This window comes from Bradyrhizobium liaoningense (genome assembly GCF_018130785.1).
GTDB classification, from domain to species: domain Bacteria; phylum Pseudomonadota; class Alphaproteobacteria; order Rhizobiales; family Xanthobacteraceae; genus Bradyrhizobium; species Bradyrhizobium liaoningense_A.
Genome location: NZ_JAFCJT010000013.1, coordinates 54923 through 112411 on the forward strand (window position 1 = coordinate 54923; position 57489 = coordinate 112411).

At 64.8% G+C, this 57489-nt stretch carries 50 protein-coding genes (2 of these 50 only partly in view); 26 read left to right on the forward strand and 24 right to left on the reverse strand.

Annotated features, from left to right (window positions below; genetic code table 11):
• The 4 genes from ccmD to ccmA form a co-directional block, all read right to left on the reverse strand.
• Positions 1-23, reverse strand: the beginning of a protein-coding gene (gene ccmD / locus JQ627_RS24150; RefSeq protein ID WP_212486686.1) for a heme exporter protein CcmD. Its footprint begins 163 nt before the window's first position; only the first 23 of its 186 coding nucleotides appear in the window; it begins with the start codon at positions 21-23; the stop codon falls past the left edge of the window.
• Positions 20-751 carry a heme ABC transporter permease gene (locus JQ627_RS24155; RefSeq protein ID WP_212486602.1) on the reverse strand — a complete coding sequence of 244 codons (732 nt, stop codon included), beginning with the start codon at positions 749-751 and terminating at the stop codon, positions 20-22. Before JQ627_RS24155 ends, ccmD begins: the two co-directional genes overlap by 4 nt.
• 91 nt (positions 752-842) lie before the next feature.
• Positions 843-1511, reverse strand: coding sequence for a heme exporter protein CcmB (ccmB, locus tag JQ627_RS24160; RefSeq protein WP_212486603.1), 669 nt, complete (start codon positions 1509-1511; stop codon positions 843-845).
• A gap of 82 nt (positions 1512-1593) precedes the next feature.
• Entirely contained in the window at positions 1594-2196 is a 603-nt protein-coding gene (gene ccmA / locus JQ627_RS24165) for a heme ABC exporter ATP-binding protein CcmA (RefSeq protein ID WP_212486687.1), read from the reverse strand.
• A gap of 243 nt (positions 2197-2439) precedes the next feature.
• Here ccmA and acnA point away from each other — a divergent pair, with 243 nt between their 5' ends.
• The 3 genes from acnA to JQ627_RS24180 all read left to right on the forward strand — a co-directional run bounded on the left by acnA (position 2440) and on the right by JQ627_RS24180 (position 7131).
• Positions 2440-5160: an aconitate hydratase AcnA gene (acnA, locus tag JQ627_RS24170; RefSeq protein WP_212486604.1), complete on the forward strand. Its 2721-nt coding sequence runs from the start codon at positions 2440-2442 to the stop codon at positions 5158-5160.
• Between the two features lie 234 nt (positions 5161-5394).
• Positions 5395-6171: a thioredoxin family protein gene (locus JQ627_RS24175; protein ID WP_212486605.1), complete on the forward strand. Its 777-nt coding sequence runs from the start codon at positions 5395-5397 to the stop codon at positions 6169-6171.
• A gap of 588 nt (positions 6172-6759) precedes the next feature.
• Positions 6760-7131, forward strand: a complete 372-nt coding sequence (locus JQ627_RS24180; RefSeq protein ID WP_212486606.1) for a DUF2794 domain-containing protein — start codon at positions 6760-6762, stop codon at positions 7129-7131.
• Positions 7132-7147: 16 nt separating this feature from the next.
• Here JQ627_RS24180 and JQ627_RS24185 read toward each other — a convergent pair whose 3' ends face one another.
• The 4 genes from JQ627_RS24185 to JQ627_RS24200 form a co-directional block, all read right to left on the reverse strand.
• Positions 7148-7678 carry a GNAT family N-acetyltransferase gene (locus JQ627_RS24185; RefSeq protein ID WP_212486607.1) on the reverse strand — a complete coding sequence of 177 codons (531 nt, stop codon included), beginning with the start codon at positions 7676-7678 and terminating at the stop codon, positions 7148-7150.
• A 227-nt stretch (positions 7679-7905) separates the two neighbouring features.
• Complete coding sequence (locus JQ627_RS24190; protein ID WP_212486608.1) at positions 7906-8697, reverse strand: Bax inhibitor-1/YccA family protein; 792 nt, start codon at positions 8695-8697, stop codon at positions 7906-7908.
• 270 nt (positions 8698-8967) lie between these two features.
• Entirely contained in the window at positions 8968-11538 is a 2571-nt protein-coding gene (locus JQ627_RS24195) for an ABC transporter permease (protein WP_212486609.1), read from the reverse strand.
• Positions 11535-12257 carry an ABC transporter ATP-binding protein gene (locus JQ627_RS24200; RefSeq protein ID WP_212486610.1) on the reverse strand — a complete coding sequence of 241 codons (723 nt, stop codon included), beginning with the start codon at positions 12255-12257 and terminating at the stop codon, positions 11535-11537. The genes JQ627_RS24195 and JQ627_RS24200 overlap by 4 nt, the downstream gene beginning before the upstream one ends.
• A gap of 55 nt (positions 12258-12312) precedes the next feature.
• Here JQ627_RS24200 and JQ627_RS24205 point away from each other — a divergent pair, with 55 nt between their 5' ends.
• From JQ627_RS24205 to JQ627_RS24260, 12 genes are all read left to right on the forward strand, one after another.
• Complete coding sequence (locus JQ627_RS24205; RefSeq protein WP_212486611.1) at positions 12313-12948, forward strand: arylesterase; 636 nt, start codon at positions 12313-12315, stop codon at positions 12946-12948.
• A gap of 174 nt (positions 12949-13122) precedes the next feature.
• Entirely contained in the window at positions 13123-13659 is a 537-nt protein-coding gene (thpR, locus tag JQ627_RS24210) for an RNA 2',3'-cyclic phosphodiesterase (protein WP_212486612.1), read from the forward strand.
• Between the two features lie 207 nt (positions 13660-13866).
• Positions 13867-15051, forward strand: coding sequence for a cell division protein ZapE (zapE, locus tag JQ627_RS24215; RefSeq protein ID WP_212486613.1), 1185 nt, complete (start codon positions 13867-13869; stop codon positions 15049-15051).
• Positions 15052-15312: 261 nt separating this feature from the next.
• The gene (gene mdh, locus JQ627_RS24220; RefSeq protein ID WP_008145224.1) at positions 15313-16281 is read left to right on the forward strand and encodes a malate dehydrogenase; all 969 of its coding nucleotides are present in this window, start codon (positions 15313-15315) and stop codon (positions 16279-16281) included.
• Between the two features lie 222 nt (positions 16282-16503).
• Positions 16504-17700, forward strand: coding sequence for an ADP-forming succinate--CoA ligase subunit beta (sucC, locus tag JQ627_RS24225; protein ID WP_212486614.1), 1197 nt, complete (start codon positions 16504-16506; stop codon positions 17698-17700).
• Between the two features lie 4 nt (positions 17701-17704).
• On the forward strand, positions 17705-18184 hold the full coding sequence (locus tag JQ627_RS24230; RefSeq protein WP_212486615.1) for a DUF1579 family protein: 480 nt from the start codon (positions 17705-17707) through the stop codon (positions 18182-18184).
• Between the two features lie 33 nt (positions 18185-18217).
• A complete protein-coding gene (gene sucD / locus JQ627_RS24235; RefSeq protein ID WP_014490620.1) occupies positions 18218-19102 on the forward strand; it encodes a succinate--CoA ligase subunit alpha in 885 nt (294 codons plus the stop codon).
• Between the two features lie 137 nt (positions 19103-19239).
• On the forward strand, positions 19240-22197 hold the full coding sequence (locus tag JQ627_RS24240) for a 2-oxoglutarate dehydrogenase E1 component (RefSeq protein ID WP_212486616.1): 2958 nt from the start codon (positions 19240-19242) through the stop codon (positions 22195-22197).
• Positions 22198-22397: 200 nt separating this feature from the next.
• A complete protein-coding gene (gene odhB / locus JQ627_RS24245) occupies positions 22398-23636 on the forward strand; it encodes a 2-oxoglutarate dehydrogenase complex dihydrolipoyllysine-residue succinyltransferase (protein ID WP_212486617.1) in 1239 nt (412 codons plus the stop codon).
• Positions 23637-23691: 55 nt separating this feature from the next.
• A complete protein-coding gene (locus JQ627_RS24250) occupies positions 23692-24453 on the forward strand; it encodes an SDR family oxidoreductase (RefSeq protein ID WP_212486618.1) in 762 nt (253 codons plus the stop codon).
• Between the two features lie 57 nt (positions 24454-24510).
• Positions 24511-25911, forward strand: a complete 1401-nt coding sequence (gene lpdA, locus JQ627_RS24255; protein ID WP_212486619.1) for a dihydrolipoyl dehydrogenase — start codon at positions 24511-24513, stop codon at positions 25909-25911.
• Positions 25912-25946: 35 nt separating this feature from the next.
• Positions 25947-26477, forward strand: coding sequence for a hypothetical protein (locus JQ627_RS24260; RefSeq protein WP_212486620.1), 531 nt, complete (start codon positions 25947-25949; stop codon positions 26475-26477).
• Between the two features lie 187 nt (positions 26478-26664).
• On the opposite strand, the gene JQ627_RS24265 is transcribed toward JQ627_RS24260, so the two are convergent.
• Positions 26665-27255, reverse strand: coding sequence for a DUF4337 domain-containing protein (locus JQ627_RS24265; protein ID WP_212486621.1), 591 nt, complete (start codon positions 27253-27255; stop codon positions 26665-26667).
• An 89-nt stretch (positions 27256-27344) separates the two neighbouring features.
• On the reverse strand, positions 27345-28310 hold the full coding sequence (locus JQ627_RS24270) for a tyrosine recombinase XerC (protein WP_212486622.1): 966 nt from the start codon (positions 28308-28310) through the stop codon (positions 27345-27347).
• Positions 28311-28431: 121 nt separating this feature from the next.
• Here JQ627_RS24270 and JQ627_RS24275 point away from each other — a divergent pair, with 121 nt between their 5' ends.
• On the forward strand, positions 28432-30642 hold the full coding sequence (locus JQ627_RS24275) for a primosomal protein N' (RefSeq protein ID WP_212486623.1): 2211 nt from the start codon (positions 28432-28434) through the stop codon (positions 30640-30642).
• Positions 30643-30882: 240 nt separating this feature from the next.
• On the opposite strand, the gene JQ627_RS24280 is transcribed toward JQ627_RS24275, so the two are convergent.
• On the reverse strand, positions 30883-31392 hold the full coding sequence (locus JQ627_RS24280) for a septal ring lytic transglycosylase RlpA family protein (RefSeq protein ID WP_212486624.1): 510 nt from the start codon (positions 31390-31392) through the stop codon (positions 30883-30885).
• 635 nt (positions 31393-32027) lie between these two features.
• On the opposite strand from JQ627_RS24280, the gene JQ627_RS24285 reads away from it, so the two are divergent.
• From JQ627_RS24285 to JQ627_RS24310, 6 genes are all read left to right on the forward strand, one after another.
• Entirely contained in the window at positions 32028-32588 is a 561-nt protein-coding gene (locus tag JQ627_RS24285; protein ID WP_212486625.1) for a F0F1 ATP synthase subunit delta, read from the forward strand.
• Positions 32588-34117: a F0F1 ATP synthase subunit alpha gene (gene atpA, locus JQ627_RS24290; RefSeq protein WP_212486626.1), complete on the forward strand. Its 1530-nt coding sequence runs from the start codon at positions 32588-32590 to the stop codon at positions 34115-34117. Before JQ627_RS24285 ends, atpA begins: the two co-directional genes overlap by 1 nt.
• A 141-nt stretch (positions 34118-34258) precedes the next feature.
• A complete protein-coding gene (locus tag JQ627_RS24295; protein ID WP_212486627.1) occupies positions 34259-35134 on the forward strand; it encodes a F0F1 ATP synthase subunit gamma in 876 nt (291 codons plus the stop codon).
• 55 nt (positions 35135-35189) lie between these two features.
• Complete coding sequence (gene atpD, locus JQ627_RS24300) at positions 35190-36632, forward strand: F0F1 ATP synthase subunit beta (RefSeq protein WP_212486628.1); 1443 nt, start codon at positions 35190-35192, stop codon at positions 36630-36632.
• A 141-nt stretch (positions 36633-36773) separates the two neighbouring features.
• Complete coding sequence (locus tag JQ627_RS24305; RefSeq protein WP_212486629.1) at positions 36774-37181, forward strand: F0F1 ATP synthase subunit epsilon; 408 nt, start codon at positions 36774-36776, stop codon at positions 37179-37181.
• 148 nt (positions 37182-37329) lie between these two features.
• Entirely contained in the window at positions 37330-38997 is a 1668-nt protein-coding gene (locus JQ627_RS24310; protein ID WP_212486630.1) for an adenylate/guanylate cyclase domain-containing protein, read from the forward strand.
• Positions 38998-39162: 165 nt separating this feature from the next.
• Here the strand turns inward: JQ627_RS24310 and JQ627_RS24315 are convergent, their stop codons facing one another.
• The 10 genes from JQ627_RS24315 to proB all read right to left on the reverse strand — a co-directional run bounded on the left by JQ627_RS24315 (position 39163) and on the right by proB (position 48837).
• A complete protein-coding gene (locus tag JQ627_RS24315; protein ID WP_212486688.1) occupies positions 39163-39663 on the reverse strand; it encodes an RNA pyrophosphohydrolase in 501 nt (166 codons plus the stop codon).
• A gap of 63 nt (positions 39664-39726) precedes the next feature.
• Positions 39727-40233, reverse strand: coding sequence for an RNA pyrophosphohydrolase (locus tag JQ627_RS24320; protein ID WP_212486631.1), 507 nt, complete (start codon positions 40231-40233; stop codon positions 39727-39729).
• A gap of 72 nt (positions 40234-40305) precedes the next feature.
• Complete coding sequence (locus JQ627_RS24325; protein WP_212486632.1) at positions 40306-41526, reverse strand: divergent polysaccharide deacetylase family protein; 1221 nt, start codon at positions 41524-41526, stop codon at positions 40306-40308.
• A gap of 146 nt (positions 41527-41672) precedes the next feature.
• Complete coding sequence (locus JQ627_RS24330; RefSeq protein ID WP_014490597.1) at positions 41673-43028, reverse strand: S41 family peptidase; 1356 nt, start codon at positions 43026-43028, stop codon at positions 41673-41675.
• Positions 43025-44437, reverse strand: a complete 1413-nt coding sequence (locus JQ627_RS24335; RefSeq protein ID WP_212486689.1) for a murein hydrolase activator EnvC — start codon at positions 44435-44437, stop codon at positions 43025-43027. Before JQ627_RS24335 ends, JQ627_RS24330 begins: the two co-directional genes overlap by 4 nt.
• A gap of 33 nt (positions 44438-44470) precedes the next feature.
• Positions 44471-44953, reverse strand: a complete 483-nt coding sequence (gene rlmH / locus JQ627_RS24340; RefSeq protein ID WP_014490595.1) for a 23S rRNA (pseudouridine(1915)-N(3))-methyltransferase RlmH — start codon at positions 44951-44953, stop codon at positions 44471-44473.
• Positions 44954-45048: 95 nt separating this feature from the next.
• On the reverse strand, positions 45049-45405 hold the full coding sequence (rsfS, locus tag JQ627_RS24345; protein ID WP_212486633.1) for a ribosome silencing factor: 357 nt from the start codon (positions 45403-45405) through the stop codon (positions 45049-45051).
• A 209-nt stretch (positions 45406-45614) separates the two neighbouring features.
• The gene (locus JQ627_RS24350; protein WP_212486634.1) at positions 45615-46259 is read right to left on the reverse strand and encodes a nicotinate-nucleotide adenylyltransferase; all 645 of its coding nucleotides are present in this window, start codon (positions 46257-46259) and stop codon (positions 45615-45617) included.
• A 23-nt stretch (positions 46260-46282) separates the two neighbouring features.
• Positions 46283-47578 (reverse strand): glutamate-5-semialdehyde dehydrogenase, encoded by a 1296-nt coding sequence (locus JQ627_RS24355; RefSeq protein WP_212486635.1) that lies wholly within the window; start codon positions 47576-47578, stop codon positions 46283-46285.
• Positions 47579-47715: 137 nt separating this feature from the next.
• Positions 47716-48837, reverse strand: a complete 1122-nt coding sequence (gene proB, locus JQ627_RS24360) for a glutamate 5-kinase (RefSeq protein ID WP_085348678.1) — start codon at positions 48835-48837, stop codon at positions 47716-47718.
• Positions 48838-49040: 203 nt separating this feature from the next.
• Between proB and JQ627_RS24365 the strand changes: the two genes are divergently transcribed.
• On the forward strand, positions 49041-50006 hold the full coding sequence (locus tag JQ627_RS24365) for a Bug family tripartite tricarboxylate transporter substrate binding protein (protein WP_212486636.1): 966 nt from the start codon (positions 49041-49043) through the stop codon (positions 50004-50006).
• 136 nt (positions 50007-50142) lie between these two features.
• Here JQ627_RS24365 and JQ627_RS24370 read toward each other — a convergent pair whose 3' ends face one another.
• From JQ627_RS24370 to JQ627_RS24380, 3 genes are all read right to left on the reverse strand, one after another.
• On the reverse strand, positions 50143-51777 hold the full coding sequence (locus JQ627_RS24370; protein ID WP_212486637.1) for an alkaline phosphatase family protein: 1635 nt from the start codon (positions 51775-51777) through the stop codon (positions 50143-50145).
• Between the two features lie 136 nt (positions 51778-51913).
• On the reverse strand, positions 51914-52954 hold the full coding sequence (gene obgE, locus JQ627_RS24375; RefSeq protein ID WP_212486638.1) for a GTPase ObgE: 1041 nt from the start codon (positions 52952-52954) through the stop codon (positions 51914-51916).
• Between the two features lie 85 nt (positions 52955-53039).
• Positions 53040-53522: a MaoC family dehydratase gene (locus JQ627_RS24380; RefSeq protein WP_212486639.1), complete on the reverse strand. Its 483-nt coding sequence runs from the start codon at positions 53520-53522 to the stop codon at positions 53040-53042.
• Between the two features lie 118 nt (positions 53523-53640).
• On the opposite strand from JQ627_RS24380, the gene JQ627_RS24385 reads away from it, so the two are divergent.
• The 3 genes from JQ627_RS24385 to rbbA all read left to right on the forward strand — a co-directional run.
• A complete protein-coding gene (locus JQ627_RS24385) occupies positions 53641-54555 on the forward strand; it encodes a DMT family transporter (RefSeq protein ID WP_212486640.1) in 915 nt (304 codons plus the stop codon).
• Positions 54556-54752: 197 nt separating this feature from the next.
• Positions 54753-55823 carry an HlyD family secretion protein gene (locus JQ627_RS24390; RefSeq protein WP_212486691.1) on the forward strand — a complete coding sequence of 357 codons (1071 nt, stop codon included), beginning with the start codon at positions 54753-54755 and terminating at the stop codon, positions 55821-55823.
• Positions 55820-57489, forward strand: partial view of a ribosome-associated ATPase/putative transporter RbbA gene (rbbA, locus tag JQ627_RS24395; protein ID WP_212486690.1) — the 5' portion only. It continues 1117 nt past the right edge of the window; only the first 1670 of its 2787 coding nucleotides appear in the window; it begins with the start codon at positions 55820-55822; the stop codon falls past the right edge of the window. Before JQ627_RS24390 ends, rbbA begins: the two co-directional genes overlap by 4 nt.

Genomic DNA, 57489 nt, shown 5'->3' on the forward strand with positions numbered 1-57489 from the left:
TAGGGGCCGAGCGACATCGTTATGCTGCTTTCTGGCTCGCCTGCATCATCTGCAGCGAGCGGACGCGGCGGCGCAAAATCTCGTTGCGCATGGCAGCCAAATGCAGCGTGACGAACAGCAGCGTGAATGCGATCGCCATCAGCAGCAGCGGAATCAGGAACGATTTGTCGAGCGTCGAGCCGCCCATGCGCATCACCGATGCCGGCTGGTGCAGCGTGTTCCACCAGTCGACCGAGAACTTGATGATGGGCAGGTTGATCGCCCCGACCAGCGTCAGCACCGCGGCCGCGCGCGCCGCGCGCGAGGGATCGTCGACCGCGCGCCACAGCGCCATCAGGCCGAGATACATCAGGAATAGGATCAGCACCGAGGTCAGCCGCGCGTCCCATTCCCAATAGGTGCCCCACATCGGCCGGCCCCACAGCGATCCGGTGAGCAGCGCGAGGAAGGTGAAGGCGGCGCCGATCGGTGCTGCCGCTTTGGCGGCGACGTCGGCGAGCGGATGCCGCCACACCAGCGTGCCCAATGAGGCGATGCTCATCACGCCCCACACGAACATCGAGAGCCAGGCATTGGGCACGTGGATGAACATGATCTTCACCGTCGCGCCCTGCTGATAATCGTCGGGCGCAAGGGCGGACTGGTAGAGGCCGATCGTGAGCAGGATGACGGTCGCGGCCGCAAGCCACGGCAGCACGCGCGCCGTCAGCGCTAGGAACCGTGTCGGATTGGCGAGGTCGATCAGCGTCATGGTATTTTGATAATCACAGGTAGGCACTCACGCAATCAGCATAAAAGCGCGTAGCGAAAGTTGATCGGGGTCAAGGTCGGTCCAGCCCATCTCAATCGAGGCCATGGCGCAGGCTCGCCGCCGCGGCGAAGGGGCCGACCACGAGGCTGACCAGGGACAGCGCGCACAGGATCGAGAACGGCGCGCCGAACGACATCGGACCGACGATCACGGCCTGCGAGGCCGCGACCCCGAAAATCAGCACGGGGATCGACAGCGGCAGCACCAGCACGGCCATCAGCAGCCCTCCCCGGTGCAGCGTCACCGCAAGCGCCGCGCCGATCATGCCGGTGAAGGTCAGCGCCGGTGTGCCGGCCAGGAGCGTCAGCGCCACCGCGCCGGTCGCGACCATGTCGAGGTTGAGCAGCAGTCCCAGCACGGGGGTTGCGACAATCAGCGGCAGGCCAGCGGCGAGCCAATGCGCCAGCGCCTTGGCGGCGCAGGCGAGTTCCAGCGGCGTCCGGCTCATCGTGATTAGGTCGAGCGAGCCGTCCTCATGGTCGGCCATGAACAGCCGGTCTAGGGTGAGCAGGCTCGCCAGCAGCGCGCCGAGCCAGAGAATGGCCGGCCCGAGCCGCGACAGCAGCGCCAGATCCGGCCCCACCGCGAACGGCATCAGCACGACCACGGTCAGGAAGAACAGCACCCCTATCAGCGCCCCGCCGCCGACGCGGAGCGCGATCCGGACGTCCCGGCGAATGAGGGCGGAGAGGGCGGTCATGGGGTGCTCCCGTCGTGCCCCAAGGGGGAGGAAACGGAGGGGGCGGAGCCCGGCCGCTCGAAAAGCTGAGGGTCCAGCCCCATCACACCGACCCCCCAATCCGCAGCTCCCGCGAATCGATCCCCAGCGGCGCGTGAGTCGCCGCGATGATCATGCCGCCCCGGGCCAGATGCTCCCGCATCAGCCCGCCGAACATGTCCTGGCCGGCGACATCCAGTGCGTTGGTCGGCTCGTCCAGCAGCCAGACTGGCCGACGGACGGTCAGGAGCCGGGCCAGCGACAACCGGCGGCGCTGGCCGGCGGACAGGAAAGCGGCGGGCAAATGGGTGGCATGGTCGAGCCCGACGATGGCGAGGCTCTTGGCGGCGTCACAGCGCTCGCCGCCCAGAAAATCGGCCCAGAATGACAGATTTTCCGCCACGCTCAGGGCTGGCTTCAGGGCGTCGCGATGGCCGAGATAGTGGCATTGCTCCGGCAGCGTCAGCTCGGCATCGCCACCATCCAGCGCGATTGTCCCGCCGGCCGGAATGAGCAGACCCGCGATCAGCCGCAGCAGCGAGGTCTTGCCCGATCCGTTGCGGCCGACGACCGCCACCGCTTCGCCCGAGACCGCCTCGAAATCGAGCCCGGAAAACACCTCGCGGCCGCCGCGGACGCAAACGACCCCGCGTCCGGACAGCTGCATCTTGCCTTGGTTCAACCCGCTCAAAGCCAGGCCTCAGGAAAACTTGGGGTAGCGCATGGGAATTTTTGGCTCGCGAATTGCTGCGGCACGATTGTGGCTGTGGCGGCGCGGTTAGAAAGCTTCTATAAGCCCGGAACTACTTGATGCAGCAACTCAACCTGCCCCTGCAAGCGACCCAGCCGGATTCGCTGACGGTGTTAAAATACCCCTTGCCGGGTATAACTAACAATTGGGATTTCCTACATGACCTCGCTCGACAGCTTCAAATGCAAAAAGACCCTCAAGGTCGGCGCCAAGACCTATGTCTATTACAGCCTGCCCACGGCCGAGAAGAATGGTCTGAAGGGAATTTCGAAACTCCCCTACTCGATGAAGGTCCTGCTCGAGAACCTCCTGCGCAATGAGGACGGCCGCTCGGTCAAGAAGGACGACATCGTCGCGGTGTCGAAGTGGCTGCGCAAGAAGTCGCTGGAGCATGAGATCGCATTCCGCCCGGCCCGCGTGCTGATGCAGGACTTTACCGGCGTGCCGGCCGTCGTTGACCTCGCCGCGATGCGCAACGCGATGCAGAAGCTCGGCGGCGATGCCGAGAAGATCAACCCGCTGGTGCCTGTCGATCTCGTCATCGACCACTCCGTGATCGTGAACTTCTTCGGCGACAACAAGGCCTTCGGCAAGAACGTCACCGAGGAATACAAGCAGAACCAGGAGCGCTACGAGTTCCTGAAGTGGGGCCAGAAGGCGTTCTCGAACTTCTCCGTCGTGCCGCCCGGCACCGGCATCTGCCATCAGGTCAATCTCGAATATCTCTCCCAGACGGTCTGGACCAAGAAGGAGAAGATGACGGTCGGCAAGAAGACCGGCACCTTCGAGGTCGCCTATCCCGACTCGCTGGTCGGCACCGACTCCCACACCACCATGGTCAACGGTCTCGCCGTGCTCGGCTGGGGCGTCGGCGGCATCGAGGCGGAAGCCTGCATGCTCGGTCAGCCGCTGTCGATGCTGCTGCCCAACGTCGTCGGCTTCAAGCTGAAGGGCGCGATGAAGGAAGGCGTCACCGCGACCGACCTCGTGCTGACCGTCACGCAGATGCTGCGCAAGCTCGGCGTGGTCGGCAAGTTCGTCGAGTTCTTCGGCCCCGGTCTCGACCACCTCTCCGTCGCGGACAAGGCGACGATCGCCAACATGGCCCCCGAATACGGCGCGACCTGCGGCTTCTTCCCGGTCGACGCCGCCGCGCTCGACTACCTCAAGACCTCCGGCCGCGCCTCGGCGCGCGTCGCGCTGGTGCAGGCCTACGCCAAGGCGCAGGGCCTGTTCCGCACCGCCAAGTCGGCCGATCCGGTCTTTACCGAAACGCTGACCCTCGACCTCGGCGACGTCGTTCCCTCGATGGCCGGTCCGAAGCGTCCCGAAGGCCGCATCGCGCTGCCGTCGGTCGCCGAAGGCTTCTCGCTCGCGCTCGGCACCGAATACAAGAAGGCCGAGGAACCCAACAAGCGCTTCGCCGTCGACGGCAAGGATTACGAGATTGGTCACGGCGACGTCGTGATCGCCGCGATCACCTCCTGCACCAACACCTCGAATCCGAGTGTGCTGATCGGCGCCGGCCTCTTGGCACGTAATGCCGCTGCGAAGGGCCTCAAGGCCAAGCCGTGGGTGAAGACCTCGCTCGCTCCGGGCAGCCAGGTGGTTGCCGGTTATCTCGCCGATTCCGGTCTGCAGAAAGATCTCGACAAGGTCGGCTTCAACCTTGTCGGCTTCGGCTGCACCACCTGCATCGGCAATTCCGGCCCGCTGCCGGAGGAGATCTCGAAGTCGATCAACGACAACGGCATCGTCGCCGCCGCCGTGCTCTCCGGCAACCGCAACTTCGAAGGCCGTGTCTCGCCGGACGTGCAGGCGAACTATCTCGCCTCGCCGCCGCTGGTCGTCGCCCACGCGCTCGCGGGCAGCGTCACCAAGAACCTCGCCGTCGAGCCGCTCGGTGAAGGCAAGGACGGCAAGCCGGTGTACCTCAAGGACATCTGGCCGACGACGAAGGAGATCAACGCCTTCATGAAGAAGTTCGTGACCGCGTCGATCTTCAAGAAGAAGTATGCCGACGTGTTCAAGGGCGACACCAACTGGCGCAAGATCAAGACGGTCGAGAGCGAGACCTACCGCTGGAACATGAGCTCGACCTATGTGCAGAACCCGCCCTATTTCGACGGCATGAAGAAGGAGCCGGAGCCGGTCACCGACATCGTCGAGGCGCGCGTCCTCGCCATGTTCGGCGACAAGATCACCACCGACCACATCTCGCCGGCCGGTTCGATCAAGCTCACCTCGCCCGCCGGAAAATATCTCAGCGAGCACCAGGTGCGTCCGGCCGACTTCAACCAGTACGGCACGCGACGCGGCAATCATGAAGTCATGATGCGCGGCACCTTCGCCAACATCCGCATCAAGAACTTCATGCTCAAGGGCGCGGATGGCAACATTCCCGAGGGCGGTCTCACCAAGCACTGGCCCGACGGCGAGCAGATGTCGATCTACGACGCCGCGATGAAGTACCAGCAGGAAGAGGTGCCGCTGGTGGTGTTCGCCGGCGCCGAATACGGCAACGGCTCGTCGCGCGACTGGGCTGCGAAGGGCACGCGCCTGCTCGGCGTTCGCGCCGTGATCTGCCAGAGTTTCGAGCGTATCCACCGCTCCAACCTGGTCGGTATGGGCGTGCTGCCGCTGACCTTCGAGGAAGGCACCTCGTGGTCGTCGCTCGGCCTGAAAGGCGACGAGAAGGTCACGCTGCGCGGCCTCGTCGGCGACCTGAAGCCGCGTCAGAAGCTGACCGCGGAGATCGTCTCCGGTGACGGTTCGCTGCAGCGCGTCTCGCTGCTTTGCCGCATCGATACGCTGGACGAGCTCGACTACTACCGCAACGGCGGCATCCTGCACTACGTGCTGCGCAAGCTCGCGGCGTAAGCGCGGATTTGTGAACGGTGGCTCACTGCGAAGTGAGTAGAAGGTTAAACGAAGGCGGCCTATCAAAAGGCCGCCTTCGCGCGTTTGCGGCACGATTCAGATGGGCCCGCCCGGCGGAAAACGTCCCCTTGGACGCTTGCCTGGACGGATGAATATGCCGCGCCCCGTAAGACTACGGTGACCATCAGGCGATAAGATTTCCCTTCTCACGAGCAATGGTGTGCGGCGTTCGACATGACAACAATGACGGCTTCTCATCTGGTTTCGCGCTGGTCCGGTGCCCTCTGGTCGGGAGCACTCGGTCTCTGCGCGATCGTCGCCGTCATCCGTCCCGCCGAGGCTGAGCCCCGCGCCGTGGTCGAGCTCTTCACATCGCAGGGCTGCTCCTCCTGCCCCCCCGCCGACCAGGTCATCGGCGATCTCTCCAAAGACCCGTCTATCATCGCGCTGAGCATGCCGATCGATTATTGGGATTATCTCGGCTGGAAGGACACGCTTGCGGATTCGCGCTTCTCGGCGCGGCAGCGCGCCTATTCGCGCATGCGCGGCGACCGCGAGGTCTATACGCCGCAAGTCGTGGTCAATGGTTCGACGCATGTTATCGGCAGCGACCGCGCCGGAATCGAGAGCGCGATCGGCAAGACCGACAAGGGCACGGGCGTGATGAGCGTGCCGGTGACGATGTCGCTTGCGGGCAAGCAGATCAACGTCTCGGTGGCGGCGAGCAAGGAGCCGGCGGTCTCTCATGGCGAGGTCTGGATCTGCTCGATCACGAAATCGGTGCCGATCGCGATTGGCCGTGGCGAAAATCGCGGGCAGCAGCTCACCTATCACAACGTCGTGCGCAACCTGCTCAAGGTCGGCGACTGGAACGGACGTCCGGAAAGCTGGACGGTGCCGTTGGAAAATCTCACGCGCGACGGCGTCGACGGCGCCGTGGTCTATGTCCAGGACGGCAACCGTGAAAAGCCGGGTGCGATGCTCGGCGCAGCGTACACGTCGCTGCACTGAAGCGAAGCACGCTCAAGAACGTCTCAAGGTAATTAGTCTCGTCATTCCGGGGCGGGCGAAGCGCGAGCTCAGGTGCCCGATTGCGCACCTGAAAATCCATCGATCCACAATCTGAGCTGAGAAATGGATTCTCAGGTGCGCAATCGCGCACCACAGCTGGCGCCAAGAGGCGCGCCCCGGAATGACAGCGCCCCGGAAACGTCCAACCACAAACCAAAAAGGACCAACTTGCGTTGGCCCTCCTTGTCGCGCGTACAGACCCGATCCCGACGGCCCCGGGGGGCTGGGGGCTGAGGAATCCGGAACCGAAAGGACCGGGTCAACGCACACAGGTCTTGTCGCAATGCAGGGCGGCAGGCGCTTGGCGGAAAAGCGGCGATATCAAGATTCCTTCTAACGATCCCGTGACGGTTTGCCGCGACAGAGTTCCACTCCTGCGTGTGCTCCGATTCGCACCTGATTCAATGAGTTGAGTGAAGAGCCCCTTGCGATGGGGGACGGTTGGCGCAATCATGCAACTGTCATGATCCGCGGTTCCGGGGACGGTCTTCGCGGACGCGATCATGCCGCGAGATGAGGAGGCGCGCGATGAGTCTGACGCCGGAGGATGTCGATCCGAGCGGGCAGCGCGCAGTGGCGCACCCCGCCGCTGCGAACGTCCAACCGACCCGGGTGACGTTCAACCGGCTCGAACTGCATCGCATCCTCAATCTCTACGGCCGCATGGTCGCCGATGGCGAGTGGCGCGACTATGCCATCGACTTCCTCAGGGATCGCGCCGTGTTCTCGGTGTTCCGCCGCGCCTCGGAGGTGCCGATCTATCGCATCGAGAAAGACCCGCGGCTGGCGCGCAAGCAGGGCATGTACAGCGTGATCTCGGCGACCGGCCTGATCCTGCGCCGCGGCCACGAGCTCGAGCGCGTGCTGCTGGTGATCGATCGCAAGCTGGCGGTGGTGTAGGCGGGCTACGAGGTCTTTACTGCCCCGGCACCGTGCTCGCGCCCTCGCCGAGGTCGCGCTGCATCATCACCGTGTCGAGCCAGCGGCCGAATTTCAGCCCGACATTGGGGTGCGTTCCGATCATCTTGAAGCCGCCGCGCGTGTGCACGCCGATCGAACCGGCATTGGCGGAATCGCCGATCACCGCGATCATCTGGCGGAAGCCGCGCGCCTCGCATTCGGTGATCAGCCGCTCCAGCAGCAACGAGCCGATGCCGCGGCGGTGGAAGCCTGGATCGAGATAGATCGAGTTCTCGACCGTGAAGCGGTAGGCCGGCCGCGGCCGGTAGGCGCCGGCATAGGCATAGCCGGCCACGCGTCCGTCGAGGATGGCGACGAAGTAGGGGTAGCCGCCGTCGATCAGCGCGCGATAGCGGCGCGTCATCTCGGCAAGGTCGGGCGGCTCCAGCTCGAACGTCGCGGTGCCCTCGCGGACAGCCTGCTGGTAGATGGCGGCGATGGCGGGGAGGTCGGCCTCGGTCGTAGGCCTGATTTCAGGTGCGGACATGGCGGGAAGATTAGAGGCTTCCCGGGGCGGCTGGAAGAGGGAGAGGCCGCCTCTCCGCCGTCATTGCGAGCGCAGCGAAGCAATCCAGAAATGCGTCCGCGGAGGGTCTCTGGATTGCTTCGTCGCAAGAGCTCCTCGCCATGGCGGCGTTCGGGGAAAGACCTCGGCGCAAACAAAAACCCCGGCCTTTCGGCCGGGGTCTGTGTCCGTTCGCTCAGGTCCAGTGGTTAGTCGCGCTGGCCGAGGAGCTGCAACAGCAGCGTGAACAGGTTGATGAAGTTCAGGTACAGCGACAGGGCGCCAGTGATAGCCGCACGCTCTGCGATTTCACCGCCGGCCGAGGCATAGCCGTAGATGTAGTCGTTCTTCAGCCGCTGGGTGTCCCAGGCGGTGAGGCCGGCGAACACCAGCACACCGACCACCGACACGACGAACTGCAGCACCGAGCTCGCCAGGAACAGGTTGACCAGGCTCGCGATGATGATGCCGATCAGGCCCATGAACAGGAATGAGCCCATTCCGGTCATGTCACGCTTGGTGGTGTAGCCGTAGAGGCTCAGCGCACCGAACGTGGCCGCGGTGATGAAGAACACCCGCACGATCGAGGTGTGCGTGAACACCAGGAAGATCGACGACAGCGAGATGCCCATCAGCGCCGCGAACACCCAGAACAGGATCTGGGCGGTCGAGGGGGCGAGACGGTTGATGCCCGCCGAGATCACGAACACCATCGCGAGCGGCGCGAGCATGAATAGCCACTTCAGGGGGCTGACGAACATCGCGTAGCCGAACGGCGTCAGGAACAGCTTGCCGACGCGGACCGCTTCCGGGGTCGGAACGTCAGTCACGGCGGCCATATAGACGCCGAGAGCGGCAAGGCCGGTGATGGCCAGGCCGATGCTCATGTAATTGTAGATGCGCAGCATGTAGGCGCGCAGACCGGCATCGACCGTCGCGGCGTCGACACGCCCGGCGGCCCTGCCGAAAGGAGAAGCGTAGTTACGGTCTAGGTCCGACATGGTCGAATTCCCGTTGGTTGGCCCGGTCCGGCATGAGGGTCGCCATGCCGCCGGTTCGTCAAATTCTATCTCGGATACCGATCTGTGCCGACTAAATTCTGGCTCATAATCGGGGCTCCGAACCCATTGGATATGTGGGAAACTAACACATTCGCTGCAACCGTCCACGCGCGGCTGAATGTCGCCCTCGCCCGCAATCCTGGCGAGCGGACGTGGTTAATCGCTGGAATCGTGCGATTCCGACATAGCAAGGTCACCCGCTACCATTTGTCACAAATTCCGCAACACCGTGGCGGGCTTTTTGTTCAATGCCAGCAGCGTGCCGGCGAGCCCAAGTCCGACCGTGACGACCAGGGCAGCCGCGACCACGGCGGCCGCGCTGCCAGCTTGCCAGACGAAAGTCAGCGTCATCAGCCGCGTCACGATCATCCAGGCCGCGATGCTGCCCGCGATCACGCCGAATACCGCGGTGGCAAGTCCGATCAGCAGGTATTCGAGGGCATAGGCGCCGAGCAGCCGCAGCCGGGTCGCGCCGAGAGTCTTGAGGATCACCGCATCGTAGACCCGGTGGCGGTGGCCGGCGGCGAGCGCGCCGCCCAGCACCAGGATCGCCGAGATCAGGGTCACCGCGCTGGCGCCGCGGATCGCGAGCGCCAGATTGGTCACGACCGAGCCGACCGTCTCCATCACCTCGCGCACGCGCACGCTCGTCACCATCGGATAGGCGTCGGCGACATCCTTGATGATCTTGCCGTCGCCGGCCGCATTGCCGCCGGCCTCGGTGAGGGTCGCGATGTGGGTGTGGGGCGCGCCCTTGAAGGCGTTGGGCGAAAACACCAGGACGAAATTGATGCCCATCCCCTGCCAGTCGATGGTGCGCAGATTGCCGATTTTGGCCGGGATGTCGCGGCCAAGCACGTTGACCACGACCTCGTCGCCGAGCTTGAGGCCGAGCCCGTCGGCGATCTTCTTCTCCATCGAGACCAGCAGCGGGCCGGAATAGTCGGCGCTCCACCATTCGCCCTCGACCACCTTGGAGCCCTTCGGCAGCTCGGCGGTGTAGGTCAGGCCGCGGTCGCTTTGCAGCACCCACTCGGAATCGGTGGTCGGCTTGAGCTCCTCGGCGCGGACGCCCCGCGCTCCGACGATGCGCCCGCGCAGCATCGGCACGTCCTCGACCTTTGCGCCTGGCGCGATCCGGCGCAGATAGCCGTCGAACTGCTCGGCCTGCGTGCTCGGGATGTCGATGAAGAAGAACGACGGCGCGTGATCAGGAAGGGCCGCAAGGAACTGCCGGCGCAGATTGCCGTCGATCTGGGTGATGGTGACGAGCACGGCGAGCCCGAGGCCGAGCGACAGCACGACGGAGGGCGTCAGTGCGCCCGGCCGGTGGATGTTGGCGATTGCCAGTCGCAACATCGGCAGCCGTGTCCGTGGTAGCCGCCGCGCGATCGTCATCAGCAGGGCGGCGATGCCGCGGAGCAGGACGAACACGACGACGGAGGAGGCCACGAACACCGCGGCGATGCGCTTGTCGAAGGAGAGTCCGATCACGACCGCGATAAGCACCGCGATCACGACGGCCATGAACACGAGATAGCTCCAGCGCGGCCGGTGCCATTCGGAGCTGATGGTGTCGCGGAACAGCGCGGCGACCGGCACGTCGTGCACGCGCCCGAGCGGCCACAGGCCGAAGGCGAGCGCCGTGAGCAGGCCATAGACGAAGGACAGCGCGAGCTCGTCGGCATGCACGGCCGGCACCACCGGCAGCGGCAGCAGCTTGCCGAACAGGCCGACGATGGCGAAAGGCATCGCGGCGCCGAGCGCAAGGCCGATCACCGAGCCGATTCCCGCCAGCAGCAGGACCTGCGCCAGATAGATGCCGAACACGTCGCGGCCGGTGGCGCCGACGGCCTTGAAGGCCGCGATGACCTCGAGCCGACGGTCGATATGGCTCTTGACGGCATTGGCGACGCCGACGCCGCCGACCAGCAGCGCGGCGAGGCCGACCAGCGTCAGGAATTGCGTGAAGCGGTTGATGTTGCGCTCGAGCTGCGGCGAGGCATTGGAGCGGCTGCGGACCTCCCAGCCGGCCTGCGGCGCGGCGTTGCGCGCATCCGCGATGAAGGCGTCGGTGGCGCGCTCGCTGTTGCCGGTATCGGGTAGCTTCACCCGGTAGACCCAGCGTACCAGGCTGCCGGGCTGAATCAGGCCGGTGGCGCGCAGGCCCGCCTCGCTGATCAGGAAGCGCGGCCCGAAACCGATGCCGCCGGCGAGCTTGTCGGGCTCGGCTTCGACCGTGCTGCGGATCTGGAACGTTGCGGACCCGACGGTGACGCGGTCGCCGGTCTTCAGCGACAGCCGTGCCAGCAGCGTTGGATCGGCGGCGGCACCGAACGCGCCGTCGCGCTCCGCGAGCAGGTCGGACATCGGCAGCGGCGGCGCCAGCGTCAACTGGCCGAGCATCGGATAGGTGTCGTCGACCGCCTTCATCTCGACCAGCGCGAGCTGGCCGTCGGCCGAGCGTGCCATGCCGCGCAAGGTTGCGGCGGTCGAGACGGTGCCGCGCGAGCGCAGTAAGGCGACCTCCTCGGGCTTCGCCTCGCGCTGGAACAGCACGAAGGAGACGTCGCCGCCGAGCAGAGTGCGGCCCTCCCGCGCGAGACCGTCGCTCAGGCTTGCCGAGACCGAGCCGACGCCGGCGATGGCCATCACGCCGAGCGCGATGCAGGCGATGAAGACGTAGAAGCCGCGCAGGCCTCCGCGCAATTCGCGCAGCGCGTAGCGCAGCGACAGCAAGACGCCGCTGGGCCTCGCGAACGGTTCGGCCGCGATGCTCATGCCGGTGCAGACTGGGTGTCGATGCGCCCGGAGCGCAGGCGGATCACGCGATCGCAGCGATGCGCGAGCGAGGAATCGTGCGTGACCAGCACCAGCGTCATGCCGCGCTCGGCATGCTTGCTGAACAGGAGATCGACGATCTGTTTTCCCGTCGCCTCGTCGAGATTGCCGGTCGGCTCGTCCGCGACGAGGATGGCGGGATCGGGCGCCAGGGCGCGGGCGAGCGCGACGCGCTGCTGCTCGCCGCCGGACAGCTGCGTCGGATAGTGATGCAGGCGATCGCCGAGCCCGACCGATTGCAGCTCCTGCGCCGCGCGTTTTGCGGCGTCGGGATTGCCGGCGAGCTCGAGCGGCACGGCGACGTTCTCCAGCGCCGTCATGGTCGGGATCAGATGAAAGGACTGGAAGACGATGCCGACCTGGCGGCCGCGGAAGCGGGCCAGCGCGTCCTCGTCGAGGGCATTGAAAGGCGTGCCATTGACCACCACCTCTCCACTATCAGGACGCTCCAGCCCCGCCATCACCATCAGCAGCGTGGATTTGCCCGAGCCTGACGGGCCGATCAGGCCGATCGTCTCGCTACGGCCGACCCGCAGGCTGATATCCTTGAGGATGTGAACGCGTGCCGCGCCCGTACCCAATGAAAGATTGACGTTGGAGATGGCGATGGTGTCCGGCGCGGTGCCGGCGAGCGAAGAGGTTTCGATGCGACTGTCCATGGTCCGGTCATATGGCAACTCCGCACACGCGGTCGAGAGGCGTTACGGATTGTTCATGCACTTAGCCGTGTTGATGTTCGCTTTGATGACGGTGGCGGATCCGGCCTGGGCCGACGCGACAAAACCGGTCAAGCTTGTCGTTCTCGGCGATTCCCTGAGCGCCGGCCTCGGCCTCCCGGCCCAGGAAGCCTTTCCCGCAAAACTGAAAAAATCGTTGCAGGCCAAAGGTATAGCGGTTGATATGACCAATGCCGGAGTGTCGGGCGACACCTCGTCCGGCGGCCGTGATCGGCTCGACTGGTCGGTCCCGGACGGAACCGACGGCGTGATCGTCGAGCTCGGCGCCAACGATGCGCTGCGCGGCATCGACCCCGATTTGACTCGGACCGCGCTGACCGACATCGTCCAGCGCCTGAAGGCACGCAAGATCGCGGTGATGCTGTGCGGCATGCTGGCGCCGCCGAATTACGGCCCCGAATACGCCGCGCGCTTCAATTCGATTTATCCGGATCTGGCGAAAAAATTCGACGTGCCGCTCTATCCGTTCTTCCTCGACGGTGTCGCGGCCGACGCCAAGCTCAACCAGGCCGACGGCATTCATCCGACCGCGGCCGGCGTCGACATCGTCGTTGGCAACATCATGCCCACCGTGGAGGCATTTTTGCGCAATATAAGCGAGCAGCGCCGCTGAAAAGCGGGCAGCGCTAACCCTAATTCCCAGGGATTTACCGGGGTGGGGCGCGCGATGCTTCGCAGAGTCATACAACTGCGATAGGAATCAGGGTACCGGTGATTCGTCGCCGGCTCTAAAATTTGGATATGATCCTTCCCAGGGATCATGCCCAAGCATCGGGAGTGCGAAACGATGCCGCGTTTATTCACAGGTCTGGAAATTCCGGCCGAGATCGGCCAGTCGCTTTCCAATCTTAGGGGCGGCCTTCCCGGCGCCCGGTGGATCGATCCCGAAAATTATCACGTCACCCTGCGTTTCATCGGCGATATCGACGGCCTGTACGCCAACGAGATCGCCTCGATGCTGTTTCGCGTCGACCGCAAGCCGTTCGAGGTGAAGGTGCAGGGCTTGCAAAGCTTCGGCGGCCGCAAGCCGCGCGCGGTGGTCGCGACCATCGCGCCGAGCAAGCCGCTGATGGAATTGCAGGCCGAGCTCGAACGCATGATGCAGCGGATCGGCCTCGATCCGGAAGGACGCAAGTTCACGCCGCATGTCACGCTGGCCCGCCTGCACGACGCCTCCGACCGCGATGTCGCCGACTATCTCTCGCTGCGCGGTTACTTCCCGAGCAAGGCGTTCATGGCCGAACGTTTTGTGTTGTTCTCGTCGCGTGCGTCGACCGGCGGCGGGCCGTATGTGGTCGAGGACGCCTACGAGCTGTGTGAGTGAGATAGCTCTCCTGCCCCGGACGCAGTGCGCCACAAAGTGGTGCACTGCTGAGCCGGGGCCCATCGCTCCACGGCAATGAACGAAACAGTGGGTCCCGGCTCTGCGCAGCGGCGTCGCACGCTGCAGCGCGTCCGGGACATGGAACGCATAGCGCCCCGCACCAATTCACGGCTTGCAATTTCCGTCAGTCTCTGGCGGTAAAGGGCGATGCTCTCCACTCCCAGTTCCTCATTCCGCGAGGCATACCAGGCCGAGATCGCGTCCGGCGCGATCGAGCCCGATGCGGCGCAGGCCGAGGTCGCCGAGGCCTATGCGGTGCTCGACCAGCGGCTCGCAAGCTACAACCCCCAGCGCAAGCAGGGCCTGCTCAGCCGTCTGTTCAGCAGCGACAAGGACGAAGCGCCGCGCGGGCTCTACATCCATGGCGAGGTCGGCCGCGGCAAGACCATGCTGATGGACCTGTTCTTCCAGCACTCGACCGTCGAGCACAAGCGCCGCGCGCATTTCCACGAATTCATGGCCGATGTGCACGAGCGCATCTACGACTATCGCCAGGGCATCTCGCGCGGCGAGATCGCCGATGGCGACGTCATCGCGCTGACTGCGAATGCGATCTTCGAGGAAAGCTGGCTGCTCTGCTTCGACGAATTCCACGTTACCGACATCGCCGACGCGATGATCCTCGGCCGGCTGTTCGCAAAGCTGTTCGAGCTTGGCACCGTGGTGGTCGCGACCTCCAACGTCGCGCCCGACGATCTCTACAAGGGCGGCTTGAACCGCTCGCTGTTCCTGCCCTTCATCAAGCAGATCACCGACCACATGGACGTCGCGCGCCTCGATGCGCGCACCGATTTCCGCCTGGAGAAGCTTCAGGGTGTGCCGATGTGGCTGACGCCGGCCGATGGCGATGCGGACGCAGCCCTCGACCGCGCCTGGTCGAAGATGACCGGCAACGCCAAATGCAAGTCGCGCGACATCTCGTTCAAGGGCCGCATCCTGCACGTGCCGTGCTCGGCCCATGGCGTGGCGCGCTTCACCTTCGCCGATCTCTGCGAGAAGCCGCTCGGTGCATCCGACTACCTGAGGCTCGCGCACGACTACCACACCATCCTGGTCGACCATATTCCAGTGATGGACTTCTCCCAGCGCAACGCCGCCAAGCGCTTCATCACGCTGATCGACACGCTCTATGACAATGCCGTGAAGCTGATGGCCTCGGCCGATGCCAATCCGATCTCGCTCTACCTCGCCCACGAGGGCAACGAGGCCAACGAGTTCAAGCGCACAGCCTCGCGCCTGATCGAAATGAGCTCGGAATCCTATCTGGCGCTGCCTCACGGCCGCAAGGATTCCACCGCCAGCGGCTCCACCAAGGGCCTGGTGGAGACTTAAGTCCTATTTCACCATCTTCTCCGCCGTCGTTCCGGGGCGTCGCGAAGCGACGAGCCCGGAATCCATCGCGCACCAACTGTGCCGCCCTATGGATTCCGGGCCTGCGTCTGTCGGCGCATCCCGGAATGACAGACGGGGTATGCTGGTTGCTCTCTCAGCAAGCCCGACAATTGGGCATCCACCGACTTGAACGGGGGAAGCGAAAGGGATAACCACCCGTCTCAGTTTTCCCCTCCTTACGTGTCTAAAGGACAGGTTCACATGGCGCGCGACAAGATTGCTTTGATTGGCTCCGGTCAGATCGGCGGAACGTTGGCTCATCTCATCGGCCTGAAAGAGCTGGGCGACGTGGTGATGTTCGACATCGCCGAGGGCGTGCCGCAGGGTAAGGCGCTCGACATCGCGCAGTCCTCGCCGGTCGACGGTTTTGACGCGCACTACACTGGCGCCAATTCGTACGAAGCCCTCGACAACGCCAAGGTCTGCATCGTCACCGCCGGCGTGCCGCGCAAGCCCGGCATGAGCCGCGACGACCTCCTCTCCATCAACCTCAAGGTCATGGAGCAGGTCGGCGCCGGCATCAAGAAATACGCCCCCGACGCCTTCGTCATCTGCATCACCAATCCGCTCGACGCGATGGTCTGGGCGCTGCAGAAGGCCTCGGGCCTGCCGCACAAGAAGGTCGTCGGCATGGCCGGCGTGCTGGATTCGGCGCGCTTCCGCTATTTCCTGGCCGACGAGTTCAACGTCTCCGTTGAAGACGTCACCGCCTTCGTGCTCGGCGGTCATGGCGATACCATGGTGCCGCTGGTGAAGTACTCCACCGTCGCCGGCATCCCGCTGCCCGACCTCGTCAAGATGGGCTGGACCTCGCAGGCGCGCCTCGACGAGATCGTCGACCGCACCCGCAACGGCGGCGCCGAGATCGTCAATTTGCTCAAGACCGGCTCGGCGTTCTACGCACCTGCCGCTTCCGCGATCGCGATGGCCGAGAGCTATCTGCGTGACAAGAAGCGCGTGCTGCCCTCGGCTGCGTACCTGAACGGCGAATACGGCGTGAAGGACATGTATGTCGGCGTGCCCGTCGTGATCGGCTCCAAGGGTGTCGAGCGCGTCGTCGAGATCGAGCTCGCCGGCAAGGACCGCGAGGCCTTCGACAAGTCGGTCGGCGCCGTACAGGGCCTGGTCGACGCCTGCAAGAAGATCGCGCCCGATCTTCTCGGCCGCTAAGGGCAAAAAATCCCCGCCGAAGATCGAAAACCGGTCTTCGGCGGTTTCATTTCCGGCCCCGGCTGCAACTCTTGTTGAAGGCTCGGCGGGTTCCGGGTTCCGGCAGTCCAGAGATCCGATGTCAAAGAATCCGGGTTGCAGTTCCTGTGGTATATGGTATGCCAGCCACAAGACTGAGGTGGGCCCCAGAGGTCACCGCCCGCGGGTTCAGGGAGCGACCATATGAATATCCATGAGTACCAGGCCAAAGCGCTGCTGAACGAGTTCGGCGTGGCGATCTCCAAGGGCGTACCCGTCCTGAAGCCCGCGGACGCGGAAGCCGCCGCCAAGGCCCTCCCGGGCCCGGTCTGGGTGGTGAAGAGCCAGATCCACGCTGGCGGCCGCGGCAAGGGCAAGTTCAAGGAAGCCTCCGCCGGCGACAAGGGCGGCGTCCGCATCGCCAAGTCGGCCGCTGAGGTCGCCGAATTCGCCAAGCAGATGCTCGGCGCCACGCTGGTCACCGTGCAGACCGGCCCCGCCGGCAAGCAGGTCAACCGCCTCTACATCGAGGATGGCTCGGACATCGACAAGGAATTCTATCTCTCGATCCTGGTCGACCGCGAGACCTCGCGCGTCTCGTTCGTCGTCTCGACCGAGGGCGGCGTCAACATCGAGGACGTCGCGCACAACACGCCCGAGAAGATCGTGACCTTCTCGGTCGATCCCGCGACCGGCATCATGGGCCATCACGGCCGCACCGTCGCCAACGCGCTCAAGCTCTCCGGCGATCTCGCCAAGCAGGCCGAGAAGCTCACCGCGCAGCTCTATGCGGCGTTCGTCGCCAAGGACATGTCGATGCTGGAGATCAACCCGCTGGTCGTGACCAAGCAGGGCCAGCTCCGCGTGCTCGACGCCAAGGTGTCGTTCGACGACAACGCGCTGTTCCGTCATCCCGAGGTGCTCGCGCTGCGCGACGAGACCGAGGAAGACGCCAAGGAAATCGAGGCGTCGAAATACGACCTCAACTACGTCACCCTCGACGGCAATATCGGCTGCATGGTCAACGGCGCCGGCCTCGCGATGGCGACGATGGACATCATCAAGCTCTACGGCATGGCGCCGGCGAACTTCCTCGACGTCGGCGGCAGCGCCAGCAAGGAGAAGGTCGCGGCCGCGTTCAAGATCATCACCGCGGATCCCAACGTGAAGGGCATCCTGGTCAACATCTTTGGTGGGATCATGAAGTGCGACGTGATCGCCGAGGGCGTCACCGCCGCCGTGCGCGAGGTCGGTCTCAGCGTGCCGCTGGTGGTCCGCCTCGAAGGCACCAATGTCGAGCTCGGCAAGAAGATCATCCGCGAATCCGGCCTGAACGTGGTGCCGGCCGACAATCTCGACGACGCCGCGCAGAAGATCGTGAAGGCTGTCAAGGGAGGCTGAGGCCATGACCCAGGACCATCTCGCCGCATCATCTCCGCTTGCAGAGCACGCGCGCCTCGCCGCGTTCGCCGGCGAATGGAATGGCGAAGAGGTGGTCTTCCCGTCGCGTTGGGTCGCCGGCGGGCCGGCGACCTCGCACGTCGTCGCGCGCATGGATCTCAACGGCTTCTACCTGATCCAGGACTGTGTCCAGACGCGCGACGGCAAGCAGGCTTTTGCCACCCACGGCCTCTTCACCTTCGACCGCGACGACCGGACCTACAAATTGTTCTGGTACGATTCGCTCGGCTACACGCCGCCCTCGCCTGCCTCCGGCGGCTGGGTCGGCAAGACCCTGACGCTGGTGCGCGGCTCGCTCCGCGGCAATGCGCGCCACGTCTACGAAATCATCGACGACAATTCCTATTCGTTGAAGATCCAGTTCTCGCCGGATGCGGAAGGCTGGGCCGACGTGCTCACCGGCATCTACCGCCGCATCCACTGACCTCTCACTCGTTAGTTCGCGAAAGCAGACCTCATGTCCATCCTGATCGACAAGAACACCAAGGTCATCTGCCAGGGCTTTACCGGCAAGAACGGCACCTTCCACTCGGAGGCCGCGCTCGCCTACGGCACCAAGATGGTCGGCGGCACCTCGCCGGGCAAAGGCGGCGCCACGCATCTGGGGCTGCCGGTGTTCGACACCGTGCGCGAGGCGCGTGAGAAGACCGGCGCCGATGCGTCGGTGATCTACGTGCCGCCCCCGGGCGCGGCGGATGCGATCTGCGAAGCCATCGACGCCGAGATCCCGCTGATCGTCTGCATCACCGAGGGCATTCCTGTCGTCGACATGGTGCGCGTGAAGCGCTCGCTGGCCGGTTCCAAGTCGCGTCTGATCGGGCCGAACTGCCCGGGTGTCATGACTGCCGGCGAGTGCAAGATCGGCATCATGCCGGCCAACATCTTCAAGACCGGCAGCGTCGGCATCGTCTCCCGCTCCGGCACACTGACCTATGAAGCCGTGTTCCAGACCTCCCAAGAGGGCCTCGGCCAGACCACCGCGGTCGGCATCGGCGGCGACCCGGTCAAGGGAACCGAGTTCATCGACGTGCTGGAAATGCTTCTGGCCGACCCCAAGACCGAATCGATCATCATGATCGGCGAGATCGGCGGTTCCGCCGAGGAAGACGCCGCCCAGTTCCTCAAGGACGAGGCCAAGCGCGGTCGCAAGAAGCCGATGGTCGGTTTCATCGCCGGCGTGACCGCACCTCCCGGCCGTCGCATGGGCCATGCCGGTGCGATCATCTCGGGTGGCAAGGGCGACGCCGGCTCCAAGACCGATGCGATGAAATCGGCTGGAATTACAGTGTCGCCGTCTCCCGCCCGCCTCGGGCACACGCTTGCCGAAAAATTGAAGGGTTAATTCAGTCCTTCGTGCTTTTCCGGGCGAAGTTTCGCAGCAAATAGGATAAATGGTGCCTGTCGCGCCGGGCCTCTGCCGGGGAGCCCGACGCCAGCGCCGTTTGTTATGCGCGAACCGAAATCGCCAGGAACTCAAGTATGTCTCGCCAGGACGCGAACGCAGCCTTTGCCCTCTCCTCCTTTTTGCAGGGCACCAACGCCACCTACATCGACGAAATCTACGCCCGCTACGAGAAGGATCCGTCCTCGGTCGACGCCGAGTGGCAGGAATTCTTCAAGAGCCTCAACGACCAGCCCGCCGATATCAGCAAGAACGCCGAGGGCCCGTCCTGGGAACGCGACAACTGGCCGCTGACCCCGAAGGACGACCTCACATCGGCCCTCGACGGCAACTGGGCTGAGGTCGAGAAGGCGGTCGGCACCAAGATCGCCGCCAAGGCGCAGGCCAAGGGCGCCGATTTCTCTTCTGCCGACCTGCTCCAGGCCACGCGCGACTCGGTCCGCGCCCTGATGCTGATCCGCTCCTACCGCATGCGTGGCCATTTCCACGCCAAGCTCGATCCGCTCGGCATCGAAGCCCCGCGCAACCGCGAAGAGCTCGACCCGCGCACCTACGGCTTCAGCGAAGCCGATTTCGACCGAAAGATCTTCCTCGATCACGTCCTCGGCCTTGAATACGGCACCCTGCGCGAGATCACCGCGATCTGCGAGCGCACCTACTGCCAGACGCTCGGCGTCGAGTTCATGCACATCAGCAACGCTGCGCAGAAGGCGTGGATCCAGGAGCGCATCGAGGGACCGGACAAGGAGATCTCGTTCACCCGCGAAGGCCGTCGCGCGATCCTGATGAAGCTGGTCGAAGCCGAAGGTTTCGAGAAGTTCTGCGATACCAAGTTCACCGGGACCAAGCGCTTCGGTCTCGACGGCGGCGAATCGCTGATCCCCGCGCTGGAGCAGATCATCAAGCGCGGCGGCAATCTCGGCGTGAAGGAGGTCGTGCTCGGCATGCCGCATCGCGGCCGCCTCAACGTGCTGACGCAGGTGATGGGCAAGGCCCATCGCGCGCTGTTTCATGAGTTCAAGGGCGGCTCGGCCAACCCCGACGCGGTCGAAGGCTCCGGCGACGTCAAGTATCACCTCGGCGCTTCCTCGGACCGCGAGTTCGACGGCAACCGCATCCATCTGTCGCTGACCGCCAACCCCTCGCATCTCGAGATCGTCGATCCCGTGGTGCTCGGCAAGGTCCGCGCCAAGCAGGACCAGCACGGTGATCCGCCGGACATGCGCATCTCCGTGCTGCCGCTCCTGATGCACGGCGACGCCGCCTTCGCCGGCCAGGGCGTGGTCGCGGAATGCTTCAGCCTGTCGGACCTGAAGGGCTACCGCACCGGCGGCTCGCTGCACTTCATCGTCAACAACCAGATCGGCTTCACCACCTATCCGCGCTACTCGCGCTCCTCGCCCTATCCGTCGGACGTGGCGAAGATGATCGACGCGCCGATCTTCCACGTGAACGGCGACGATCCGGAAGCCGTCGTGTTCGCGGCCAAGGTCGCCACCGAGTTCCGGCAGAAATTCCACAAGCCCGTCGTCATCGACATGTTCTGCTACCGCAGGCATGGCCATAACGAAGGCGACGAGCCGGCTTTCACCCAGCCGGTGATGTACAAGAGGATCGCGGCGCATCCGTCGACGCTCGAGCTGTACGCCCGCCGCCTGATCAGCGAAGGCGTGATGACCGAGGGCGAGGTCGACAAGGCCAAGGCCGACTGGCGCGCGCGGCTCGACGCCGAGTTCGAGGCCGGCACCTCCTACAAGCCCAACAAGGCCGACTGGCTCGATGGCAAGTGGTCCGGCTTCAAGATCGCCGACCAGGAAGAGGATGCGCGCCGCGGCGTCACCGGCGTCGACACCGCCGAGCTGAAGGAAATCGGCCGCAAGATCACCAGGGTGCCGGATGGCTTCCGCGTCCACCGCACCATCCAGCGCTTCCTCGACAATCGCGCCAAGGCCATCGACACCGGCGTTGGTATCGATTGGGCGACCGGCGAGGCATTGGCGTTCTGCACGCTGCTCAACGAGAACCACCATGTCCGCCTGTCGGGCCAGGATTCCGAGCGCGGCACCTTCTCGCAGCGCCACTCGGTCCTGATCGACCAGGAAGACGAGAGCCGCTACACGCCGTTCAACCATCTCGGCCACGAGCAGGGCCATTACGAGGTCATCAACTCGCTGCTGTCGGAAGAGGCCGTGCTCGGCTTCGAATACGGCTATTCGCTCGCCGAGCCGAACACGCTGACCCTGTGGGAAGCCCAGTTCGGCGACTTCGCCAACGGTGCGCAGGTCGTGTTCGACCAGTTCATCTCCTCGGGCGAGCGCAAATGGTTGCGCATGTCCGGCCTGGTCTGCCTGTTGCCGCACGGCTATGAGGGCCAGGGGCCGGAGCACTCCTCCGCGCGTCTGGAGCGTTATCTGCAGATGTGCGCCGAAGACAACATGCAGGTGGTCTACCCGACCACGCCGGCGAATTACTTCCACGTGCTGCGCCGCCAGCTTCATCGCGAGATCCGCAAGCCGCTGATCCTGATGACGCCGAAGTCGCTGCTGCGTCACAAGCGGGCGGTGTCGCGTCTCGAGGAACTCGCCAAGGGCACGACCTTCCACCGCATCCTCTACGATGACGCCCAGATGCTGCCGAGCGAGGCGGTCAAGCTCGTGCCCGACGAGAAGATCCGCCGCATCGTGCTCTGCTCCGGCAAGGTCTATTACGACCTCTACGAGGAGCGCGAGAAGCGCGGCATCGACGACATCTACCTGATGCGCGTCGAGCAGCTTTATCCGGTGCCGCTGAAGGCGCTGGTGGCCGAGCTGTCGCGCTTCAAGAAGGCTGAAGTGGTGTGGTGCCAGGAAGAGCCCCGCAACATGGGTGCCTGGCACTTCATCGAGCCCTATCTGGAATGGGTGCTGAACCAGGTGCACGGTGTGAGCCGGCGTCCGCGTTATGTCGGCCGCGCCGCTTCCGCCGCGACCGCCACTGGTCTGATGTCCAAGCATCAGGCTCAGTTGAAGGCGTTCCTGGACGAAGCACTGAGCTGAGAAGTTTTTACACCTCGTCATGCCCCGCCTCGTGCGCAATCGCGCACTGGAGCGGGGCATCGAGTACTCCGCGGCGTTCGTTCTGATTGCGAAGGTCACGGCGTACTGGATTGCCCGCCCCCCGTGCGCAACTGCGCAACAGGCGGGCAATGACGTATGAAATTCATGACCGCACCGGCGATCCCCTTAAGGAAAAGACCATGACTGAAATTCGTGTGCCGACGCTCGGCGAATCCGTCACCGAGGCCACCATCGGCCGCTGGTTCAAGAAGGCCGGCGATCCCGTCGCCGTCGATGAGCCCTTGGTGGAGCTCGAGACCGACAAGGTCACCATCGAGGTCCCGGCGCCCTCCGCCGGCACGCTGAGCGAGATCATCGCCGCCGATGGCGCGACCGTTGCGGTCGGCGCGTTGCTTGGCCAGATCACCGACGGTGCCGGCGCTGCCAAGCCCGCCGCCGCGCCTGCCAAGCCCGCTGCTGCTCCGGCCGCGGCTGCTGCCGCGCCGGCTCCGGCTGCGGCCAAGGCGCCGCCGGCCGACGCCCCGCTCGCCCCGTCCGTGCGCAAGCTCTCGGCCGAGACCGGCATCGACGCCTCGACCGTTCCGGGCTCCGGCAAGGACGGCCGCGTTACCAAGGGCGACATGCTGGCTGCGATCGAGCGTGCGGCCTCGGCGCCGACCCCGGTCAACCAGCCCGCCGCCGCCGTGCAGGTGCGCGCGCCGTCGCCGGCTGATGACGCCGCCCGCGAAGAGCGCGTCAAGATGACCCGCCTGCGCCAGACCATCGCGCGCCGCCTCAAGGACGTACAGAACACCGCGGCCATGCTGACGACCTTCAACGAGGTCGACATGACCAACGTCATGGCGCTGCGCGCCCACTACAAGGATGCGTTCGAGAAGAAGCACGGCTCGAAGCTCGGCTTCATGGGCTTCTTCACCAAGGCCGTCGTGCAGGCGCTGAAGGACATCCCGGCCGTCAACGCCGAGATCGACGGCACCGACCTGATCTACAAGAATTATTACCACATCGGCGTCGCCGTCGGCACCGACAAGGGTCTTGTCGTGCCCGTAGTGCGCGACTGCGACGACAAGTCGATCGCCGACATCGAGAAGGGCATCGCCGATTTCGGTCGTCGCGCCCGTGATGGCCAGCTCAAGATCGACGAGATGCAGGGCGGCACCTTCACCATCACCAATGGCGGCATCTACGGCTCGCTGATGTCGACCCCGATCCTGAACGCGCCGCAGTCGGGCATCCTCGGCATGCACAAGATCCAGGAGCGGCCGATGGTCGTCGGCGGCAAGATCGAGGTCCGTCCGATGATGTACCTGGCGCTGTCCTACGATCACCGCGTCATCGACGGCAAGGAAGCCGTCACCTTCCTGGTCCGCGTCAAGGAGAGCCTGGAAGATCCGGCTCGCCTGGTGCTCGATCTCTGATCCCTGATGCTCTGCGAGCGCCGTCGCCCTATCGTGCGACGGCGCGTGTCGAACCATGGAGGCGCGCGTGACGGATAAAGTCGTTGTCATCACCGGCGGCAGCCGCGGCATCGGTCGCGCGACTGCCCTTGCCGCGGCCGCGCGCGGCTTTCGGGTCGTGGTCGGCTATGCCAGCAACAAGACGGCCGCCGACGAGGTGGTCGCCCAGATCGCGGCCAGCAACGGCAAGGCCATCGCGGTGAAATGCGATGTCGCCGAGGAAAGCGATATCCTCGAATTGTTCAAGGCCGCGGACAAGTTCGGCACGCTTGGCGCGCTCGTCAACAATGGCGGCATCGTCGGCAAGAGCGGCGTGCGCGTCGACGAGATGTCGGCCGAGCGCATCCAGCGCGTGATGGCGGTCAACGTCACCGGCTCCATCCTCTGCGCGCGCGAAGCCGTGAAGCGGATGTCGACCAAGCATGGCGGCAAAGGCGGCGTCATCGTCAATCTGTCATCGGTTGCTGCCAAGCTCGGCTCGCCGAACACTTACGTCGACTATGCGGCGTCCAAGGGCGCGATCGATTCCTTTACCATCGGCCTCGGCTATGAGGTCGCAGCCGAAGGCATCCGCGTCGCGGGCATCCGCCCCGGCCTGATCGACACCGAGATCCACGCCGCCGGCGGCGAGCCCGACCGCGCCCATCGCCTGGCCCATATGGTGCCGATGAAGCGCGTCGGCACCGCCGACGAAATCGCCAACGCCATCGTCTGGCTGCTGTCGGACGAGGCCTCCTACGTCACAGCAGCCACTCTCGATGTGTCCGGCGGACGCTGACGCGCCGCGCGGACGCTGACGCATCCTCATCACGCTAAACTTACGGGACTTTCTCTCATGGCTACCTACGATCTCGTCGTCATCGGCACCGGACCTGGCGGTTATGTCTGCGCGGTGCGCGCAAGCCAGCTCGGCATGAAGGTCGCGGTGGTCGAAAAGAACGCAACCCTCGGCGGCACCTGTCTCAATGTCGGCTGCATGCCGTCGAAGGCGCTGCTGCACGCGTCCGAAATGTTCGAGGAAGCCGGGCACTCCTTCGCCAAGATGGGTGTTTCCGTTTCCGCGCCGAAGCTCGAATTGCCGGCGATGATGAACTTCAAGCAGCAGGGCATCGACGGCAACGTCAAGGGCGTCGAGTTCCTGATGAAGAAGAACAAGGTCGACGTGCTCAAGGGCACCGGCAAGATTCTTGGCACCGGCAAGGTCGAGGTCTCCGCCGATGGCAAGTCGCAGGTCGTCGAGACCAGGAATATCGTGATCGCCACCGGCTCGGACATCGCGCGTCTCAAGGGCATCGAGATCGACGAGAAGCGCATCGTGTCGTCGACCGGCGCGCTGTCGCTCGACAAGGTGCCCGGCAAGCTGCTGATCGTCGGCGCCGGCGTGATCGGCCTTGAGCTCGGCTCGGTGTGGAAGCGCCTCGGTGCCGAAGTCGTCGTCGTCGAATTCCTGGACCGCATCCTGCCCGGCATGGATGGCGAGATCGCCAAGCAATTCCAGCGCATCCTGGAAAAGCAGGGCTTTGCGTTCAAGCTCGGCGCCAAGGTCACCGGCGTCGACACCACGGGCAAGTCGCTGAAGGCGACCATCGAGCCCGCGGCCGGCGGTGCTGCCGAGACGATCGAAGCCGACGTCGTTCTCGTCTGCATCGGCCGCGTGCCTTACACGGACGGGCTGGGCCTGAAGGAAGCCGGCGTTGCGCTCGACAATCGCGGCCGCGTGCAGATCGATCCGCATTTCGCGACCAGCGTGAAGGGCGTCTATGCCATCGGCGACGTCGTCGCAGGCCCCATGCTCGCGCACAAGGCCGAGGATGAAGGCGTTGCGGTTGCGGAGATCATCGCAGGGCAGGCCGGCCACGTGAACTACGACGTTATCCCAGGCGTCGTGTATACCACGCCGGAAGTGTCCTCCGTCGGCAAGACCGAGGAGGAGCTGAAGCAGGCGGGCGTGGCTTATACCGTCGGGAAGTTTCCCTTTACCGCCAACGGCCGTTCCAAGGTCAACCAGACCACCGATGGCTTTGTGAAGATTCTCGCAGATGCGAAGACTGATCGCGTGCTCGGCGTGCACATTATCGGCGTCGAGGCCGGCGAAATGATCCATGAAGCCTGCGTTCTCATGGAGTTTGGCGGCAGTGCGGAGGATCTCGCGCGCACCTGCCACGCGCATCCGACCCGTTCGGAAGCCGTCAAGGAAGCCGCGCTTGCAGTGGGCAAGCGGGCCATCCATATGTAGGCGACGCGCCCAGCGCCGAATCGGGCGGGAAACACATGCTGCGCCGCCTACTTCAACCGGTCTGGGTCCTGCTGGCGATCGTCTTCCTGATCGAAGCCTGGCTGTGGGACCATCTCGAACCGATCGTCGCGCGGGTTGTCGCAGCCATCCCGCTCGCACGCTTCAAGCAATGGCTGACCGAGCGCGTCGATGCGCTGCCGCCGGCCATGACGCTGATCGTGTTCGCGGTGCCGATCATCCCGCTGTTTCCGCTCAAGCTGATCGGCCTGTATCTGCTCACGCATGAATACTGGCTGAGCGGCGTATCCACGTTCCTGTTCGCAAAGATGCTCGGCGTCGGCGTCACCGCTTTCGTGTTCGACGTCACGCGCGACAAGCTGATGGAGATGCACTGGTTCGAGCGGCTCTACGATCTCGTCATGAAGCTGCGCGCCAAGGCGCACCTGCTGGTCGACCCGATCAAGCGCCGCATCCGCGAGCTGATTGCCGGCAACGGCGAAGGCTGGTCGTCACGCACGCTGCGCCTGATCCAGCGTTTCCGCAAGAGCGTGCACCAGGCGCGGTGAGCGTCGGCACAATCAGTCTCTCACCGTCACCCTGAGGTGGCCGCTTCTTCAGCGGCCCTCGAAGGGCGACGGCTCGGCTGCATCTCGGCCGTTCATCCTTCGAAGCTTCAAGCGCAGTGCTGATGCACGGCGCTTCTCGCACCTCAGGATGACAGAATTAGCAGCGTCGCGAAGTGTCTCAATTCCCTCAATGCAGATGCAGCAGATGCGGCCACCACAGGCCGAGCGCCGTCATGAAGAGGCCGGCGAGGGTCAGGACGCCACCGACATAGGCGAGCGCGATGATGCCGGTGATGATGGTGGCCGAGGCCAGCACGATGCCGATCTGGAAGGCGGCGGAGGCCAGCTCGAAGTGATGATATTTCGCGGTCGCCTCGTCGCGCTCGTGCTCGGCGTGCTTGGCCTTCTCGGCGAGCTGCTCGGTGCCTTCGCCGGTCTCCGGCTCGGAGCGGTAGCGCTGCGCGGTCTTGGTCCAGTCGTCGACCTGCTTCTGCACCACCGGCTTCAGGGCTTCGTCGGTGGTGGCGGCGAGCGTGAGCTTGCCCTGCTCGGACGCTGTCAGCACCACGGTGCGGCGGATGGTCTTGGCCTGGAAGAACGCCCAGAGATTGGCGGCCTCGACGTTCTTGCTGATCGATTCGGTCTGGGCGCCCTTGCCGAGCGTTTCCGAGATCGCCAGGAACAGCGCCAGAATGGCGATCAGAAGCGCGATTTTCTTGTTCGAGCCGGACGCGTGTTCGGCGTGCTCGGCATGCTCCATGCTTTCATGTGCGCTCATGATTCCCCTCCTGTTCGGTTCCGCACGATTGACCGAACCGTGCGGCCGGCGCAAGGGGCATGCTTGCTATGACAGCTTGATGTCAGGATTCAGCGCCGCGGATGCGCGCTCGCATAGACTTCGAGCAGCCGCTCGGAATCGATCCCGGTATAGATCTGCGTGGTCGAGAGCGAGGAGTGACCCAACAACTCCTGGATCGCGCGCAGATCGCCGCCACGTGACAATAGATGCGTGGCGAAGGAGTGCCGCAGCGCATGCGGCGTCGCGCTGTCAGGCAGGCCGAGCGCGCCGCGCAGCCGCTCCATCGCGAGCTGGATGATGCGCGGGCTCAAGGGACCGCCGCGCGCGCCGACGAAGATCGGGCCTTCGGCGGGCAGTGGATACGGGCACGCCGCGACGTACTCTTGCACGAGCTCGAGCACGTTCTGGAGCACCGGCACCATGCGGGTCTTGTTGCCTTTGCCGGTGACGATCAACACGTCGCCTTCGCCGGGACGCGGCACCTCGCGGCGCTTCAGGCCGAGCGCTTCGGAGATGCGCAGGCCCGAGCCATACAGCAGCGCCATCACGGCGGCATCGCGCACCAGAATCCAGGTTTCGCGATCCTCGCCGGCGCGCTCGTCGGCATCAGCAAGACGTTTTGCGGATACCATCGGCAAGGGTTTCGGCAAGGTCTTGGCCACCTTGGGCGCGCGGATCGCGGAGAGTGCGCCCACCTTGCCCTTGCCTTCGCGCTCGAGGAAGCGTCCGAAGGAACGCAGGCCCGCCAGCGCGCGCATCAGCGAGCGGCCGGCAATGTCGTCGGCGCGGCGCATCGCCATGAAGGCGCGGATGTCGGTGGCTTCCAGCGCGGCAAAGCGCGCCAGCGTCACGCGCTCGCCCCAATGGGCGCAGAGAAAATCCAGGCATTGCCGCAAGTCGCGGCCATAGGCCTCCAGCGTTTTCGGCGACAGCCGCCGCTCGGCGCCGAGATGCGACAGCCAGCGCGTCATCTCCTGCGCGATGTCAGGATCGGCGCTGGCGAGCTCGATTGGGGGGGCGGCCGCTTTGCTCATGCGCTCTGGACGTGGTGATTCCACTCAGTATATCGCATCACACTCGTTTATCGTTCGCTAAGGCCGCCTCAGAACGCTAGCCTTCAGGCCCCGGGTTCCGATTCTCCCTCCAAGATCATTGATGGATCATTCGTCGCGCAGCACGACCGTCCCCGCCAACGCGACCCGCATGGTCGACGTGCTGGTGCCGGTCGCACTCGACCAGACCTATTCCTACAAGGTGCCGCGCGGGATGGAGCTCAAGGCAGGCGATCTCGTCGGCGTGCCGCTTGGGCCCCGCGAGGTGCTCGCCGTGGTCTGGGCGGAAAACGCCAATCCCGACCCGCGCCTGCACAACCGCCTCAAGGAGGTCAGCGAAAAGCTCGACATCCCGCCTCTGAAGCCGGAACTGCGCTCGGTCGTGGATTGGGTCGCCAATTACACGCTGAGCCCGCGCGGCATGGTGCTGCGGATGTGCCTGCGCATGGGCGAGAACCTCGGCCCCGAGCGGGTGCGCGCCGGCGTGCGCCTGGTCGGCGATCCGCCGCGGCGGCTGACGCCGGCGCGGCAGCGCCTGATCGAGGTGCTGTCGGACCGGCTGCTGCACGGCAAGTCCGAAGCGGCGAAGGAAGCAGGGGTCTCGGCCGGCGTGATCGACGGCCTCGTCGACGAAGGCACGCTCACGGTCGAGCCGATGCCGCCGCCTCCGCCGCCGCCGGCCCCCGATCCGGATTTCGGCCGGCCGGATTTTTCGCCGCTCCAGCGCAGCGCTGCGGATACGATGCGCGCGCTTGCGGCCAACGGCACGTTCCATGTCGCGCTGCTCGACGGCGTCACCGGCTCAGGCAAGACCGAGGTTTACTTCGAAGCTGTGGCCGAGGCGATCCGTCGCGGAAAACAATCGCTGATCCTGATGCCGGAGATCGCGCTGACCGGCCAGTTCCTCGACCGCTTCGCGCAGCGCTTTGGCGTGCGGCCGCTGGAATGGCATTCCGAGCTGACGCCACGGACCCGCGCGCGCAATTGGGCCGCGATCTCCGAAGGCAGTGCGCCGGTCGTGGTCGGCGCGCGCTCGGCGCTGTTTCTGCCTTACACCAATCTCGGCCTGATCGTGGTCGATGAAGAGCATGACCAGGCCTACAAGCAGGACGAGGGCGTGCATTATCACGCCCGCGACATGGCGGTGGTGCGCGCGCATATCGCAAAGATCCCGATCGTGCTGGCCTCCGCCACGCCGTCGGTCGAATCCGAGGTCAATGCGCGCAAGAACCGCTATCAGCGCATCGCGCTGCCCTCGCGCTTCGGCGGCCAGCACATGCCGCATATCGAGGCCATCGACATGCGCCGCGAGCCGCCGGCGCGCGGCCGCTTCATCTCGCCGCGCCTGGCCTCCGAGATCAGAACCGCGATCGAGAAGCGCGAGCAGGCGCTGCTGTTCCTCAATCGCCGCGGCTATGCGCCGCTGACGCTGTGCCGTGCTTGCGGCCATCGCTTCGCCTGCACCATCTGCGATGCCTGGCTGGTCGATCACCGCTTCCGCCAGCGGCTGGTCTGCCATCACTGCGGTTTCTCGATGCCGCGCCCGCAGATCTGCCCGCATTGTGCGGCGGAAGAATCGCTGGTCGCGGTCGGGCCCGGCGTCGAGCGCTTGCAGGAGGAGGCGGCCGCGCTATTTCCCGAGGCGCGCACCATGGTGCTGTCGAGCGATCTCATCACCTCGATCGAGACGATGCGCTCCGAGCTTGCCGAGATCGCGGAGGGCCGCGTCGATATCATCATCGGCACCCAGCTTGTCGCCAAGGGCCACAACTTTCCGCGGCTCAATCTCGTCGGCGTGGTCGATGCGGATCTGGGCCTGTCCAACGGCGATCCGCGCGCGTCGGAACGCACCTGGCAGCTGCTCAACCAGGTGATCGGCCGCGCCGGGCGCGAGCAGGGCCGCGGCGTCGGCTATCTCCAGACCCACCAGCCCGATCATCCCGTGATGAAGGCGCTGATCGCCTGCGACCGCGAGGCCTTCTACGACAGCGAGATCGATCTGCGCGAGCGCACGCTCTATCCGCCGTTCGGACGGCTCGCGAGCCTGATCATTTCGGCAGGCGACCGTCCGAGCGCCGAAGGTTTGGGGCGCCGCCTCGTTGCGCTCGCGCCGCGCGACGAACGCGTGGTGGTGCTGGGGCCGGCGGAAGCCCCGCTTGCGGTGATCAAGGGCCGCTACCGCTTCCGTATCCTGGTGAAATCGGCGCGCGGTTTCGATCTGTCGGACTATTTGCGCAACTGGCTGGCCGTCTGCCCGAAGCCGAAGGGCAATCAAAAGCTCGAGGTGGACGTCGACCCGCAGAGCTTTTTGTAGGGCTGTCGCCGCCACATCCTCCCCCGTCATTCCGGGGCGCGACGAAGTCGCGAGCCCGGAATCCATTCACCCACCGGCTCTGTCGTTCGATGGATTCCGGGTTCGCGCTCGCGCGCCCCGGAATGACAAACAAAAAAACCCGCCGTCCCCCAAGACGGCGGGCTTGCTTCACCTGCGCTGATCCCGCCGCTCACACGCCCATGCGGACGTTGACGGGAACCGTGAGGTGGCGGTCGCGCCTTACGAGACGACCTCCGCGGTGACGCGGCCGACGCCGGCGCCGGTGAGGCCGATGGCGCGGGCAGCACCCGTCGAGAGGTCGAGGACACGGCCGCGAATGAACGGGCCACGGTCGTTGATGGTGACGATGACGCTCGAGCCGCCATGGGTGACGCGCAGCTTGGTGCCGAACGGCAGCGAACGATGCGCTGCGGTCATGGCGTTCTGGTTGAAGCGCTGGCCCGAGGCGGTGCGGCTGCCGGACTCGTTGCCGTAATAGGAGGCCATGCCGGAGAAGCTGCGGCCCGTGCCCGACGACGGCGTCATCGACGCATTGGCGTTGCGCCAATCGGAGGTCGTATTGGCGTCGTTCTGGGCGTGGTGGCGGTGATGATGGTGAGAGTACCGGTGGTGATGCCGGGATTTAGCGGAAGCTTCGGTGGCGGTTCCACCGACGAGGAGAGTGGCGGCAACGAAAGCCAGCGCCGTGCGCGGCCGGGTCACAGTGCCCAGCGTCTTCAAAGACAGCATTTAATGGTCCCTAAGCTAGTATTGCCACATTTGTGGCAAGTGAGCCCCCATCAAGTTGTGAGCGGGTCCGCGTTTCGATTCCTAATGAGGCGTGAATTGGGCAGTAAATCTGTTCTATGTCGTCATGAAATATCTTGTTACCGGTAGCCGATATTCAGCCGACGTTCCGTATGTTTCGACTTTAACGATTCGTTAACCTACGAATTACTTGCAAATACTGTAGATCAAAGTTGTTGTTCCAGATGTTTAGAATTCGGTAAGTATTCGGAGGTGGGGCTGACGAGGTCGGAGTCACGCCTCTGCGATCTGTGTTCATGGCGGCTATGCGCTGAGGGCAGGAACAAATGGGCGCTTGGCCGCGGCAATGCTCGCAGCAATTCCGCGGCGTGGCAGGTCGTTGACGCCACGCGATCGGCTGCGACGAACTGGCGACAGAAGGTCGTGCCTTTAATTTGGCGTCATGTTGCACGTGCGCGCCTGCTATGTTAGCAAAGCCGCGATTTTAACGGATCCGGCACCTCCCGTGTCGGCCGAAAATCGAAGTCCCGCTTGAATTCCAAGGGCTTGGATCGCTTGGCGCCGCGTTGTGGCGACGGTTTTTCCCTTGCGAGTTTGACAGCAAAAAGAGCGCGTCTGTGGCTGCAGAAGATACGTCCGTTTCCGGTGTGTCGGGCCGTTATGCAACGGCCTTGTTTGAACTGGCCCGCGACCAGAATGTGGTCGACGAGGTCAAGGCCGATCTCGACAAATTCGAGGGTTTGCTGAACGAAAGCGCCGATCTGAAGCGCCTCGTCCGCAGCCCGGTGTTCGCGGCCGATACCCAGTCCAAGGCCCTCTCGGCCGTGCTGGACAAGGCGGGCATCGCCGGCATCTCCGCCAATTTCCTCAAGGTCCTGACCGCCAACCGCCGCCTGTTCGCGGTGGCCGATGTCATTCGCGCCTATCGCGCCCTCGTCGCCAAGTTCAAGGGCGAGGCGACCGCCGACGTCACCGTGGCGGAGGCGCTCTCGGACAAGAATCTCGACGCCCTCAAGGTTGCCCTGAAGTCGGTGACCGGCAAGGACGTCGCGCTCAACGTGAAGGTGGATCCCTCGATTATCGGCGGCCTCGTGGTCAAGCTTGGCAGCCGCATGATCGATAGTTCGCTTCGCACCAAACTCAATTCGATCAAGCACGCGATGAAAGAGGCAGGCTGATGGACATCCGCGCCGCGGAAATTTCCGCGATCCTCAAGGACCAGATCAAGAATTTCGGCCAGGAAGCTGAAGTCTCCGAAGTCGGACAGGTGCTGTCCGTCGGCGACGGCATCGCCCGCGTCTACGGTCTGGACAACGTCCAGGCCGGCGAAATGGTCGAGTTCGAGAACGGCACCCGCGGCATGGCGCTGAACCTCGAAACCGACAACGTCGGTATCGTTATTTTCGGCGCCGACCGCGAGATCAAGGAAGGCCAGACCGTCAAGCGCACCCGCGCCATCGTGGACGCGCCGGTCGGCAAGGGCTTGCTCGGCCGCGTCGTCGACGCGCTCGGCAATCCGATCGACGGCAAGGGGCCGATCCAGGCCGACAAGCGTATGCGCGTCGACGTCAAGGCGCCGGGCATCATTCCGCGCAAGTCGGTGAACGAGCCGATGGCGACCGGCCTCAAGGCGATCGACGCCCTGATCCCGATCGGCCGCGGCCAGCGCGAGCTGATCATCGGCGACCGTCAGACCGGCAAGACCGCGATCGCGCTCGACACCATTCTGAACCAGAAGCCGCTCAACGCGCAGCCGGACGAGAACATCAAGCTGTATTGCGTCTACGTCGCGATCGGCCAGAAGCGTTCGACCGTCGCCCAGTTCGTGAAGGTGCTGGAAGAGCAGGGCGCTCTCGAGTACTCGATCATCATCGCCGCGACCGCCTCGGATCCGGCGCCGATGCAGTACATCGCGCCGTTCACCGGCTGCACCATGGGCGAGTACTTCCGCGACAACGGCATGCACGCGGTCATCATCTATGACGATCTGTCCAAGCAGGCCGTCGCCTACCGCCAGATGTCGCTCTTGCTGCGCCGCCCGCCGGGCCGCGAAGCCTATCCGGGCGACGTGTTCTATCTGCACTCCCGCCTGCTCGAGCGTGCGGCGAAGCTGAACAAGGACCAGGGCTCGGGTTCGCTGACGGCGCTGCCGGTCATCGAAACCCAGGCCAACGACGTGTCGGCCTACATTCCGACCAACGTCATCTCGATCACCGACGGTCAGATCTTCCTGGAAACCGACCTGTTCTTCCAAGGCATCCGTCCCGCCGTGAACGTCGGTCTGTCCGTGTCGCGCGTCGGTTCTTCGGCGCAGACCAAGGCCACCAAGAAGGTCGCCGGCAAGATCAAGGGCGAGCTCGCGCAGTACCGCGAAATGGCGGCGTTCGCGCAGTTCGGCTCCGACCTCGATGCCTCGACCCAGCGCCTGCTCAACCGCGGTTCGCGTCTGACCGAGCTGCTGAAGCAGCCGCAGTTCGCGCCGCTGAAGATGGAAGAGCAGGTCTGCGTGATCTGGGCCGGCACCAACGGCTATCTCGATCCGCTCCCGCTCAACAAGGTGCGCGCGTTCGAGGACGGCCTGCTGTCGCTGCTGCGCGGCAAGAACGCCGAGATCCTCAACGCGATCCGCGACAGCCGCGATCTCTCCGACGACACCGCCGCCAAGCTGAAGTCGGTGGTCGAAGGCTTCGCCAAGGGCTTCGCGTAAGTGCCGTCATGGCCGGGCTTTTCCCGGCCATCCACGTCTGACGGCGTGTGAGGCACCACGTGGATGCCCGGGACGAGCCCGGGCATGACGACTGGATAGGTTTGCGATCAGGCCAAAGGGTCGGATCGTCGGGGACGAAGAATGGCGTCACTTAAAGACATGCGCGTCCGCATCGCCTCCACCAAGGCGACGCAGAAGATCACCAAGGCGATGCAGATGGTCGCGGCGTCGAGGTTGCGCCGCGCCCAGCAAGCGGCCGAGGCGGCGCGGCCCTATGCCGACAAGATGAGCGCGGTGATCTCCAACATCGCCAGCGCCGCTGCCAGTTCGCCCGGCGCGCCGGCGCTGCTCACCGGCACCGGCAGGGACCAGGTTCACCTGCTGCTGGTCTGCACCGGCGAGCGCGGCCTGTCCGGCGCTTTCAACTCCTCGATCGTGCGCCTAGCGCGTGAGCGCGCACTGGCGCTGATGAACGAGGGCAAGGAAGTCAAATTCTTCTGTGTCGGCCGCAAGGGCTATGAGCAGCTCCGCCGCCAGTTCGACAAGCAGATCGTCGAGCACCTCGACCTGCGCAGCGTCCGTCAGCTCGGCTTCGTCAATGCCGAGGACATCGCCAAGAAGGTGCTGGCCCGTTTCGACAGCGGCGAGTTCGACGTCTGCACGTTGTTCTACGCGCAGTTCAAGTCGGTGATTGCCCAAATTCCGACCGCGCAGCAGATCATTCCGTTGACCGTGGAAGAAAAGGCGGCGGACGCGCCGTCGACGTCCTACGAATATGAGCCGGAGGAAGACGAGCTTCTCTCCCGCCTGTTGCCGCGCAATATCGCGGTGCAGATCTTCCGCGCGCTGCTGGAAAACAACGCTTCGTTCTATGGCGCTCAGATGAGCTCGATGGACAACGCCACCCGCAACGCCGGTGAAATGATTCGCAAGCAAACCCAGATCTACAACCGAACCCGTCAGGCCCAGATCACCAAGGAGCTGATCGAGATCATCTCCGGCGCCGAGGCGATCTGACGCACGAACCAAACGACGGTCGTTCAAAGTACAGAATTCCGAAGGAGAGCAATTCATGGCCACAGCAGCTAACCAGATCGGTCGCGTCACCCAGGTCATGGGCGCCGTCGTCGACGTGCAGTTCGAGGGCCACCTGCCGGCCATTCTCAATTCGCTGGAAACCAAGAACGGCAACATCCGCCTCGTGCTGGAAGTTGCGCAGCATCTCGGTGAGTCCACCGTGCGCACGATCGCGATGGACGTAACCGAAGGTCTGGTGCGTGGCCAGGAAGTGACCGACACCGGCCAGCCGATCGCGGTTCCGGTGGGAGACGGCACGCTCGGTCGCATCATGAACGTCATCGGCGAGCCGATCGACGAAGCCGGCCCGATCAAGGCCGAAGGCAAGCGCGCTATTCACCAGGAAGCGCCGACCTACACCGACCAGTCGACCGAAGCTGAAATTCTCGTCACCGGCATCAAGGTCGTCGATCTTCTTGCTCCGTATGCGAAGGGTGGCAAGATCGGCCTGTTCGGCGGCGCCGGCGTCGGCAAGACCGTGCTGATTCAGGAGCTGATCAACAACGTCGCGAAGGCGCACGGCGGTTACTCCGTGTTCGCCGGCGTCGGTGAGCGCACCCGCGAGGGCAACGACCTCTATCACGAGTTCATCGAGTCCAAGGTCAATGCCGATCCGCACAATCCGGATCCGAGCGTGAAGTCGAAGTGCGCGCTGGTGTTCGGCCAGATGAACGAGCCGCCGGGCGCGCGCGCCCGCGTCGGCCTGACCGGCCTCACCGTCGCCGAGCACTTCCGCGACCAGGGCCAGGACGTGCTGTTCTTCGTCGATAACATCTTCCGCTTCACCCAGGCCGGCTCGGAAGTGTCGGCGCTGCTCGGTCGTATTCCTTCGGCGGTGGGTTATCAGCCGACGCTCGCCACCGACATGGGCGCGCTGCAGGAGCGGATCACCACCACGCAGAAGGGCTCGATCACCTCGGTGCAGGCCATCTACGTCCCGGCCGACGACTTGACCGACCCGGCGCCCGCGACCTCGTTCGCGCACTTGGACGCCACCACCGTGCTGTCGCGCGCGATCTCGGAAAAGGGCATCTACCCCGCCGTGGACCCGCTCGACTCGACCTCGCGCATGCTCTCGCCGCTCGTCGTCGGTCAGGAGCACTACGACACCGCGCGTCAGGTCCAGCAGGTGCTGCAGCGCTACAAGTCGCTCCAGGACATCATCGCCATTCTCGGCATGGACGAGCTTTCGGAAGAGGACAAGCTGACGGTGGCCCGCGCCCGCAAGATCGAGCGCTTCCTGTCGCAGCCGTTCCACGTCGCCGAAATCTTCACCGGCTCGCCCGGCAAGTTCGTCGACCTCGCGGACACCATCAAGGGCTTCCGCGGCCTCTGCGAAGGCAAGTATGACCACCTGCCGGAAGCCGCCTTCTACATGGTCGGCACCATCGAAGAGGCAGTCGAGAAGGGCAAGAAGCTGGCGGCCGAGGCGGCCTAAGCTTTCTCATCTCGTCATCGCCGGACAAAAGCGCGAAGCGCGTCTTTTCGCAGAGTCCGGCGATCCATCGAAAGAAAACCTTGATGGATGGACCCGCGGGTCAAGCCCGCGGGTGACAAGCGGAAAACAACGGATAATTCCATGGCCACCTTCCACTTCGATCTCGTCTCTCCCGAAAAGCTCGCGTTCTCCGGCGAGGTCGATCAGGTCGACATTCCTGGCTGGGAGGGTGATTTCGGTGTGCTCGCCGGGCATGCGCCTGTCGTCGCCGCGGTGCGGCCGGGTATTCTCACCATCATTGCGGGCGGTCAGAAGCAGAAGGTCATCGTGCTCGGTGGACTGGCGGAAGTCTCCGACAATCGCCTGACGGTTCTTGCAGACGTCGCCACCTCGATCGAGGACATCGATCGGACCCAGTTTGCTGATACCGTCGCTGAGATGCAGGAAAAGCTGTCCGAGAAGGAAGGTCACGAACTCGACCTCGCGATCACGCGGCTCGACAACTACAAGAGCATCCAGCACGAGCTCAATACGACGGCTATGCACTAAGCCCCGGGGCACCGCTCCGGGGCTCGGCTGAGAAATTTCTGAATAAGTTCAGCGCTCGTCACGGAAGTGGCGGGCGCTGAAACTTTGTTGCACCGCGCCGCCGATAGCGGCATTCTGCGCCCGCGAATTTGTTCCTGGGCTGGTGCAGATGAAACGCAAGATCGCAGCGATTTTCGCGGCCGATATTGCCGGTTACTCAAGACTGGTCGCGGAGGACGAAGAGGAGACGCTGCGGCGTCTCGCCTCCTATCGCGAGGTCGTCGACGATTTCATCGCGAAGGCGAACGGACGCATCTTCAACACGGCGGGCGACGCCGTTCTCGCGGAATTTCCAAGCGCGGTCGACGCGGTGCGCTGCGCGATCGACATCCAGGAATCCCTGCGAACCCGCAACATGGCCTATCCGCCGAGCCGGCAGATGTCGTTCCGCATCGGCATCACCATCGGTGACGTGGTCGAGCGCGACGGCGATCTGCTCGGTGACGGCGTCAATATCGCCGCGCGGCTCGAAGGCCTCGCCGAGGTCGGCGGCATCTGCGTCTCCCGCGCCGTGCACGAGCAGGTCGCCAACAAGCTGTCGGTGCACTTCGCCGACCTCGGCGCGCAGGAGGTCAAGAACATCCCGACGCCGGTGCACGCCTACATGGTGGCGATGCGGCGCGAGGACGGCACCTACGCAACGCCGAAAGTGAAGAGGCCCGCCTCCAAGCTGGCCGCAGCACCGGTCTGGATGTGGCCGCTGGTGGTCGCCGTCGTCTCGGTCGTCGCCATCATTGTCAGCGGCTTCCTCTACAACACCAAGCTCAAGCAGACGGTCACCGCCGCAGCCGCGCCGGCCGCGACGCCGAGTGCAACGCCAACGGCAAATGCCGTGGCGCCGAGCCCGATGCCGACCCAGATGGCAAAAGCGCCGATGGCTCCGATGAGCGCTGCGAATGCCGGCGCTGCGATGGCACCGATGCCCGCGCCCTCACCAGCCGTCGCGCCACTATCGGGCAAGCTTGCCGTCGATAGCGTGCCCTTCATCAACGAGCGCATCCGCAACTATCTGGCTGGCGACTATTCCGCCTCCGGCGACTACAAGGCCTTCGCGCTCAATATCGCCGGCTTCACAGGCGCGGCGTTGAACCAGCCGACCGAGGAAGCCGCGCGCAACATGGCGCTTGAGCAGTGCCAGAAGCGCGCCGATGCCGCGCAATCGCCGCGGCACTGCGAGCTCTATGCGGTCGGCAACAACGTCGTCTACACGCACGGCAGGCCGCCGATGCCGCCGCAGCCCTGGGTGCGCCACGATGCGATGACCGAGCGGGCCTTCGCGTCGAAGGATTTTCCGATGGTGCGCGATCCGGCAAAAGTCCGGCTCGAGAACATGTTCGTGCCGGCGGCGAAATCCCGCGCGGTCGCCCTCGGCCCGGGCGGTCAATATTTCATGGTGCTGGGCGCGTCATCCGTCGACGACTCGGCGCGGCGTGCCCTGGAATCATGCGGCGCAATCGCCGGCGTGGCCTGTCTGGTCGTCGTGGTCGACGACAATTTCGTCGTGCCGATCCCGACCTTGCTCAGGATCACTGGCTTTTTCCATGCCGCGTCCAACGCCTCGATCGTCGCCGACGCGCGCGACGAGGTCGTGCGCAAGCTCGCCGACGGCATGGGCTGGAACGCCGTCGCGGTCGGCACCGCGGGACGACCGGGCCTCGGCCTGAAGGCCGCGGACGAGCAGACCGCCGTCAATTCCGCGCTCACCGACTGCGCCAAGCACGACAGCGATTGCCACGTCATCGCGATCGGCCCGTTCACGGTCGGACCGACGAACTAGCGCTTGCTGGAAATAGGCCCGACTAGCGCCCCGACGGAGGTGCGTTCCCCCCTTTGCGGGGGAGGGAACGGAGAGAGCCGCGGCCGCCTCACACACAAATTTCCGGCGAAAATTCTCTAATTATTTCAACCCCGTTCTACTGCGCATGGGGTTGTTTTCGCGGTTTTAGTTTCCGAACGCCGCAAACTGCTGTGCGACTGCGCGGTAGACGTCGCGCCGGAACGGCACCACGAGATCGGCGACGCGGTCGAGACGCTCCCAGCGCCACGCGTCGAACTCCGCGGGCTGTTCGTTGCGCGGTGTCAGCGGATCGATCTCGTCGTCGCGGCCGGTGAAGCGCAGCGCGAACCATTTCTGGCGCTGGCCGCGGAATTTCGCCAGCCGATGCGTCTGCGGGCCGTCATAGGGAGGGAATTCGTAAGTCAGCCAGTCTGTCTCGCCGAGATAATCCGCACTCTTGACGCTGGTCTCTTCCCAAAGCTCGCGCAGCGCCGCATCGCGCAGGTTCTCGCCCTCATCGACACCGCCTTGCGGCATCTGCCAATCGAGGCCCGGCAGGATGATCTCGGGGCCGTCGCCCTTGAAGCGGTGGCCGATCAGCACGCGGCCATCGGCATTGAAGAGGGCGATCCCCACGTTGGGACGGTAGGGTTTTGGATTGGTCACGCGCGCGTCTTTCATCGTCATTCCCGCGATGCATTAGCACCGAACCCGGGATGACGATTTGATTTATTGATCCGCCAGCGCGGAAAATTCCTTCACCACGCGCTCATAGACCGGGCGCTTGAACGGGATGATCAGCCCGGTCAGGTTCTTCATCGGCTCCCAGCGCCAGCTGACGAACTCCGCCTTGTGGCCGCCGCCGCCTGGCTTCTCGACATTGATCTCGCTGTCCTTGCCGGTGAAGCGTACCGCGAACCATTTCTGGCGCTGGCCGCGATAGCGGCCCTTCCAGGCGCGTCCCGCAACCGTGCGCGGGATGTCGTAGACGAGCCAGTCCGGGACCTCGCCGAGCCGCTCGACCGAGCGAACGCTGGTCTCCTCATAGAGCTCGCGCTTTGCGGCCTCCCAGGTGTCCTCGCCGGGATCGACGCCGCCCTGCGGCATCTGCCAGACATGGGCGTCGTCGACATGCTCGATGCCGCCGGCGCGGCGGCCGATGAACACCAGACCCTTCATGTTGATCAGCATCACACCGACGCAAGTACGGTAGGGCAGATCCTCGTAACGCGCCATTCCGCCAGACCTCTCGCGTGCATTTGGTGGGTATGCTGGCCCCGAGGGCCCGTGCCGTACCAATCCGTTGATTTAGCTGGATTTTGATTTCAGCATCGCGGTTGTCAATGGCACCAAAAGGATACCACGGTCGCTCAACGTCCTGGTCCAGCTGCCGATGCGCTCGATCGAGACCGGCAGGGCGGAGGCGGTGCCGACGGCGACGCCGCGCTCGCGCGCCACCGATTCGAGCTTGTTCAGGGCGCGGTCGATCTCGGTCGGGGTCGGCACCACGTCGATCGCGATGTCACCCTTGCCGAACGGCATCGCCTGGCTGGCCGCGGCCTGGGGCGCGATGCTGCGGGGCGAGGAGCCGTCGTCGAAGAAGCCGAGGCCGCGCTTGGCCGCCTCGCGGATGATCGGCTGCATCGCGGCGTCGGTCGCCACGAAGCGGGCGCCCATGAAATTGGTGAGGCCGGCATAGCCCTGCATCCGGCTCAGGTGCCAATACAGGCGGTCCATGTTCTGGTCGGTGGTGAGCGAGGTCAGCAGCGTCTGCGGGCCCGGGTCGTTGTCCGGGAAGTCGTAGGGCTCCATCGGGATCTGGAGAAAGATCTCGTGGCGCTGGGCGCGGGCCCGCTCGGCGAGCTTGCCGGGATCGGCGCCATAGGGCGTGAAGGCCAGCGTGACTGCCGGCGGCAGTCGCATGATCGCGTCGGTGGTCTTGGCCGCGCCGACGCCGAGGCCGCCGATCAGGATCGCGACCACAGGCATTTTTGCCGCCTTGGCGCGATCGGCATCCGCCGCGTAGACGTTGAACGGCTTCGAGCCATCCGCCACCACGGGGATCATGCCGTAGCGCGATTTTTCCAGCAGTTTTGGGTCGATCCCGGCCATGACGGGCGGCGGGGCGGATGCGGCCGCTGCTTCGCCCTTGTCGGCGGCATCGCCACCACCGATCACCACGTCGTGGCGCGTGCCGGTGGAACCGTCGATCATGGTGACGGTCCTCTGCTCGCCCGCCTGCTTCGGCGCCTCCCTGGCCTCGTGCTTGCTCTCTTGCTTGCTCTCCTGACCATGGCCCGCGGCCGGCTTCTCGTCGGTGGCCTTGGGTTCACGAATCGCAATCCGCGTCATCGGCTCGCCGCCGAGCGGATCCTTGTTGAAGATGGCGAAGCCGGCGAAGGCGACCAGGAACAGGCCGAGCATGACCGCGAGGGCCTGCGTCGCGGTGAACGGCAGCCGCAGCCGCCGTTTCCGGCGCGGCTTGTCCTGTCCGAGCGGGGCGCTCAGATCATCGGCCGTTTCAGTCATGCGAGATCCCGAATCACTCGGCACTAACGATACCACGCCGAGGTCAAGCGGCGGCAGGCCGGGATAGGCCGGGGGCGTCGGGAGCTCCACGCAAAAAGGGCGGCTCCCGGAGCCGCCCTTTTCGAGAGATCAGGTGACGCGCCGACTTAGTTCGCAGCTTTGGGCTTGTCGGTCGTGGCCTTGTTGTCGCCCGGCGTGGGCGCCGCGGAGGCGCTGTTCTTGATGCCGTGGAGCAAATCGTCCGCGAGCTTGAGCGCCTTGTCGTCCTTGGCATCCGGCGGGACGTAGGACTGCGAGCCGGTCTTCTCGTCGCCGTCGTTCTTGAGATGACCGCGCAGCGAAGCTTCGCCCTTGGTGTCGGTGCGCGACTTCAGCTCATCCGGCACGTCCTGGAGCACTTCGATGTCGGGCACGATGCCCTTGGCCTGGATCGACTTGCCCGACGGCGTGTAGTAGCGCGCCGTGGTCAGACGCAGTGCGCCGTTGCCCGAGCCGAGCGGAATGATGGTCTGCACCGATCCCTTGCCGAACGAACGCGTGCCGACGATGGTCGCGCGCTTGTGGTCCTGGAGCGCACCGGCGACGATTTCCGACGCCGAGGCCGAGCCGCCATTGACCAGCACGATGACCGGCTTGCCCTTGGTGAGGTCGCCCGCATGCGCGGTGCGGCGCTGGGTCTCCTCGGCATTGCGGCCGCGGGTCGAGACGATCTCGCCCTTCTCCAGGAACGAGTCGGAGACCGTCACCGCTTCCTCCAGCAGGCCGCCCGGGTTGTTGCGGAGGTCGATGATGTAGCCCTTGAGCTTGTCGCCGATCTGATTCGAGAGGTTGGCGACCTCGCGCTTCAGGCCTTCGGTGGTCTGCTCGTTGAAGGTGGTGATGCGGATATAGGCGATGTCGTCGGCCTCGATGCGCGCGCGCACCGAGCGGACGCGAATGTTGTCGCGCACCAGGGTGACGTCGATCGGATTGTCCTGGCCCTTGCGGATGATCTTGAGCTTGATCTTGGTGTTGACCGGACCGCGCATCTTCTCGACCGCCTGGTTCAGGGTCAGGCCCTGCACGGCTTCGTCGTCGAGATTGGTGATGATGTCGTTGGCCATGACGCCGGCGCGCGAAGCGGGGGTGTCGTCGATCGGCGAGACCACCTTGATCAGGCCGTCCTCCATCGTGACTTCGATGCCGAGGCCGCCGAACTCACCGCGGGTCTGCACCTGCATGTCGCGGAAGCTCTTGGCGTCCATGTAGCTCGAATGCGGATCGAGGCCGGTGAGCATGCCGCTGATGGCGGATTCGATCAGCTTGGTGTCATCGGGTTTCTCGACATAGTCCGAGCGCACGCGCTCGAAGACGTCGCCGAACAGGTTGAGCTGGCGATAGGTGTCCGCAGTGGCGGCTCGCGCGCTGGAGCCCATGAACACCGCGCGCGGCTGGGTCACGAACAGCGTCAGCGCCGCACCGGTGGCCGCGCTGAGGAGGATAACTGAAGTCTTGCGCATCATCCGCGAACCTTCTCGCCTTCATTTGCGGCCCACCATGGGCCTGGATCGATTGGAGTGCCGTCCTTACGGAACTCGACATACAGCACAGGTTGACTCGCGTTCGTGGCGAGAATGGAGGCGACTTGAGAGGTCGACCCCATGGTCGCGACCGGCTCCCCCGTGAGCACAAACTGGCCGATGTTGACCGAAATGCGCTCCATCCCGGCGATCAGGACATGATACCCGCCCCCGGCATTGAGGATCAAGAGTTGTCCATAGCTACGGAACGGGCCGGCATAGACGACCCAGCCGTCACATGGCGTCGTGACCTGGGAGCCGGGCCGACTTGCCAGCGAAATGCCCTTCTGGACACCGCCGACCCCGTCGGAACCGCCAAAATCCCTGATCTTGTTACCGTTAACCGGAAGAGGCAGGAGTCCCTTGGCCGACGCAAAGGCGATCGCCGGGGTGGTCCGGGACCGGTCCTTGAGAGCGGCCGGGCCGGACTTGGCGCTGGCGGCCGCCTTTGCCTCGGCCTGCCTTGCCGCCTCAGCCGCCTTCTCGGCGGCCCTGGCGGCGCTTTGCAGGTCCTGCTCCATCTTGGTGATCAGCCCCTGGAGATCGCCGACCTGTCGGGAGAGCGCGATGGCGCGCGAGTTCTCGGCGTCCAGGTCCTTTTCGCGCGACGCCTGCTGGCGCTGCCGCTCGTCGACCAGGGCGGTGAGCCTGGTCTGGTCGTTGCGGACCTTGTCGCGGTCGGTGGCGAGCTGGTCGCGTTCGGCGGCGATGTTCTTGCGCAAGGTCACGAGCTCGCCGAGGTCGCCCGCGAGCTTCTCGGCGCGGCCGCGCAATTCCGGTACCACGGCGCCGAGCAGCATGGCGGTGCGCAGTGATTGCAGCGCATCTTCGGGCCGCACCAACAGCGCCGGAGGCGTGCGCCGGCCGGCGCGCTGCAGGGCCGCCAGCACCTCGACGATGTCGGCGCGGCGCGACTCCAGCGAGGTGCGCATCTGTTGCTCGCGGCCGTTCAGCGAGCGCAGCCGCGCTTCGGCTTCGTCGATCTTGGTCTCGACGCTCCGCACATTGGCTGCGGTATCGATCAGCTGCTGATTGAGCTGGGTGCGGTCCTGGCCGAGCGAGGTGATCTCGGCCTTGAGCTTGGCCTGGGCCTCTTCCGCGCTCTTCTGCCTCGTGCGGGCGGCCTCGAGCTCCTGCTCGCGCTGCTTGATCGCATCGGGCGAGACTGCCGCCGTCTGTGGCGCGGGCGCAGTTGTCTGACCTTGCGTCTGAGCTTGCGCGAGGCTTGCGCCCAAGACACTTAAGCCCAAGACACTTAGGCCCAAGACACTTAGGCCCAAGACACTTGCGCCCAAGACACTTGGGCCGGAGACGCCGGCGATCAGCAGCAGGTTGAGGATCGGCGCTCGCATCGCTTTACGCAAAGGTGCTCGTTGTGGCGCGCATCACGCGCGGTGATAGGGGTGGCCGGCCAGAATGGTGGCGGCCCGATAAAGCTGTTCCAGAAGCATGACGCGGACCATTTGGTGCGGCCAGGTCGCAGAGCCGAACGCGATCGCGAGCTTGGCCTTACGGCGCAATTCGGGCGAAAGTCCGTCCGCCCCTCCGATCACGAAGATAGTATGTCCGGCCCCCTCGTCGCGCCAGCGCCCGAGGTGCCGTGCGAATACGGTGGAGTCGAGATTCTGGCCGCGCTCGTCCAGCGCCACCAGGATCGATTTTTCCGGGATATGCGCACCGATCGCCGCGGCCTCTTCGGCCATCCGCGTTGCGGTGTCGCGCGCGCGGCTCTCGGGGATTTCGTGGATGGTGAGCTCGCGGAATCCGAGCTTGCGGCCGGCTTCGTCGAACCGCTCGAAATAGCGGTCGGCAAGCTCCCGTTCGGGGCCCTGCTTCAGCCGGCCCACCGCAATGACAGCAACGCGCATGATATCTTCAGGGTCGTGTTTTCAAGACCGCGCGCAATATGCGCGCGCACGACGCTACCATGCGCGTCAGCCGATTCGAAATCGGCCCGATGAGCCTAGATCGCCTTCGCCGCCCCTGGGCCCTGCGTGTACAACCGCTCGAGGTTGTAGAACTCGCGGACCTCGGGTCTGAACACGTGCACGATCACATCGCCGGAATCGATCAGCACCCAGTCGCAATTGGGCAAGCCCTCGACGTGGATGTTCCTGATGCCGTTTTCCTTGAGGCCCTTGGCGACGTTGTCCGCGATCGCGCCGACATGCCGGTTCACCCGGCCGGTGGTGACGATCATGTAGTCGGAGTACGCCGATTTGCCGCGAAGGTCGATGGTGACCGTCTCTTCCGCCTTCATATCCTCGAGGCGGGAGAGGATCAGGCTCAGCGTCTTGTCGGCGTCGGGTTGCGCCTTCAAGGCCGCAGCTTTGGTCGATGTTTTACGCGTAGGCTTGGCAACCTTGGGTAAAACAGACTTGGACAATACAGATGTGGTCAGGGACCATTCCTTTCACTGTATCGCGAACGCCGAATCCGACGATCACTGGTTACACTACATCATGTGGGGTTAAGGGTTTCAATATGCCAGAGAGCCCTAAATCCCAACGAACGTCCTCACACTCCGTCTCACTTCGGACCTTTCCAGCTCCCGTCCGGGTTCCGTAAGCCCGTCGAGGACAGGTTCAATTTCAATCCCGTCAGAAAGACCCAGGCCGGCGCCGGCCGATCCGGAAGCAATGCTGCTTCCGTCTCGGGCAAGCGGTAACGCGCAAGGGCCTGGGCGGCGGGCGAGGCGAGGGCGCGAAAACTCTGCGGCGGGCGATCGATGACCGCAATCGGCACCTGGTCGGCGATGCGCCGCCAGTGCTGCCAACGATGGAATTGAGCGAGGTTGTCGGCGCCCATAATCCAGACAAAGCGCAGGCCACTGAGGCGGCGGCGCAAGGTGTTGATCGTGTCGATAGTATAGCGGGTACGAATGACGGATTCGAGACAGCTCACCTCGATCCTGGGATCGTCAGCGACGTCGCGCGCGGCCTGCATGCGCGCGCCGAGCTCATGCAGCGTGCCGTTCTCCTTCAGCGGATTGCCCGGCGTGACCAGCCACCACACGCGGTCGAGTTGGAGGCGTTTCAGCGCGAACTGGCTGATGGCGCGATGGGCCTGATGCGGCGGATTGAACGAGCCGCCGAGCAGGCCGATGCGCATGCCTTCGGTGTAGCGCGGTATGGCCTGCGCGAAGAAACGTGGCGCGACGAAATTGTTACTCAATGCCCCGCGCCTCGCGACATGACTTACGGCCGCGTCTGACCTGTGCCGTGGACGCGATATTTGAAGCTCGTGAGCTGCTCGGCGCCGACCGGGCCGCGAGCGTGGAATCGGCCGGTGGCAATGCCGATCTCGGCGCCGAAACCGAACTCGCCGCCATCGGCGAACTGCGTCGAGGCGTTGTGCAGCACGATCGCGGAATCGACCTCGCTCAGGAATTTCTTCGCGTTGGCCTCATCCGCGCTCACGATCGCATCGGTGTGATGCGAGCCGTGCGTCTGGATATGCGCGATCGCGCCGTCGACGCCGTCAACCACCTTCGCCGCGATGATCGCGTCGAGATATTCGGTGTCCCAATCGTCCTCGCTGGCAGGCTTTACCCGCGCATCGGTCTTCTGCACGGCGTCGTCGCCGCGCACCTCGCAGCCGGCCTCGATCAGCATCTCGACCAGCGGCTTCAGATTTTTGCCAGCAGCGGCGCGATCGACCAGCAGCGTCTCGGCCGCGCCGCAGACGCCGGTGCGGCGCATCTTGGCGTTGAGCACGATCGACTTCGCCATGGCGAGGTCGGCACTGGCATCGATATAGACGTGGTTGACGCCTTCGAGATGCGCGAACACGGGCACGCGCGCCTCCTGCTCGACACGCGCGACGAGGCTTTTGCCTCCGCGCGGCACGATCACGTCAACGGCGCCGTTCAACCCTGAAAGCATCATGCCGACCGCCGCGCGGTCGCGCGTCGGCACAAGCGTGATCGCAGCTTCGGGCAGGCCAGCTTCGCGCAGGCCCTGCACCAGGCATTCATGGATCGCGCGGCACGAACGAAAACTGTCGGAGCCGCCGCGCAGGATCACGGCATTGCCGGATTTCAGGCAAAGCACGCCGGCATCCGCCGCAACGTTCGGCCGACTCTCGAAAATCACGCCGACGACGCCGAGCGGTACGCGCACGCGCTCGATGGTCATGCCGTTCGGCCGCTGCCAGCTCTCGGTGACGATGCCGACCGGATCCGCGATGCCGCGCACGATGCCGATGCCCTCGGCCATGGCTTCGACGCGCGCCGGCGTCAGCGTCAGGCGGTCGATGAAGGAGGAGGTGGCATTGCCGGAGGCGCGAGCCTCCGCAACGTCCTCGGCATTGGCGGCAAGGATCGCCGCAGCGTTGCTGCGGATCGCCCGCTCCATGGCTTCGAGCGCCAGGTTCTTCTGCTCCGGCGGCGCCAGCGCCAGCACGCGCGCGGCAGCGCGGGCACGGGCGGCGAGATCGGACATCAGCGCCTGGAGATCGGCATTGCCGTCGACGGCTTTGAGGGGGGCGGCCATTGGAGTTTCAACCTTCTGCTAAGGCGGTGTCCTAGCATGGAAATCCCGCGTCTGCGAAGGGTCGGGAGGGTATGGCTGGTACCCCCGGTTGCGCTCGGCTAGGTCACTGGCCCAGTATAAAGGGCCGCAGCGGTCCCTTACCCACCCACCACGAGATCGTCGCGGTGGATCATCTCGGACCGCCCGCTGATGCCGAGGATGGCCATCACGTCCGGGGAGGAGCGGCCCTTGATCCGTTCGGCGTCGTCGGCATCGTAGGCGATCAGGCCGCGGCCGACCTCGCTGGTATCGGGCCCGCGCACGATCACGGCGTCGCCGCGGGCGAACTGGCCTTCCACCTTGATCACGCCGGCCGGCAGCAGGCTGGCGCCGGCACGCAGAGCGGCGACCGCGCCGGCGTCGATCGTCAGCGTGCCCTTCGGCTCCAACGAGCCCGCGATCCAGCGTTTTCGCGAGGTGATGGGATTGGCCGGCGTCAGGAACCAGGTGCAGCGGCCGCCGTCGGCGATCGCCTGCAGGGGATGCTCGATCTTGCCCGAGGCGATCAGCATATGCGTGCCGCCCGTGGTCGCGATCTTGGCGGCCTCGACCTTGGTGCGCATGCCGCCGCGCGACAGCTCGGACTCGGCGTCGCCTGCCACGGCCTCGATCTCCGAGGAGATGCTGTCGACCACGGGAATGAGTTTTGCGTTCGGATTGTTCTTCGGCGGGGCGTCGTAGAGCCCGTCGATATCGGACAGCAGCACCAGGAGATCGGCGCTCGCCATGGTGGCGACGCGCGCGGCGAGGCGGTCATTGTCGCCGTAGCGGATCTCGTTGGTGGCGACCGTGTCGTTCTCGTTGATGACGGGGATCGCGCGCCATTCCAGCAGCTTGCCGATGGTGGAGCGCGCGTTGAGATAGCGGCGGCGCTCCTCGGTGTCCTGGAGCGTCACCAGGATCTGGCCCGCTCCGATTCCGTGGGCGCCGAGCACCTCCGACCAGATCCGTGCCAGCGCGATCTGGCCGACGGCGGCGGCGGCCTGGCTCTCCTCCAGCTTCAGCGGGCCGCGCGGCAATTTCAGCCGGCTGCGGCCGAGTGCGATCGACCCGGAGGAGACGACGAGCACGTCGCGGCCCTCGCGGTGCAGCTTGGCCATGTCGTCGGCGAGCGCGGCGAGCCAGGACGCGCGCACCTCGCCCTTGTCGGAATCGACCAGCAGCGCGGAGCCGACCTTGACGACGATGCGGCGGAATTGACTGAGTTCGGGGCTGGCCATGTGTGTATGTGCTGGCGCGTGTGACGAATTGATCTGCATTGGAAGCGGCGGACGACAGGCGGCGCCGGGTAAGGCCTGCTTTTGCAGCAGGACGGTGGCGGGCGCAAGGCGGCCGGAATGGTAAACGGTGAAGGTCGGCCTTGTCTTAAACGCCGGCCCGGTTCTAATGCCGCCAACCAATAATGGGCTGAAAGAGGAAACGAATGGATCGCCGCAAGTTCATGGCCGGCTGTCTCGGCCTGCCGCTCCTCGCGCAGGCGGAAGGCGTGCAAGCGCAGGCCGGGCTCTCGAAAATCATCTTCCCGTTCGCTGCAGGGGCGGGCGGCGACACGCTGTGCCGGCTGATTGCGCAGGAGATGGCGCCTGTGCTGCAACGGACCATCGTGGTCGAGAACCGCACCGGCGGCGACGGCCTGATCGGCATCAAGGCGGTGAAGGGCGGCAACCCCGACGGCAGCATGGTGCTGGTGACGACGGGACCCACCATGTACCTGCTGCCGATGGTGGAGACGACTCCGAGCTTCGACACGGCCAAGGATTTTGCGCCGGTGTCACTGCTGGCGCGGTTCGAATTCGCGCTGGTGATCGGCCCGGGGATCGATGTCGCTGATTTCAAGGGATTCGTCGCCTGGCTGAAGGCGCATCCGGACAAGACGTCGTTCGGCGTGCCGAGCAACGGCACCATCCCGCATTTCATGGGCTCCAAGCTGGAGAAGGATCTCGGCATTCCCCTGACCCGCGTGCCCTATCGCGGCAGCGCGCCGATCCTCAACGATCTTGTCGGCGGCCACATCTCGTTCGGCATCACGACATTGGCGGATGCGCTGCCGCAGCATCGCGCCAAGGGCGTGAAGATCATCGCGGTCGCGAGCGCGGAGCGTTCGCCGTTTGCGCCTGACGTTCCGACGCTGAAAGAGAGCGGCATCGATCTCGTTGCCGACGCCTGGTACGGCATGTGGCTTCCCGCCGGCAGCCCGCCGGACTTCGCCAGCAAGCTCGGCGCGGCCGCAAGCGCAGCGCTTGCCAAGCCCGAGGTGAAGGAAAAGCTTACGGCGATCGGGCTGATCCCGGTCGGCAGCTCCGCGGATGGCTTGGCCAAGGAGCTCGCGGCGAACACGGCGTTCTGGCAGCCGATCGTGAAGGCGACGGGGTACAAGATCGAGAACTAGACCTCGCTCGCGCCAGATCCTCCGTCGTCATGGCCGGGGCTTGTCCCGGCCATCCACGTGTATCGGTAATCGACGCAAGACGTGGATGCCCGGGTTCAGCCCGGGCATGACTGGCTGAGAGCTTTGCTCCGCCAACTCACATCTTCGCGCGCTGCGCGATGCCGTCCTTGATTGCGGCGAGTTCGGCTTCATCCCAGATGCCGATCAAAACCCCGCCCTTCACCTGGAGCTGGTTGTCCGCATAGTTTGCGATCTTCTCGCGGGGCGTGGTGATGTGGTCGTTCGGATGCAGCGCCCAGTCGAACAGCTCGGCCTGCAACCGCGCGATGATGCCGGCGCAATCAGGGTCGTCGCCGCGATCCAAAAACTCTTCCGGATCGGTTTCGAGGTCGTACAGCATCGGGCGGAAGCCGGAGGCGTGGATGTATTTCCAGCGGCCGTCGAACACCATGAACAGGCGGCAGCGCTCGATCGGCTGGTTCAGTTTCAGCCGCACATCCTGCATGGCGTAGTCATATTCGGAGAACGCCACCTTGCGCCAATCCGATGGCCTCTCGCCGCGCAGCAGCGGCAGCAGCGAGCGTCCTTCGAGAATGTGGCCCGGCACCTTGCCGCCGAAATAATCGACGAAGGTCGGGGCGAGATCGACGCCTTCCACCAGCGCGTCACTGCGCGTGCCGCGCGTGGCGTCGGCTTCCCTGGAGGGATCGATGACGATCAGCGGAATCTTCGCCGACTGCTCGTGGAACAGATCCTTCTCGCCCATCCAGTGGTCGCCGAGATAATCACCATGATCGGAGGTGAACACGATCATGGTTGTCTCCAGGAGGCCGCGCGCCTCGAGAAACTTCATCAGCACGCCCATCTGGTCGTCGATTTGCGTGATCAGGCCCATATAAGTCGGGATCACCTTCTCGCGGGCCTCGTCGCGCGCCATGTTGCGGGAGTAGCGCATGTCCATGTAGGCGCCGAACACCGGATGCGGATTCTGGCGTTCGCGCTCGGAGCGGATCGCCGGGATCATGTCATCGGTCGAATACATGCTGGCGTATGGCTCGGGCGCGATATAGGGCCAGTGCGGCTTGATGTAGGACAGATGCAGGCACCACGGCCTGCCGTCGGTCTCGGCCTCGCTGATGAAGTCCATCGCGCGCCGCGTCATATAGGGCGTTTCGGAATGCTCGTCCGGCACGCGCGCGGCCTTGTCGGCATGCACCAGCAGCCAGCCGTTCTGCAGGGAGCCGTCGTCCGTTGCACCTGAATTGGCCCAATGCTCCCAGGGATTGGTCGCTTCGAATCCTTGGCTGCGCAGGTACTCATCGTATTTCGGGCGCGGCCTCCCCGTCGGATGCAGGCCGTCGTCGCGCTCATAAGGCTCGAACCCGCACTCGGCGACGTGCACGCCGATGACAGATTCCGGCGGGATGCCGAGCGCCTTCATGCCTTCGAGATCGGGCGCCATGTGGGTCTTGCCGACCAGCACGTTGCGCACGCCGATCTTCTTGAGGTGATCGCCGAGCGTGGGCTCGCCGACGCGCAGCGGCCAGCCGTTCCAGTGCGAACCGTGCGAGCGCATGTAGCGCCCGGTGTAGAACGACATCCGCGACGGGCCGCAGATCGGCGATTGCACATAGGCCTTGCTGAACAGCACGCCACGCTTGGCCATGGCGTCGATGTTCGGCGTCTTCAGCGTGGGATGGCCGGTGCAGCCGAGATAATCATAGCGGAGCTGGTCGCACATGATCCAGAGAACGTTCTTCGCGCGCGCCATGCTTCGCCCCTGCCGTTTCTTGATTTTTTGATGCTGCGCTATCGCGGTCGCGATGACAAGCCAGCGGCGCGCGTGCCCGCGCATTCCGCTGTCGTCCCTGCCTGGTGCGCAATTGCGCACCAGGCAGGGAGAGGGCTCAAGCCGACCACGGCTCCGCTTCGGCCGCGCTCTTCGCCTTGGCCGATACCGGGGCCTCGCCGATCACTTCGACAAGCGCGCGCAACGCTTCCTTCACGCCGTCGCCGGTGACGCCGGAGAGCAGCAGTGGCGTCTTCTTGGCGGCGCGCTTCAAGCGGTCCTTCTGCTTCTTCAGCTCGTCCGGCTCGACCGCGTCGATCTTGTTCAGCGCGACGATCTCGATCTTGTCGGTGAGCAGGCCGCCATAGGCGTCGAGCTCCTTGCGCACCGTCTTGTACGCCTTGCCGGCGTGCTCGCAGGTTGCATCGACGAGATGCAGCAGCACGCGGCAGCGCTCGACATGGCCGAGGAAACGATCGCCGAGACCTGTGCCTTCATGCGCGCCCTCGATCAGACCCGGAATGTCCGCCAGCACGAATTCACGGCCGTCGGCATTCACGACGCCAAGCTGCGGATGCAGCGTGGTGAAAGGATAGTCGGCGATCTTGGGCCGCGCCGCGCTGACCTTGGAGAGAAAGGTCGACTTGCCGGCATTGGGCATGCCGACAAGACCGGCATCCGCGATCAGCTTCAGCCGCAGCCAGATCCAGCGCTCGTCGCCGGGCTGGCCGGGATTGGCGTTGCGTGGCGCGCGGTTGGTCGACGATTTGAAATGCGCGTTGCCGAAGCCGCCATTGCCGCCCTCGGCCAGCACGAACTTCTCGCCGACGTTGGTGAAGTCGTGGATCAGGGTCTCGCGGTCTTCGTCGAAGATCTGCGTGCCCACCGGGACCTTCAGCACGATGTTCTTGCCATTGGCGCCGTGGCGGTCCGAGCCCGAACCGTTCTCGCCTTTCTGGGCCTTGAAATGCTGCTGGTAGCGGTAGTCGATCAGCGTGTTGAGGCCGTCGGCGACCTCGATGATCACATTGCCGCCGCGGCCGCCATTGCCGCCGGAAGGACCGCCGAATTCGATGAACTTCTCGCGGCGGAACGCCACGCAGCCGTTCCCGCCGTCACCGGAGCGGATATAGACCTTTGCTTCGTCGAGGAATTTCATGGGCCATAGGTAGGGCAGGCGGTCCCGCGCGGCAACCCGGACTTATCCCTGAATCGGCCGAATTTCCGCGAATTTGGCCTCGTGCTTAACCTGCAGGCCGTCTCCGGATCAGGAATTTCTGCATCCCTTCCAGCACCAGCTCCTTGCGCTGGTTGAACACGGTGCTTTTGAGCGTCACCGCGCCGGTCGTGCGACCCGGCACCAGCTCCGTGACCTCGAGCGCGGGATAGATGGTGTCGTCGGCGAACACCGGCTTGAGGAACCGGCTCGATTGCTCGAGGAAGCCGACCAGGGATTCCTCGACCATGAACGGGAACAGGCCTGCGCCGGGCGCGGTGTGGATCAGGGTCTGGAAGCCGTGGGCGAGCAGATGCGGCATGCCGCGGCTGCGGCAATATTCCACGTCGTAATGCACGGGGTGGGTGTCGCCGCTCGCGGTCTGGAAGGCGGCGAACACCGCCGAGGTCTGGGTGCGGCTCGGCAGCACGAAGCGCTCGCCGACCGCGAAATCCTCAAACCAGCGTTGCGTGGGGATCATGCGATGCCGGGTCGGGTCGAAGTCGCTCATGTCAGTGCTCTCTGGTTCGGTAGGCGCCTATCGCTATCGCGCCGCGAAGAGTGCGACAATCCGTTCAATCGGCAGATGCGGGCTTGTCCGGCGCGTCCACGTCATTAAAACGGCGCCAATGCCCCTGTTCAAGAATCTCTCTGCCTATGACGACCGCTCCGCGCGCCTTGCCGGCATCGCGCTGATGGTGCTGTCGATCTTCATGTTCTCGTTCGGCGACGCCATGGGCAAGTTCCTGGTCGGGACTTATTCGGTGGGGCAGCTGCTGTTCCTGCGCGCCTGCGCGGCCCTGCTGCTGCTGTCGCCGCTGGTCTGGCGGCAACGTCACCAGTTCCTGCATCTGGAGCGGCCGCGCCTGCAGCTGTTTCGCGTCGTGCTGTCGACGCTGGAAGTGGCCGCCTTCTTCCTCGCGACGGTCTATCTGCCGCTCGCCGATGTCATCACCTATTATCTCGCCGGCCCCATCTTCGTCACCGCGATGTCGGCGATCTTTCTGGGCGAGAAGGTCGGCTGGCGGCGCTGGACCGCGATCTTGATCGGCTTCTGCGGCGTGCTGATCGCGTTGCGGCCGTCGGCACAGACGGTCAGCCTGCCGGCACTGATCGCACTCGGCGGCAGCCTGTCGTTTGCGACCCTGATGCTGATCACGCGCAGCCTGCGCAAGACGCCCGACATCGTGATGGCGTCGTCGCAATTCGTCGGCACGTTTTCGCTGGGCGCCGTGCTGTCTGCGTTTCACTGGGTGCCGCCGACGCCTGGCAGCCTCGGGATTTTCGCGTTGGCGGGTTGCGTCTCGGTGACGGCGCTGTTCTGCGTCAATCGCTCGCTCAAGCTGGCGCCGGCCAGCGTCGTCGTGCCCTATCAATATTCGATGATCGTCTGGGCCGTGATCTTCGGCTTCGTCGTGTTCGGCGACGTGCCGTCCATCGCCACCATCGTCGGCGCCGCCATCATCATCGGCGCCGGGTTCTACATATACTTGCGGGAACGCGATCTCGGCCGCCCGAGCAACGAGGTCAATCCGCCGGCGTGAATGCGGCGAAATAGTCCGCCGCCGTTCATTGAATCAAAGTTGAGCGAGCGAGCCAGCGCGCATGGTCATAGGAACTATCCACCCGGAGTAGCGGGCCGGACGCAGAGATGTGATGTTTCACTTTTCGCACAAGTGAGCTACTCTTGTATGTCAAGCGTCCAGCAACGACTGATTGTAACTCTCAAGGTCGGTTTGGCATGGCGACCAATCGAAAGCGCTGGGTGGCGGCTCTCATTGTCGTCGCGCTCGCGGCGGGCGGCTATTTCTTCTGGCAGAAACTTGGAAGAAGCAGTCTCCCGGAGGGATTTGCCAGCGGCAACGGCCGCATCGAGGGCACCGAAATCGACGTCGCGACGAAGACACCCGGGCGCGTCAAAGACATATTGGTGAGGGAAGGCGATTTCGTCTCGGTTGGACAGGTTCTAGCGCAGATGGACACACTGCAGCTCGAAGCCCAGCTTCGGCAAGCAGAAGCCCAACTGCGCCGCGCCACCATCAGCATCGATACCGCAAAGAGCCTCGTTACCCAGCGCGAGGCCGAGAAGAAGTCCGCAAGCGCGGTGATCGCGCAACGTAACGCCGAACTCGATGCCGCGGAACGAAAACTCCAGCGCTCGGAGACCTTGATCAAGACCAATGCCGTGCCTCAGCAGACGCTTGATGACGATCGGGCGGCCGCCAACGGCGCCACCGCGGCCGTAGCTGCGTCGGAGGCCCAGCTTGCCGCCTCCGACGCCGCGATCAACGCCGCCAGGGCTGCGGTAATCGATGCAGAGGCCTCCGTCGAGGCGGCGAAGGCGGCCATCGAGAGCATCAAGGCCGATATCAATGACAGTACGCTGCGCGCACCGCGGGAAGGGCGCGTGCAGTTCCGCGTCGCCCAGCCGGGCGAAGTCCTGGCCGCTGGTGGGCGCGTGCTGAATATGGTCGATCTCTCCGATGTTTTCATGACCTTCTTCCTGCCGACGGCGGAGGCGGGACGCGTTGCCATCGGCTCGGAGGTCCGTCTTATCCTCGACGCCGCTCCCCAATGGGTCATTCCGGCCAAGGCGACCTTCGTCGCCAATGTCGCGCAGTTCACGCCCAAGACGGTCGAGACACAGGTGGAGCGGGAGAAGCTCATGTTCCGCGTCAGGGCGCATATTTCACCCGACCTGCTGCGCCGATACATCGACCAGGTGAAGACGGGCTTGCCGGGCCAGGCGTATGTGCGGCTCGATCAGAATGCCCAATGGCCTGCGAGCCTGACCGACAAGCTGGTCAAATGAACGAGCTGTCGCAGGGCGCGCAGGATCGATCAGAACCTGTGGTCCACCTGGACGCGGTCAGTCTGTCCTACGGTTCGACGCGTGCACTCGACGGCATCACGCTCGATATTCCGTCGGCGTGCGTGATTGGGTTGATTGGACCTGACGGGGTCGGCAAATCGAGCCTGCTTTCGCTGGTTGCCGGAGCGCGCGAGATTCAGACCGGACAGGTTCATGTGCTCGGCGGCGACATGGCCGATGCGGCGCATCGCAGACGGACCTGCCCCCGGATCGCCTACATGCCGCAGGGCCTCGGCAAGAATCTCTATCCGACGCTGTCCGTCTTCGAGAACGTCGACTTTTTCGGCCGCCTGTTCGGCCATGACCGACATGAGCGCGAGCAGAGGATCGCAGCGCTTCTGAGGGATACTGGCCTCTCTCCCTTTGTCGATCGGCCGGCGGGAAAGCTCTCAGGTGGCATGAAGCAGAAGCTCGGCCTCTGCTGTGCGCTGATCCACGATCCCGACCTGCTGATCCTCGATGAACCAACGACGGGTGTCGATCCGCTTTCGCGACGCCAGTTCTGGGAGTTGATCGAGAACATCCGGGAAGCCCGGCCCCAGATGAGCGTCATCGTCGCGACCGCCTACATGGAGGAAGCGGCGCGTTTCGCCTGGCTGATGGCGATGGACAATGGACATCTACTGGCCTCCGGCACGCCTTCAGACCTGTTGCGGAGGACCGGTACCGACAACCTCGACGCCGCCTTCATCGCACTGCTTCCGGAAGAGCAGCGGCGCGACCACAAGGAGGTGGTGATACCACCTCGCGGGATGGGACAGGACGAAGACATCGCGATCGAGGCCAACCATTTGACGGTCAAGTTCGGCGACTTCACGGCCGTCGACGATGTCAGTTTTCGGATTCCGCGCGGCGAGATTTTCGGCTTTCTGGGCTCCAACGGCTGCGGCAAGACCACGACCATGAAGGTGCTGACCGGCCTGCTGCCGGCGAGCGCGGGTGAGGCGAGGCTGTTCGGCCACGAGGTCGACCCGAGGGACATGACTGTCCGGGCGCGCGTTGGTTACATGTCGCAGGCCTTTTCGCTTTATTCCGAGCTGACGGTGCGGCAGAACCTCGAGCTGCATGCGCGGCTGTTTCTGCTTCCTGCAGACACAATCGAAGGCCGCGTGCGGGACATGGTCACCCAATTCGATCTCGTCGCGTTCATCGACGCCTTGCCGGACGCGTTGCCGCTCGGCGTGCGCCAGCGATTGTCGCTGGCGGTCGCGATGATCCACGCGCCGGACATCCTCATTCTTGACGAGCCGACTTCCGGCGTCGATCCGATCGCGCGTGACCGGCTGTGGCAGATCCTCTCGGATCTCTCGCGCAAGGACGGCGTCACGATCTTTGTCTCCACCCACTTCATGAATGAAGCCGAACGTTGCGACCGAATCTCACTGATGCACGCGGGCAAGGTTCTGATCAGCGATACCCCTGAGCGGATCGCCGCGGAGCGGGGTAACGGAAACCTGGAGCAGGCCTTCGTCGCCTATCTGCAGGAGGCGATCGACCGGGTGGCCGCTCCCACCGTGCCGTCCACGCAGGCAGCCGTCTCCGCGGCGGCCCCGCCGACGGCCGAAGAGCGTCATTCATCACACCGCCTGCTCGGGTTCTTCGACCC

Excerpts from the sequence above, each read along its gene's own strand:
- atpD (WP_212486628.1), top strand. The coding sequence starts at position 35,190 with ATGGCCACAGCAGCTAACCAGATCGGTCGCGTCACCCAGGTCATGGGC.
- atpA (WP_212486626.1), top strand. The coding sequence starts at position 32,588 with ATGGACATCCGCGCCGCGGAAATTTCCGCGATCCTCAAGGACCAGATC.
- JQ627_RS24270 (WP_212486622.1), bottom strand. The coding sequence starts at position 28,310 with ATGAGCAAAGCGGCCGCCCCCCCAATCGAGCTCGCCAGCGCCGATCCT.
- JQ627_RS24310 (WP_212486630.1), top strand. The coding sequence starts at position 37,330 with ATGAAACGCAAGATCGCAGCGATTTTCGCGGCCGATATTGCCGGTTAC.
- JQ627_RS24275 (WP_212486623.1), top strand. The coding sequence starts at position 28,432 with ATGGATCATTCGTCGCGCAGCACGACCGTCCCCGCCAACGCGACCCGC.
- JQ627_RS24385 (WP_212486640.1), top strand. The coding sequence starts at position 53,641 with ATGCCCCTGTTCAAGAATCTCTCTGCCTATGACGACCGCTCCGCGCGC.
- JQ627_RS24325 (WP_212486632.1), bottom strand. The coding sequence starts at position 41,526 with ATGACTGAAACGGCCGATGATCTGAGCGCCCCGCTCGGACAGGACAAG.
- JQ627_RS24280 (WP_212486624.1), bottom strand. The coding sequence starts at position 31,392 with ATGCTGTCTTTGAAGACGCTGGGCACTGTGACCCGGCCGCGCACGGCG.
- JQ627_RS24180 (WP_212486606.1), top strand. The coding sequence starts at position 6,760 with ATGAGTCTGACGCCGGAGGATGTCGATCCGAGCGGGCAGCGCGCAGTG.
- JQ627_RS24250 (WP_212486618.1), top strand. The coding sequence starts at position 23,692 with ATGGAGGCGCGCGTGACGGATAAAGTCGTTGTCATCACCGGCGGCAGC.
- rlmH (WP_014490595.1), bottom strand. The coding sequence starts at position 44,953 with ATGCGCGTTGCTGTCATTGCGGTGGGCCGGCTGAAGCAGGGCCCCGAA.
- JQ627_RS24190 (WP_212486608.1), bottom strand. The coding sequence starts at position 8,697 with ATGTCGGACCTAGACCGTAACTACGCTTCTCCTTTCGGCAGGGCCGCC.
- JQ627_RS24195 (WP_212486609.1), bottom strand. The coding sequence starts at position 11,538 with ATGAGCATCGCGGCCGAACCGTTCGCGAGGCCCAGCGGCGTCTTGCTG.
- JQ627_RS24390 (WP_212486691.1), top strand. The coding sequence starts at position 54,753 with ATGGCGACCAATCGAAAGCGCTGGGTGGCGGCTCTCATTGTCGTCGCG.
- JQ627_RS24335 (WP_212486689.1), bottom strand. The coding sequence starts at position 44,437 with ATGCGAGCGCCGATCCTCAACCTGCTGCTGATCGCCGGCGTCTCCGGC.
- sucD (WP_014490620.1), top strand. The coding sequence starts at position 18,218 with ATGTCCATCCTGATCGACAAGAACACCAAGGTCATCTGCCAGGGCTTT.
- acnA (WP_212486604.1), top strand. The coding sequence starts at position 2,440 with ATGACCTCGCTCGACAGCTTCAAATGCAAAAAGACCCTCAAGGTCGGC.
- JQ627_RS24330 (WP_014490597.1), bottom strand. The coding sequence starts at position 43,028 with ATGATGCGCAAGACTTCAGTTATCCTCCTCAGCGCGGCCACCGGTGCG.
- sucC (WP_212486614.1), top strand. The coding sequence starts at position 16,504 with ATGAATATCCATGAGTACCAGGCCAAAGCGCTGCTGAACGAGTTCGGC.
- JQ627_RS24155 (WP_212486602.1), bottom strand. The coding sequence starts at position 751 with ATGACGCTGATCGACCTCGCCAATCCGACACGGTTCCTAGCGCTGACG.
- JQ627_RS24365 (WP_212486636.1), top strand. The coding sequence starts at position 49,041 with ATGGATCGCCGCAAGTTCATGGCCGGCTGTCTCGGCCTGCCGCTCCTC.
- JQ627_RS24370 (WP_212486637.1), bottom strand. The coding sequence starts at position 51,777 with ATGGCGCGCGCGAAGAACGTTCTCTGGATCATGTGCGACCAGCTCCGC.
- JQ627_RS24260 (WP_212486620.1), top strand. The coding sequence starts at position 25,947 with ATGCTGCGCCGCCTACTTCAACCGGTCTGGGTCCTGCTGGCGATCGTC.
- JQ627_RS24355 (WP_212486635.1), bottom strand. The coding sequence starts at position 47,578 with ATGGCCGCCCCCCTCAAAGCCGTCGACGGCAATGCCGATCTCCAGGCG.
- JQ627_RS24200 (WP_212486610.1), bottom strand. The coding sequence starts at position 12,257 with ATGGACAGTCGCATCGAAACCTCTTCGCTCGCCGGCACCGCGCCGGAC.
- JQ627_RS24295 (WP_212486627.1), top strand. The coding sequence starts at position 34,259 with ATGGCGTCACTTAAAGACATGCGCGTCCGCATCGCCTCCACCAAGGCG.
- odhB (WP_212486617.1), top strand. The coding sequence starts at position 22,398 with ATGACTGAAATTCGTGTGCCGACGCTCGGCGAATCCGTCACCGAGGCC.
- obgE (WP_212486638.1), bottom strand. The coding sequence starts at position 52,954 with ATGAAATTCCTCGACGAAGCAAAGGTCTATATCCGCTCCGGTGACGGC.
- JQ627_RS24380 (WP_212486639.1), bottom strand. The coding sequence starts at position 53,522 with ATGAGCGACTTCGACCCGACCCGGCATCGCATGATCCCCACGCAACGC.
- JQ627_RS24230 (WP_212486615.1), top strand. The coding sequence starts at position 17,705 with ATGACCCAGGACCATCTCGCCGCATCATCTCCGCTTGCAGAGCACGCG.
- JQ627_RS24305 (WP_212486629.1), top strand. The coding sequence starts at position 36,774 with ATGGCCACCTTCCACTTCGATCTCGTCTCTCCCGAAAAGCTCGCGTTC.
- JQ627_RS24175 (WP_212486605.1), top strand. The coding sequence starts at position 5,395 with ATGACAACAATGACGGCTTCTCATCTGGTTTCGCGCTGGTCCGGTGCC.
- ccmA (WP_212486687.1), bottom strand. The coding sequence starts at position 2,196 with ATGCAGCTGTCCGGACGCGGGGTCGTTTGCGTCCGCGGCGGCCGCGAG.
- JQ627_RS24265 (WP_212486621.1), bottom strand. The coding sequence starts at position 27,255 with ATGAGCGCACATGAAAGCATGGAGCATGCCGAGCACGCCGAACACGCG.
- proB (WP_085348678.1), bottom strand. The coding sequence starts at position 48,837 with ATGGCCAGCCCCGAACTCAGTCAATTCCGCCGCATCGTCGTCAAGGTC.
- JQ627_RS24320 (WP_212486631.1), bottom strand. The coding sequence starts at position 40,233 with ATGGCGCGTTACGAGGATCTGCCCTACCGTACTTGCGTCGGTGTGATG.
- thpR (WP_212486612.1), top strand. The coding sequence starts at position 13,123 with ATGCCGCGTTTATTCACAGGTCTGGAAATTCCGGCCGAGATCGGCCAG.
- lpdA (WP_212486619.1), top strand. The coding sequence starts at position 24,511 with ATGGCTACCTACGATCTCGTCGTCATCGGCACCGGACCTGGCGGTTAT.
- JQ627_RS24205 (WP_212486611.1), top strand. The coding sequence starts at position 12,313 with ATGCACTTAGCCGTGTTGATGTTCGCTTTGATGACGGTGGCGGATCCG.
- mdh (WP_008145224.1), top strand. The coding sequence starts at position 15,313 with ATGGCGCGCGACAAGATTGCTTTGATTGGCTCCGGTCAGATCGGCGGA.
- ccmB (WP_212486603.1), bottom strand. The coding sequence starts at position 1,511 with ATGACCGCCCTCTCCGCCCTCATTCGCCGGGACGTCCGGATCGCGCTC.
- JQ627_RS24240 (WP_212486616.1), top strand. The coding sequence starts at position 19,240 with ATGTCTCGCCAGGACGCGAACGCAGCCTTTGCCCTCTCCTCCTTTTTG.
- JQ627_RS24185 (WP_212486607.1), bottom strand. The coding sequence starts at position 7,678 with ATGTCCGCACCTGAAATCAGGCCTACGACCGAGGCCGACCTCCCCGCC.
- zapE (WP_212486613.1), top strand. The coding sequence starts at position 13,867 with ATGCTCTCCACTCCCAGTTCCTCATTCCGCGAGGCATACCAGGCCGAG.